At 62.1% G+C, this 55,341-nt stretch carries 59 protein-coding genes and 1 tRNA gene (2 of these 60 only partly in view); 40 read left to right on the forward strand and 20 right to left on the reverse strand.

What is annotated here, in order from left to right:
• The 20 genes from RID11_RS06675 to nuoN all read left to right on the forward strand — a co-directional run.
• Positions 1 to 689: the 3' portion of an NADH-quinone oxidoreductase subunit D gene (locus RID11_RS06675; protein ID WP_350136807.1), read on the forward strand. 529 nt of this gene lie to the left of the window's left edge; 689 of the gene's 1,218 nt are visible here — the last part of the coding sequence; its start codon lies beyond the left edge, outside the window; it ends in the stop codon at positions 687 to 689.
• Entirely contained in the window at positions 689 to 1,471 is a 783-nt protein-coding gene (locus RID11_RS06680; protein WP_350136810.1) for a hypothetical protein, read from the forward strand. Before RID11_RS06675 ends, RID11_RS06680 begins: the two co-directional genes overlap by 1 nt.
• Positions 1,468 to 1,746, forward strand: a complete 279-nt coding sequence (locus RID11_RS06685; protein WP_350136812.1) for a hypothetical protein — start codon at positions 1,468 to 1,470, stop codon at positions 1,744 to 1,746. The genes RID11_RS06680 and RID11_RS06685 overlap by 4 nt, the downstream gene beginning before the upstream one ends.
• 2 nt (positions 1,747 to 1,748) lie before the next feature.
• Positions 1,749 to 2,951: an NADH-quinone oxidoreductase subunit E gene (locus tag RID11_RS06690; RefSeq protein ID WP_350136814.1), complete on the forward strand. Its 1,203-nt coding sequence runs from the start codon at positions 1,749 to 1,751 to the stop codon at positions 2,949 to 2,951.
• Positions 2,952 to 2,986: 35 nt separating this feature from the next.
• Positions 2,987 to 3,742 (forward strand): helix-hairpin-helix domain-containing protein, encoded by a 756-nt coding sequence (locus RID11_RS06695; RefSeq protein ID WP_350136816.1) that lies wholly within the window; start codon positions 2,987 to 2,989, stop codon positions 3,740 to 3,742.
• A 12-nt stretch (positions 3,743 to 3,754) separates the two neighbouring features.
• Positions 3,755 to 3,976: a DUF5337 domain-containing protein gene (locus RID11_RS06700; RefSeq protein ID WP_350136819.1), complete on the forward strand. Its 222-nt coding sequence runs from the start codon at positions 3,755 to 3,757 to the stop codon at positions 3,974 to 3,976.
• A 4-nt stretch (positions 3,977 to 3,980) separates the two neighbouring features.
• Complete coding sequence (nuoF, locus tag RID11_RS06705) at positions 3,981 to 5,276, forward strand: NADH-quinone oxidoreductase subunit NuoF (protein WP_350136821.1); 1,296 nt, start codon at positions 3,981 to 3,983, stop codon at positions 5,274 to 5,276.
• 32 nt (positions 5,277 to 5,308) lie between these two features.
• Entirely contained in the window at positions 5,309 to 5,644 is a 336-nt protein-coding gene (locus tag RID11_RS06710; RefSeq protein WP_350136823.1) for a hypothetical protein, read from the forward strand.
• Between the two features lie 127 nt (positions 5,645 to 5,771).
• On the forward strand, positions 5,772 to 6,173 hold the full coding sequence (locus RID11_RS06715) for a DUF5333 domain-containing protein (RefSeq protein ID WP_350136825.1): 402 nt from the start codon (positions 5,772 to 5,774) through the stop codon (positions 6,171 to 6,173).
• 6 nt (positions 6,174 to 6,179) lie between these two features.
• On the forward strand, positions 6,180 to 8,168 hold the full coding sequence (gene nuoG, locus RID11_RS06720; RefSeq protein ID WP_350136828.1) for an NADH-quinone oxidoreductase subunit NuoG: 1,989 nt from the start codon (positions 6,180 to 6,182) through the stop codon (positions 8,166 to 8,168).
• 2 nt (positions 8,169 to 8,170) lie between these two features.
• Positions 8,171 to 8,554, forward strand: coding sequence for a YNQ4 family lipoprotein (locus RID11_RS06725; RefSeq protein WP_350136830.1), 384 nt, complete (start codon positions 8,171 to 8,173; stop codon positions 8,552 to 8,554).
• 7 nt (positions 8,555 to 8,561) lie between these two features.
• Positions 8,562 to 9,599, forward strand: coding sequence for an NADH-quinone oxidoreductase subunit NuoH (nuoH, locus tag RID11_RS06730; RefSeq protein WP_350136832.1), 1,038 nt, complete (start codon positions 8,562 to 8,564; stop codon positions 9,597 to 9,599).
• Between the two features lie 3 nt (positions 9,600 to 9,602).
• Complete coding sequence (gene nuoI, locus RID11_RS06735; protein WP_080455937.1) at positions 9,603 to 10,097, forward strand: NADH-quinone oxidoreductase subunit NuoI; 495 nt, start codon at positions 9,603 to 9,605, stop codon at positions 10,095 to 10,097.
• Positions 10,094 to 10,507 carry a carboxymuconolactone decarboxylase family protein gene (locus RID11_RS06740; RefSeq protein ID WP_350136834.1) on the forward strand — a complete coding sequence of 138 codons (414 nt, stop codon included), beginning with the start codon at positions 10,094 to 10,096 and terminating at the stop codon, positions 10,505 to 10,507. Before nuoI ends, RID11_RS06740 begins: the two co-directional genes overlap by 4 nt.
• Positions 10,504 to 11,112, forward strand: a complete 609-nt coding sequence (locus tag RID11_RS06745) for an NADH-quinone oxidoreductase subunit J (protein WP_350136836.1) — start codon at positions 10,504 to 10,506, stop codon at positions 11,110 to 11,112. Before RID11_RS06740 ends, RID11_RS06745 begins: the two co-directional genes overlap by 4 nt.
• A gap of 279 nt (positions 11,113 to 11,391) precedes the next feature.
• Complete coding sequence (locus RID11_RS06750; protein WP_350136837.1) at positions 11,392 to 11,676, forward strand: hypothetical protein; 285 nt, start codon at positions 11,392 to 11,394, stop codon at positions 11,674 to 11,676.
• On the forward strand, positions 11,673 to 11,978 hold the full coding sequence (gene nuoK / locus RID11_RS06755; RefSeq protein WP_350136840.1) for an NADH-quinone oxidoreductase subunit NuoK: 306 nt from the start codon (positions 11,673 to 11,675) through the stop codon (positions 11,976 to 11,978). The genes RID11_RS06750 and nuoK overlap by 4 nt, the downstream gene beginning before the upstream one ends.
• 4 nt (positions 11,979 to 11,982) lie before the next feature.
• Positions 11,983 to 14,055 carry an NADH-quinone oxidoreductase subunit L gene (gene nuoL / locus RID11_RS06760; protein WP_350136842.1) on the forward strand — a complete coding sequence of 691 codons (2,073 nt, stop codon included), beginning with the start codon at positions 11,983 to 11,985 and terminating at the stop codon, positions 14,053 to 14,055.
• Positions 14,055 to 15,602: an NADH-quinone oxidoreductase subunit M gene (locus RID11_RS06765; protein ID WP_350136844.1), complete on the forward strand. Its 1,548-nt coding sequence runs from the start codon at positions 14,055 to 14,057 to the stop codon at positions 15,600 to 15,602. The genes nuoL and RID11_RS06765 overlap by 1 nt, the downstream gene beginning before the upstream one ends.
• 17 nt (positions 15,603 to 15,619) lie before the next feature.
• Complete coding sequence (gene nuoN, locus RID11_RS06770) at positions 15,620 to 17,056, forward strand: NADH-quinone oxidoreductase subunit NuoN (protein ID WP_350136846.1); 1,437 nt, start codon at positions 15,620 to 15,622, stop codon at positions 17,054 to 17,056.
• 337 nt (positions 17,057 to 17,393) lie between these two features.
• On the opposite strand, the gene RID11_RS06775 is transcribed toward nuoN, so the two are convergent.
• The 5 genes from RID11_RS06775 to RID11_RS06795 all read right to left on the reverse strand — a co-directional run bounded on the left by RID11_RS06775 (position 17,394) and on the right by RID11_RS06795 (position 22,059).
• On the reverse strand, positions 17,394 to 18,365 hold the full coding sequence (locus RID11_RS06775; RefSeq protein ID WP_502949343.1) for a branched-chain amino acid ABC transporter permease: 972 nt from the start codon (positions 18,363 to 18,365) through the stop codon (positions 17,394 to 17,396).
• A 5-nt stretch (positions 18,366 to 18,370) separates the two neighbouring features.
• Entirely contained in the window at positions 18,371 to 19,258 is an 888-nt protein-coding gene (locus RID11_RS06780) for a branched-chain amino acid ABC transporter permease (protein ID WP_350136849.1), read from the reverse strand.
• A 79-nt stretch (positions 19,259 to 19,337) separates the two neighbouring features.
• On the reverse strand, positions 19,338 to 20,540 hold the full coding sequence (locus RID11_RS06785; RefSeq protein ID WP_350136851.1) for an ABC transporter substrate-binding protein: 1,203 nt from the start codon (positions 20,538 to 20,540) through the stop codon (positions 19,338 to 19,340).
• Between the two features lie 60 nt (positions 20,541 to 20,600).
• Positions 20,601 to 21,317 (reverse strand): ABC transporter ATP-binding protein, encoded by a 717-nt coding sequence (locus tag RID11_RS06790; protein WP_350136853.1) that lies wholly within the window; start codon positions 21,315 to 21,317, stop codon positions 20,601 to 20,603.
• Positions 21,310 to 22,059: an ABC transporter ATP-binding protein gene (locus RID11_RS06795; RefSeq protein WP_350136855.1), complete on the reverse strand. Its 750-nt coding sequence runs from the start codon at positions 22,057 to 22,059 to the stop codon at positions 21,310 to 21,312. Before RID11_RS06795 ends, RID11_RS06790 begins: the two co-directional genes overlap by 8 nt.
• A 178-nt stretch (positions 22,060 to 22,237) precedes the next feature.
• Here RID11_RS06795 and RID11_RS06800 point away from each other — a divergent pair, with 178 nt between their 5' ends.
• The gene (locus RID11_RS06800) at positions 22,238 to 22,387 is read left to right on the forward strand and encodes a DUF3185 family protein (protein ID WP_350136857.1); all 150 of its coding nucleotides are present in this window, start codon (positions 22,238 to 22,240) and stop codon (positions 22,385 to 22,387) included.
• Positions 22,388 to 22,548: 161 nt separating this feature from the next.
• Here RID11_RS06800 and RID11_RS06805 read toward each other — a convergent pair whose 3' ends face one another.
• Positions 22,549 to 22,860 (reverse strand): Arm DNA-binding domain-containing protein, encoded by a 312-nt coding sequence (locus RID11_RS06805; protein ID WP_350136860.1) that lies wholly within the window; start codon positions 22,858 to 22,860, stop codon positions 22,549 to 22,551.
• Positions 22,861 to 23,029: 169 nt separating this feature from the next.
• Between RID11_RS06805 and RID11_RS06810 the strand changes: the two genes are divergently transcribed.
• From RID11_RS06810 to RID11_RS06825, 4 genes are read left to right on the forward strand one after another with little or no spacing between them, the layout of a single operon-like run.
• Entirely contained in the window at positions 23,030 to 23,794 is a 765-nt protein-coding gene (locus RID11_RS06810; RefSeq protein ID WP_350136862.1) for a biotin--[acetyl-CoA-carboxylase] ligase, read from the forward strand.
• Positions 23,795 to 23,812: 18 nt separating this feature from the next.
• Complete coding sequence (locus tag RID11_RS06815; RefSeq protein WP_350136865.1) at positions 23,813 to 24,583, forward strand: type III pantothenate kinase; 771 nt, start codon at positions 23,813 to 23,815, stop codon at positions 24,581 to 24,583.
• A 6-nt stretch (positions 24,584 to 24,589) separates the two neighbouring features.
• Complete coding sequence (locus tag RID11_RS06820; protein ID WP_350136867.1) at positions 24,590 to 26,257, forward strand: ribonuclease J; 1,668 nt, start codon at positions 24,590 to 24,592, stop codon at positions 26,255 to 26,257.
• An 11-nt stretch (positions 26,258 to 26,268) separates the two neighbouring features.
• Complete coding sequence (locus RID11_RS06825; protein ID WP_350136870.1) at positions 26,269 to 26,769, forward strand: DUF2478 domain-containing protein; 501 nt, start codon at positions 26,269 to 26,271, stop codon at positions 26,767 to 26,769.
• A gap of 68 nt (positions 26,770 to 26,837) precedes the next feature.
• Here the strand turns inward: RID11_RS06825 and RID11_RS06830 are convergent.
• The 4 genes from RID11_RS06830 to RID11_RS06845 form a co-directional block, all read right to left on the reverse strand.
• Positions 26,838 to 26,914 (reverse strand) — tRNA-Arg (locus tag RID11_RS06830).
• 56 nt (positions 26,915 to 26,970) lie between these two features.
• The gene (locus RID11_RS06835) at positions 26,971 to 28,362 is read right to left on the reverse strand and encodes a sensor histidine kinase (protein ID WP_350136872.1); all 1,392 of its coding nucleotides are present in this window, start codon (positions 28,360 to 28,362) and stop codon (positions 26,971 to 26,973) included.
• 24 nt (positions 28,363 to 28,386) lie between these two features.
• Positions 28,387 to 29,805, reverse strand: a complete 1,419-nt coding sequence (locus RID11_RS06840) for a dihydrolipoyl dehydrogenase family protein (protein WP_350136874.1) — start codon at positions 29,803 to 29,805, stop codon at positions 28,387 to 28,389.
• A gap of 2 nt (positions 29,806 to 29,807) precedes the next feature.
• Entirely contained in the window at positions 29,808 to 30,539 is a 732-nt protein-coding gene (locus RID11_RS06845; protein ID WP_350136877.1) for a TVP38/TMEM64 family protein, read from the reverse strand.
• Between the two features lie 296 nt (positions 30,540 to 30,835).
• Between RID11_RS06845 and rpmH the strand changes: the two genes are divergently transcribed.
• From rpmH to RID11_RS06875, 6 genes are all read left to right on the forward strand, one after another.
• Positions 30,836 to 30,970: a 50S ribosomal protein L34 gene (gene rpmH / locus RID11_RS06850; RefSeq protein ID WP_012177012.1), complete on the forward strand. Its 135-nt coding sequence runs from the start codon at positions 30,836 to 30,838 to the stop codon at positions 30,968 to 30,970.
• A 22-nt stretch (positions 30,971 to 30,992) separates the two neighbouring features.
• Positions 30,993 to 31,403, forward strand: a complete 411-nt coding sequence (rnpA, locus tag RID11_RS06855; RefSeq protein ID WP_350136879.1) for a ribonuclease P protein component — start codon at positions 30,993 to 30,995, stop codon at positions 31,401 to 31,403.
• Entirely contained in the window at positions 31,400 to 31,633 is a 234-nt protein-coding gene (gene yidD, locus RID11_RS06860) for a membrane protein insertion efficiency factor YidD (RefSeq protein ID WP_350136881.1), read from the forward strand. Before rnpA ends, yidD begins: the two co-directional genes overlap by 4 nt.
• Positions 31,634 to 31,731: 98 nt before the next feature.
• Entirely contained in the window at positions 31,732 to 33,180 is a 1,449-nt protein-coding gene (gene guaB / locus RID11_RS06865) for an IMP dehydrogenase (protein WP_350136883.1), read from the forward strand.
• Positions 33,181 to 33,219: 39 nt separating this feature from the next.
• Positions 33,220 to 34,383, forward strand: a complete 1,164-nt coding sequence (locus tag RID11_RS06870) for an RsmB/NOP family class I SAM-dependent RNA methyltransferase (protein WP_350136885.1) — start codon at positions 33,220 to 33,222, stop codon at positions 34,381 to 34,383.
• A gap of 213 nt (positions 34,384 to 34,596) precedes the next feature.
• Positions 34,597 to 36,783, forward strand: coding sequence for an ATP-binding protein (locus tag RID11_RS06875; RefSeq protein ID WP_350137753.1), 2,187 nt, complete (start codon positions 34,597 to 34,599; stop codon positions 36,781 to 36,783).
• Positions 36,784 to 36,803: 20 nt separating this feature from the next.
• Here the strand turns inward: RID11_RS06875 and RID11_RS06880 are convergent, their stop codons facing one another.
• Entirely contained in the window at positions 36,804 to 37,451 is a 648-nt protein-coding gene (locus tag RID11_RS06880; RefSeq protein ID WP_350136888.1) for a gamma-glutamyl kinase, read from the reverse strand.
• Between the two features lie 194 nt (positions 37,452 to 37,645).
• On the opposite strand from RID11_RS06880, the gene recA reads away from it, so the two are divergent.
• The 5 genes from recA to RID11_RS06905 all read left to right on the forward strand — a co-directional run bounded on the left by recA (position 37,646) and on the right by RID11_RS06905 (position 42,716).
• Complete coding sequence (recA, locus tag RID11_RS06885; protein ID WP_350136889.1) at positions 37,646 to 38,725, forward strand: recombinase RecA; 1,080 nt, start codon at positions 37,646 to 37,648, stop codon at positions 38,723 to 38,725.
• A 129-nt stretch (positions 38,726 to 38,854) separates the two neighbouring features.
• On the forward strand, positions 38,855 to 41,518 hold the full coding sequence (alaS, locus tag RID11_RS06890; protein WP_350136891.1) for an alanine--tRNA ligase: 2,664 nt from the start codon (positions 38,855 to 38,857) through the stop codon (positions 41,516 to 41,518).
• 9 nt (positions 41,519 to 41,527) lie between these two features.
• Positions 41,528 to 41,812, forward strand: coding sequence for a DUF1330 domain-containing protein (locus tag RID11_RS06895; protein WP_350136894.1), 285 nt, complete (start codon positions 41,528 to 41,530; stop codon positions 41,810 to 41,812).
• A gap of 19 nt (positions 41,813 to 41,831) precedes the next feature.
• Complete coding sequence (locus RID11_RS06900; RefSeq protein WP_350136896.1) at positions 41,832 to 42,119, forward strand: DUF1330 domain-containing protein; 288 nt, start codon at positions 41,832 to 41,834, stop codon at positions 42,117 to 42,119.
• Between the two features lie 147 nt (positions 42,120 to 42,266).
• Positions 42,267 to 42,716: a histidine phosphatase family protein gene (locus tag RID11_RS06905; RefSeq protein ID WP_350136898.1), complete on the forward strand. Its 450-nt coding sequence runs from the start codon at positions 42,267 to 42,269 to the stop codon at positions 42,714 to 42,716.
• 4 nt (positions 42,717 to 42,720) lie between these two features.
• On the opposite strand, the gene RID11_RS06910 is transcribed toward RID11_RS06905, so the two are convergent.
• From RID11_RS06910 to RID11_RS06945, 8 genes are all read right to left on the reverse strand, one after another.
• On the reverse strand, positions 42,721 to 43,593 hold the full coding sequence (locus RID11_RS06910; RefSeq protein ID WP_350136900.1) for a dimethyl sulfoxide reductase anchor subunit family protein: 873 nt from the start codon (positions 43,591 to 43,593) through the stop codon (positions 42,721 to 42,723).
• Positions 43,593 to 44,375, reverse strand: coding sequence for a 4Fe-4S dicluster domain-containing protein (locus RID11_RS06915; RefSeq protein WP_350136902.1), 783 nt, complete (start codon positions 44,373 to 44,375; stop codon positions 43,593 to 43,595). Before RID11_RS06915 ends, RID11_RS06910 begins: the two co-directional genes overlap by 1 nt.
• Positions 44,372 to 44,521 carry a hypothetical protein gene (locus tag RID11_RS06920; protein ID WP_350136904.1) on the reverse strand — a complete coding sequence of 50 codons (150 nt, stop codon included), beginning with the start codon at positions 44,519 to 44,521 and terminating at the stop codon, positions 44,372 to 44,374. Before RID11_RS06920 ends, RID11_RS06915 begins: the two co-directional genes overlap by 4 nt.
• Positions 44,518 to 47,340 carry a molybdopterin oxidoreductase family protein gene (locus RID11_RS06925; RefSeq protein ID WP_350136906.1) on the reverse strand — a complete coding sequence of 941 codons (2,823 nt, stop codon included), beginning with the start codon at positions 47,338 to 47,340 and terminating at the stop codon, positions 44,518 to 44,520. Before RID11_RS06925 ends, RID11_RS06920 begins: the two co-directional genes overlap by 4 nt.
• 132 nt (positions 47,341 to 47,472) lie before the next feature.
• Complete coding sequence (locus RID11_RS06930; protein ID WP_350136908.1) at positions 47,473 to 48,642, reverse strand: acetate/propionate family kinase; 1,170 nt, start codon at positions 48,640 to 48,642, stop codon at positions 47,473 to 47,475.
• Positions 48,643 to 48,646: 4 nt separating this feature from the next.
• Positions 48,647 to 50,422: a sulfoacetaldehyde acetyltransferase gene (gene xsc, locus RID11_RS06935; RefSeq protein WP_350136911.1), complete on the reverse strand. Its 1,776-nt coding sequence runs from the start codon at positions 50,420 to 50,422 to the stop codon at positions 48,647 to 48,649.
• A gap of 250 nt (positions 50,423 to 50,672) precedes the next feature.
• On the reverse strand, positions 50,673 to 52,139 hold the full coding sequence (gene pdxR / locus RID11_RS06940) for a MocR-like pyridoxine biosynthesis transcription factor PdxR (RefSeq protein WP_350136914.1): 1,467 nt from the start codon (positions 52,137 to 52,139) through the stop codon (positions 50,673 to 50,675).
• Between the two features lie 97 nt (positions 52,140 to 52,236).
• A complete protein-coding gene (locus tag RID11_RS06945) occupies positions 52,237 to 52,920 on the reverse strand; it encodes an ArsR/SmtB family transcription factor (protein ID WP_350136916.1) in 684 nt (227 codons plus the stop codon).
• Between the two features lie 72 nt (positions 52,921 to 52,992).
• Between RID11_RS06945 and RID11_RS06950 the strand changes: the two genes are divergently transcribed.
• From RID11_RS06950 to RID11_RS06960, 3 genes are all read left to right on the forward strand, one after another.
• Positions 52,993 to 53,316, forward strand: coding sequence for an NIPSNAP family protein (locus RID11_RS06950; protein ID WP_350136918.1), 324 nt, complete (start codon positions 52,993 to 52,995; stop codon positions 53,314 to 53,316).
• Positions 53,313 to 53,660 carry an antibiotic biosynthesis monooxygenase family protein gene (locus RID11_RS06955; RefSeq protein WP_350136921.1) on the forward strand — a complete coding sequence of 116 codons (348 nt, stop codon included), beginning with the start codon at positions 53,313 to 53,315 and terminating at the stop codon, positions 53,658 to 53,660. The genes RID11_RS06950 and RID11_RS06955 overlap by 4 nt, the downstream gene beginning before the upstream one ends.
• Before the next feature lie 80 nt (positions 53,661 to 53,740).
• Entirely contained in the window at positions 53,741 to 54,220 is a 480-nt protein-coding gene (locus tag RID11_RS06960; RefSeq protein ID WP_350136923.1) for a hypothetical protein, read from the forward strand.
• A gap of 9 nt (positions 54,221 to 54,229) precedes the next feature.
• Here RID11_RS06960 and RID11_RS06965 read toward each other — a convergent pair whose 3' ends face one another.
• Complete coding sequence (locus tag RID11_RS06965) at positions 54,230 to 54,820, reverse strand: lytic transglycosylase domain-containing protein (RefSeq protein ID WP_350136926.1); 591 nt, start codon at positions 54,818 to 54,820, stop codon at positions 54,230 to 54,232.
• A gap of 192 nt (positions 54,821 to 55,012) precedes the next feature.
• Between RID11_RS06965 and ssb the strand changes: the two genes are divergently transcribed.
• Positions 55,013 to 55,341 carry the 5' portion of a single-stranded DNA-binding protein gene (gene ssb, locus RID11_RS06970; RefSeq protein ID WP_350136929.1) on the forward strand. The gene runs 169 nt beyond the window's last position, so only the first 329 of its 498 coding nucleotides appear in the window; its start codon is at positions 55,013 to 55,015; the stop codon falls past the right edge of the window.

The following is a 55,341-nucleotide window of genomic DNA, read 5'->3' on the forward strand; positions in this document are numbered from 1 at the left end:
CCGAATTGCTCGACGATATCGAGGAATGGGCCAAGGATTTCCCGCGTGTGCTCGATGATATCGACGGGATGCTGACGGAAAACCGCATCTTCAAGCAGCGCAATGCTGATATCGGCGTGGTCACGCAGCAGGAGGCGCTCGACTGGGGCTTTTCCGGCGTGATGGTGCGCGGCAGCGGCATGGCATGGGATCTGCGTCGCGCGCAGCCCTATGAATGCTATGACGAGTTCGATTTCCTCGTGCCGGTGGGCAAGAACGGCGATTGCTATGATCGCTACCTTGTGCGGATGGAGGAAATGCGCCAGAGCCTGCGGATCATTCATCAGGCCATCGAGAAACTGCGCGCACCCGAAGGGCAGGGCGATATCCTGTCGCGGGGCAAGGTGACGCCGCCCAAGCGCGGCGAGATGAAGCGCTCGATGGAGGCGCTCATTCATCACTTCAAGCTTTATACCGAAGGCTTTCGGGTGCCCGAAGGCGAGGTCTATTGCGCGGTCGAGGCGCCCAAGGGCGAGTTCGGCGTCTATCTGGTGGCGGATGGCACCAACCGGCCCTACCGCGCCAAGCTGCGCGCGCCGGGCTTCCTGCACTTGCAGGCGATGGACCATATCTCCAAGGGGCACCAACTGGCCGATATCGCGGCGATCATCGGCACGATGGATGTCGTCTTTGGGGAGATCGACCGGTAATGAATGCGGATTGGCTTGGACGCGCGGGGCGAATGGTGGCGGGGTGTTTCTCTGCCGGGCTGCTCGCTGGCGCGGCACAGGCGCAACCCGTGCCCTCGGAGCGGATTGAGGCCTTTGTCGCGGTGATGGCCGAGCATGGCTGCCGGATGTCGCCGTTTCGCGCCGATGAGGTGATGCCGGATGCGGGCTTTGACGACAAGGCCGAGACCAAGGCGATCACCGAACAGCTGATCACCGAGGAGCGCGCGCGCATTCTCGACGGGCAACTCATGGTATTTGGCGGGGCCTGCGGCGGCAAGCTGGATTATTCCGGGCGCGAGCGGTTCTTTGCGGCGATTGCCGACAATAACTGCGTGATGACGATCGACGAGGCCAAGCTGTTGTTGCCCCGCGTGGGCGTCGAGATGACCGAGGTGCAGTTGTTGATGGACAAGATGCTGCGCATGTCGGAAATTCGCCTGTCTTCGGATGAAACCGCGGTGTTTCTCGAAGAGAGCCTGTGCCAGAAGTTCAAGGGGCTTTCGCCACAGATGATGGCGAGCACGCCCGAGACGGCGGTGGAACCGCGCAGCCGGGATGTGCTGCGGGCCGACTTCATCGCCTATATGCAGGGTGTGGGCTGCTCGCTCGGGCGGACCGAGGCGGATCGGCAGTTGCCCGCCGCCGGGTTTACCACCAAGGAGTTGCGCCCGGTGATCGGTGCGATGATAGAGGCGGGCGAGGCGGAGATGAACGTCGCCGATGACAGCCTGACGATTTCAGAGGAGTTGTGCCCGCGATGAGCCGGATTTTTCCTGCGTTGGGGCTGCTTGGCCTGACCGCTGCCTGCGCGCTGCCGCCCGAGGGGGTGAGCGAGGCCGCTCTGTCGCGCTACGATGCGGCGGTGAGCAGCCTGGGCTGCACCATTGTGACCGAACCGGATTACCTGGCCGCCGGTATTCAGACCGGCCTCACGCGCGAGCAATTGCTTGAGGTGACTGCTTACAAACTTTCCTCCGGTGCCGCCGAACGGCTGCCCGACGGGGGCATCAAACTGACCACAGGAGCCTGTGCCTGAGAATGCTACGTCGTCTCTATCATGACCAGCCCGAGAGCTTTGCCTTCAGCCCCGCCAATCAGGCCTGGGCCGAGGGGCAGATCAGCAAGTATCCCGAGGGGCGGCAGGCAAGCGCGGTCATCCCGCTCTTGTGGCGCGCGCAGGAGCAGGAGGGCTGGCTGAGCCGCCCGGCGATCGAGCATGTCGCCGACATGCTGGATATGGATTATATCCGCGCGCTCGAGGTCGCGACCTTCTACTTCATGTTCCAGCTGCAACCGGTTGGCAGCGTTGCACATTTCCAGATTTGCGGCACCACAAGCTGCATGATCTGCGGGGCCGAGGATCTGATCGGCGTCTGCAAGGACAAGATCGCCGCCAACCCGTATGAGCTGTCGGCGGATGGCAAGTTTTCCTGGGAAGAGGTGGAATGCCTCGGGGCTTGCGCGAATGCGCCGATGGCGCAGATCGGCAAGGATTACTACGAGGATCTGACCGCCGAACGCTTTGCCGAGATCATCGACGAACTCGCGGCGGACAAGGTGCCGACACCCGGACCGCAGAACGGGCGCTATGCGTCGGAGCCCACGGCGGGGCTCACCAGCCTTGCTGATTTCGAGAGCGGGCGGGCGAAGTACAATGCCAGCGTGCAGCGTGCCGTGGATCAGGGCGATACCATCAAGCGGATTGACGGCTCAGAGGTTCCGCTCCTGACACCGTGGCGTGACAGGGGCGCGATGCATCAGCCTGCCGCCCCCTCGGTCAAGATCAATGACGAACCGGTCGAGATCCGTCCGAAGGTCGATCCGGCCACGCCTGTGGACAAGACCGGCTCGACCATTCGCGAGGCGCAGGCCAAAACCAAGGCCAAGCCCGAGGCGTCTGCGGCCGCGAAGCCGGTTCAGGAACCGAAAGAGCCCGAGGCCGAGGCCGGGCAGGGCAGCAAGCCCGAGACGCTGGAGGCCCCGCGCGAGGGCAAAGCGGATGATCTGAAGATGATCAAGGGGGTTGGTCCCAAGCTCGAGGCGCTGCTGCACAAGCTTGGGTTCTACCACTTCGATCAGATTGCGAGTTGGACGGAGGATGAGGTCAGTTGGGTCGATCAGAACCTTGAAGGTTTCAAGGGGCGGGTCAGCCGTGACAACTGGGTTGAGCAGGCGAAACTGCTGGCTGACGGCAAAGAGACGGAGTTCTCTGCCCGGGCCAAGAAAGGCGAGGTCTATTGAACGCGCCTGCTTGATCAACAGAGGGGGTTATCATCATGTCTGATACGTCGAAACTGAGCACTTGCCAGATCGTTTGCTGGGGTCTTGCGGTGCTGACCGGGATAGTGGTTCTTTGGTCCGCTGCCGGATCTGTCGGGTTCTTTGCCGCGCTGCTCCTTGCGGCGGCTTTTGCGGTCTTTCTGGGTCTCGCGATCACGCGGCTCGTCTGCACGGGCTACGGTGCCGAGGATCGCGGTGTTCAGTCGCACGACGTGAAAGAGGCGGTGCGCCAGTTGACCGGGATCACCGGCTACAAGGCCCCGTTCGACGAGGATGAAGAGCCTGCGCCCGCGGCGGCAAAGTCAGCCCCGGCAAAATCGGCGGCCAAGCCCGAAGCAGGCGCGCCCGTGAAATCGGGCACAGTTCTGGAGGGCGAAAAGGAACTGGCCGAGCGCAAGGGCGAATGGAAATACGGCGAAGAGGCCCAATCGGCGGCCCCTGCCGTCACGGATGAGGAAGATGTCGGCACCCGCCCCGAGGCGCTTAGTGCGCCCAAGGGTGGACAGGCCGACGATTTGAAACAGATCAAGGGTGTGGGCCCGAAGCTTGAAAAACTGTGCAACGAGTTGGGCTTTTACCATTTCGACCAGATCGCGGGCTGGAGTGCCGACGAGGTGGCCTGGGTCGATGCCAACATCAAGGGTTTCAAGGGTCGGGTGAGCCGCGATAACTGGGTCGAACAGGCCAAGGTCCTGGCTGCGGGCGGAGAGACGGAATTCTCCAAACGTGTCGAGGGCGGCGACGTATATTGACGAAGATGGACGATGTCGAACAAGGACGCAGAAACCGCCCGCAAGGGCCGCTTTACCGCGATGGTGATCGCGGGCACGGGCGTGTTCTGGGTTCTGGCGACCTTCATCGGCGGCGAAATGGGGCTCAGCCAGCGCGTGCGCGCGCTGTTTGACCTGATGGCATTGGCGGGGTTCATCTGGGCCCTTGTCTTGATCTACCAAATCTGGCGTGCGCGTCAGGACAATCAGGGGTAACGGGATGCTGAAAGACGAAGACCGTATCTTTACCAATCTCTACGGGATGCATGACCGCAGCCTCAAGGGCGCGCAGGCACGTGGCCATTGGGACGGGACGGCGACAATCCTGCAGAACGGTCGCGCCTGGATCGTCGATCAGATGAAGGCGAGCGGGCTGCGCGGACGTGGCGGCGCGGGCTTTCCCACGGGGCTCAAGTGGTCGTTCATGCCCAAGGAAAGCGACGGACGGCCCGCCTATCTGGTGGTCAATGCCGATGAGTCGGAGCCCGGCACCTGCAAGGACCGCGAGATCATGCGCCATGATCCGCACACGCTGGTCGAGGGCTGTCTGATCGCCAGTTTCGCGATGAATGCGCATGCCTGCTATATCTACATTCGCGGCGAGTATATCCGCGAGAAAGAGGCGCTGCAGGCCGCCATCGACGAGGCCTATGACGCCGGGCTGGTGGGCCGCAATGCCTGCAAATCTGGCTGGGATTTCGACATCTACCTCGTGCATGGCGCGGGGGCGTATATTTGCGGCGAGGAAACCGCGCTGCTCGAAAGCCTTGAGGGCAAGAAGGGCATGCCGCGGATGAAGCCGCCGTTCCCGGCTGGGGCGGGGCTTTATGGCTGCCCCACAACCGTGAACAACGTCGAATCCATCGCCGTGGTACCGACCATACTGCGGCGCGGGCCGGAATGGTTCTCGAGTTTTGGCCGGGCCAATAACGCGGGCACCAAGATTTTCGCGATCTCGGGCCATGTGAATAACCCCTGCGTGGTCGAGGAGACCATGTCGATCTCCTTCGAGGAGTTGATCGAGCGGCATTGCGGTGGCATCCGTGGCGGCTGGGACAATCTCAAGGCAGTCATTCCGGGCGGGTCTTCGGTGCCCTGCGTGCGCGGCGAGAACATGAAAGACGCGATCATGGATTTCGACGCGCTCAAGGAGGTGGGGTCGAGCCTCGGCACTGCCGCCGTGATCGTGATGGACAAGGACACCGACATCATCAAGGCGATCTGGCGTCTGTCGAAATTCTACAAGCATGAAAGCTGCGGTCAGTGCACACCCTGCCGCGAGGGCACCGGCTGGATGATGCGGGTGATGGACCGTCTGGTACGCGGCGAGGCCGAGGTTGAGGAGATCGACATGCTGTTCCAGGTGACCAAGCAGGTCGAGGGGCATACGATCTGTGCCTTGGGCGATGCGGCGGCCTGGCCGATTCAGGGCCTGATCCGCAATTTCCGCGACGAGATTGAGGACCGGATCAAGGCCAAGCGGGCCGGGCGCGTGAGCGCCGTGGCAGCGGAGTGACTGGTTTGAAGACACACGGGACCATAACAGGCATGCTACGGGGCGCGGGGATCGTTGCGCTTTCGCTGGTGATGCTGGCAGGCTGTGCCGACCGCGAAGAGCGTGTCATTTTCGATGGCAACTACTATCCTGCCAAGAGCAAGGGCGAGAAGGCGGAGCGTCGTGACTTCACCGCCTCGGTGCGGCGCGTGTCGCGGGGGCCTGAGGGGGCGCAAAAGGCCGTTTTGCACGAGGCAACGCGTTATTGCCTGCAGAATTTCGGCACGTCCGAGATCGCATGGGCCGATGTGCCTGCGGGTGGTGAGGGGCCGGTCTATGCCCGCTCGGGCGATAGCCTGTCGGTGAGCGGACGCTGCATCATATGGTGAAACCACGCATCATATCAGGGGCTTGTCCTGCATGTTATTGCATGACAGGTGCCTGCATATCCATCTCTGGCGGAAAAGGGGTGCTGGTCTCTGCGCGCCCTGCCATCCGCGTGAAAGGAGATTTGTGATGCGTGTGATTGCTTTTGGCGTTCTGGTGCTTGCACTTGGGGCAGGCTCGGTCCAGTCCAAACCGGGTCTGGCCAGTGAAACGGATATCAATGCGGGCCTTCTGGCCGTCGGGATTGCCGACGAAATCCGCAAGAATTGTGACAGTATCGGCGGTCGTGTCATCAAGGCGTTGTTCTACATGAACAGTCTGAAGCAGCGCGCGCGAGAGCGGGGCTACAGTGAGGCCGAGATCGACGCCTATGTGGATAACAAGGCTGAGAAAAGAAAGATGCGCCACAAGGGCGAAGCCTACATGGCCGCCAAGGGCGTCGACCCTGAAAAACCCGAAACATTCTGCGATCTGGGGCGGGCGGAAATCGCTGCCGACACCCCGATCGGGAAGTTCCTGACAGAAGAGTAGACGGATATGGCTGACCTGCGAAAGATCATCATCGACGATCAGGAGATCGAGGTCGAGGGCGCGATGACCCTCATTCAGGCCTGCGAAGAGGCCGGAGTCGAGATTCCACGCTTTTGCTACCATGAGCGGCTGTCGATCGCGGGCAACTGCCGGATGTGTCTGGTCGAGGTCGTCGGCGGCCCGCCGAAACCGGCGGCAAGCTGCGCGATGCAGGTCAAGGACTTGCGGCCCGGCCCCGAGGGTCAGGCGCCGGTGGTCAAGACCAACTCGCCGATGGTCAAGAAGGCGCGCGAGGGGGTGATGGAGTTCCTGCTCATCAACCATCCGCTCGATTGCCCGATCTGCGATCAGGGCGGTGAATGCGACCTTCAGGATCAGGCGATGGCCTATGGTGTGGATTTCAGCCGCTACCGCGAGCCCAAGCGCGCGACCGAGGATCTCGATCTCGGCCCACTGGTCGAGACGCATATGACGCGCTGCATCTCCTGCACCCGCTGCGTGCGCTTTACCACCGAGGTGGCAGGCGTGAACGTGATGGGGCAGACGGGGCGCGGCGAGGATGCCGAGATCACCACCTATCTGGGAGAGATCATCGACAGCAACCTTCAGGGCAACATCATCGACCTGTGCCCGGTTGGGGCGCTGGTGTCGAAGCCCTATGCGTTTACCGCGCGCCCGTGGGAATTGACCAAGACCGAGACCATCGACGTGATGGACGCGCTCGGGTCGTCCATCCGCGTGGATTGCAAGGGGCGCGAAGTGATGCGCATCCTGCCGCGCAACCATGACGGCACCAACGAGGAATGGATTTCCGACAAGACGCGCTTTGTCTGGGACGGGCTGCGTCGTCAGCGTCTGGACCGGCCCTATATCCGCGAGAATGGCAAGCTGCGCGGCGCGACATGGGGTGAGGCTCTGGGCAAGGTTGCCGAGGCGATCAAGGGCGCGAAAAAGCTGACCGGTTTGGTCGGCGATCTGGCCCCGGTCGAGGCGGTTTATGCGCTCAAGGGCCTGATCGAAGGGCAGGGCGGCACGGTCGAGTGCCGCACCGACAAGGCCCGGCTGCCTGCGGGCAACCGCAGCGCCTATGTTGGCAATGTTGCCGTGGAAGAGCTTGATACCGCAAAGAACTTCATCCTAATCGGCACCGATCCGAGCGTTGAGGCACCGGTGCTGAATGCGCGTATCCGCAAGGCCTGGATCAGCGGGGCGGAGGTTACCGTGGTCGGCCCCAAGGTGGATCTGACCTATGACTATACCCATGCTGGCACTGACCGGGCGGCGCTTGACGGGTTGAGCGCGCCTGAGGATGCTATCGTGATCGTCGGGCAGGGTGCGCTGCAAGAGGCCGATGGCGAGGCGGTGATCGCCACAGCGCAGGCGCTGGCGGGCCGTGTGCTGGTACTGCACACCGCCGCCGCCCGCGTCGGGGCGCTGGACGTGGGTGCCGTGACCGAGGGCGGGCTGGATGCCGCCATCGACGGCGCGGACGTGATCTATAACCTCGGGGCCGACGAGGTCGAGATCGCAGACGGCCCGTTCGTGATCTATCAGGGCAGCCACGGTGACCGGGGCGCGCATCGCGCCGATGTGATCCTGCCGGGGGCCGCCTATACCGAGGAACAGGGTCTGTTCGTCAATACCGAAGGCCGCCCGCAACTGGCGCTGCGTGCAGGCTTTGCGCCCGGCGAGGCCAAGGAGAACTGGGCGATCCTGCGGGCGCTGTCGGGCGAGATCGGCGCGACACTACCCTATGACAGCGTGGCGCAGCTGCGTCAGGCGCTGGTCAAGGATGTGCCGCATCTGAAAAAGATCGACCAAGTGCCGGAAAATGAATGGCAGCCGCTACCCAAGGCCAAGCTGGGCAAGGCCGATTTCCGACTTGCGATCAAGGATTTCTACCTGACCAACCCGATCGCGCGGTCGAGCGAACTGATGGCGGAATTGAGTGCCAACGCCAAGGCCCGCGCCAATCAACCGATGGCGGCAGAGTGAAAATGGCGGCTGCGATCATAACGCCTCTGGCGCTCGCGCTCACGGGTTGTGCCGAACCGGGCGCGCAGACCGCGTTTCAGCCTGAGTATCAGGGCATCGAGACGCGGCTGCTGGATGGTGATCTGGTGAATTTCCACGTCACCATGCGGGGTGCGCGAGATGCAGAGGACGTGGACCGCTACGCCGAATGCGCCGCCGCGCAGTACACGCTGATCCGGGGCTACGGTTTTGCGCGTCACCTGCGTACGAATGTGAGTGAAGAGGGTGGCATCTGGCAGGGCGATGCGGTTTATACGGTCTCGGCGGCGCTGCCGCGTGGCCTAAAGACGATCGACGCCGAAGTCACGGCCGCGAACTGCGCGGAAAACGGAATACCGATGGTGTGAGGACCTGATGGCTGAATTCTTGACTACCCCGCTCGGGACCTTGGTACTCATCGTGGCGCAATGCCTTTCGGTGGTGGGCTTTGTCATGGTCTCCTTGCTGTTCCTGGTTTACGGCGACCGTAAGGTCTGGGCCGCCGTGCAGATGCGGCGCGGCCCCAATGTCGTGGGTGTCTGGGGCCTGTTACAGACCGTGGCCGACGCCTTGAAATACGTGGTCAAGGAAATCGTCGTGCCGGCGGGGGCCGACAAGGCGGTGTTCATGCTCGCCCCGATGACAAGTTTCGTGCTGGCGATCCTCGCCTGGGCGGTGATCCCGTTCAACGAAGGCTGGGTGCTGTCGGATATAAACGTGGCCGTGCTCTTCGTCTTTGCCGTCTCCTCGCTGGAGGTTTACGGCGTGATCATGGGCGGATGGGCCTCGAACTCCAAATATCCCTTCCTCGGAAGCCTGCGCTCTGCCGCGCAGATGATCTCCTATGAGGTCTCGATTGGTCTCATCATCATCGGGGTGATCATCTCTACCGGCTCGCTGAATTTTGGGGCCATCGTGGCGGCGCAGGATACGGCCTATGGCTTTTTCGGCTGGTACTGGCTGCCGCATCTGCCGATGGTGTTCCTGTTCTTCATCTCGGCGCTCGCCGAGACCAACCGCCCGCCGTTCGACCTGCCGGAGGCCGAATCGGAACTGGTGGCGGGCTATCAGGTGGAATATTCCTCGACGCCGTTCCTGCTGTTCATGGCTGGCGAGTATATCGCCATCTTCCTGATGTGCGCGCTCACGTCGCTGTTGTTCTTCGGCGGCTGGCTGTCGCCCATTCCGGGCCTGCCCGATGGCGTGGTCTGGATGGTCGGCAAGATGGCGTTCTTCTTCTTCATCTTCGCCATGGTCAAGGCGATCACCCCGCGCTATCGCTACGACCAATTGATGCGCATCGGCTGGAAAGTGTTCCTGCCCATGTCGATCGGCTGGGTCGTGATCGTGGCGTTCCTTGCGAAATTCGAAGTGCTCGGCGGGTTCTGGGCCCGTTGGGCGATTGGAGGCTGATCCATGACGCAGATCGATTACGGACGCGCGGCGGGGTACTTCCTGCTGACCGATGTTTTCAAGGGGTTCAAGCTGGGGCTGAAATACTTCTTCGCGCCCAAGGCGACGCTGAACTACCCGCATGAAAAAGGCCCGCTTTCCCCGCGGTTTCGCGGCGAGCATGCGCTGCGCCGTTATCCCAATGGCGAGGAACGCTGCATCGCCTGCAAGCTGTGTGAGGCGATCTGCCCGGCGCAGGCGATCACCATCGACGCCGAGCCGCGCGATGACGGCAGCCGCCGCACGACGCGTTATGACATCGACATGACCAAGTGCATCTATTGCGGCTTCTGTCAGGAGGCCTGCCCGGTCGATGCTATCGTCGAGGGGCCGAATTTCGAGTTTGCCACCGAGACCCGCGAAGAGCTGTTCTATGACAAGGCCAAGTTGCTGGCGAATGGTGATCGGTGGGAGGCGGAGATCGCCCATAACCTCGAACTGGATGCACCCTACAGATGAGCGATCCAACCAACCCCTTCGAGATGATGATGCGTCAGGCGCAGGAAATGGCCAAGGCGATGAACCCCGCGCTTGAGAGCTTTTCGCCCAAGGGGTTCGAGGCGCTCTGGCCGACGATGCCCAAGGAGTTCATGGAAATGAGCTTTGGCAAGGGCATCAACAAGGAGGGGCTCGATGCCAAGACGCGGCTGTTGATCACGCTTGCGGGGTTGACGATGCTGGGCGCGCAAAGCGATACGCAGATTCGAATGACCGTGCGCCATGCGCTCGAGGCGGGCGCGACCAAGGATGAGATTGCCGAGACCATCGCGCAGATGGCGATGTTTGCCGGTATCCCCTCGATGACCCGCGCGATGGAGTTCGCGCGCGAGGTGATGGACGGTGAAGACGAGAAAGGATCACAGAAATGACGATTGCGGCGATGTCCTTTTACCTCTTTGCCGTCGCCCTGCTGACCGGGGGGCTGTTCACCGTGATCAGCCGCAACCCGGTGCATTCGGTGCTCTGGCTGATCCTTTCCTTCATCAGCGCGGCTGGGCTTTTTGTTCTGCTCGGTGCGGAGTTTGTGGCGATGCTGCTGATCATCGTCTACGTCGGCGCGGTCGCGGTGCTGTTCCTCTTCGTGGTGATGATGCTCGACGTGGATTTCGCCGAGTTGAAGGCGGAGATGGCGAAATACATGCCCCTTGCGCTGCTGATCGGGGTGATCCTCTTGATGCAGTTCGGCCTTGCCTTCGGCAACTGGACCATGGCCGACGGGGCAGAGGCGGCGCGCCGCTCTGTCACGCCTGAGGGGGTCGAGAATACCGCCGCCCTTGGGATGCTGCTTTATGACAAATACTTCATTCTGTTCCAGCTTGCCGGGCTGATCCTGCTGGTGGCGATGATCGGGGCGATTGTTCTGACGCTGCGGCACCGCACGGATGTCAAGCGGCAGGACGTGCTGGCGCAGATGTATCGCGATCCGGCCAAGGCGATGGAATTGCGGGATGTGAAGCCGGGGCAGGGGCTGTGAAGTGAGTAAAGCGTTAGATCAAGTCCGACTCGACTGGCAAACCTTTTGTGTGTCAGCGAATTGGGACTCACCTGATCCTCATGACATCAGTAAATTTTGCGATCTAGCGAAGCGAGTTATGGGGGAGAATGAAAAGCTGTTTCCGAAGTTCTTATTCAACTCGCTTACAGAGGAACAACTAGCGAGCGTTTTTGGAAAGCAACTGGTGGCCATCTCAAGTTGGACGCAAGGCCAGCTTAGCGCGGATGAATGCGAGAAGTTTCTAGGGGGTAAAATACAATGAGCCAAGTTTCCGAGGAACTTAAAGAAAAGTTTCGTGTGTTTGTGGAATGCTCGAATCCTACTAGCCTGCACGCACTTGATGAGGGTCGCCTCTATGATTGCTTGGTTGATCTTTTTGCCGAGGGTCATGACGTTGATGAGCATTTGATCGCGAGCATTTGGCCTTCGAAAACACTAGAAGGTTTGGGCGGCGATCCCGCCAAGAGCGACTACGTGCGTCGTCGCGCCGAGCAAGCGGCAAATGTGGCAGGGCAAGTGCTTAAGAAATGGAGCACAAGATGATCGGACTTGAACATTATCTCACGGTGGCGGCGGCCTTGTTCGTGATAGGCATCTTTGGCCTGTTTCTGAACCGCAAGAACGTGATCATCCTGCTGATGTCGATCGAACTGATGCTCTTGTCGGTCAATATCAACCTTGTCGCCTTTTCGTCCTTTCTGGGTGATCTGGTGGGGCAGGTGTTCACGCTCTTCGTGCTGACCGTCGCCGCCGCCGAGGCCGCCATCGGCCTTGCCATCCTCGTCTGTTTCTTCCGCAATCGCGGCACCATCGCCGTCGAAGATATCAACGTGATGAAAGGCTGAAGCCATGGAATCCATCCTCCTCTTCGCGCCTCTCGTCGGGGCGATCATCGCGGGTTTCGGCTGGCGCATCATTGGCGATCAGGGCGCGCAATGGGTCACGACCGGGCTGCTCTTTCTCTCGGCGCTGCTGAGCTGGATCGTGTTCCTCGGCCACGACGGGGTGACCGAGCAGATCCACATTCTGGATTGGGTGCAATCGGGCACGCTCGACACGGCATGGGCGATCCGGATGGACCGGCTGACGGCGATCATGCTGATCGTGATCACCACCGTCTCGGCGCTCGTGCATCTCTATTCCGTCGGCTACATGGCGCATGACGAGAATTTCCGTGACAACGAGAGCTACCGGCCGCGCTTTTTCGCGTATCTGTCGTTCTTTACCTTCGCGATGCTGATGCTGGTGACCTCGGACAACCTGTTGCAGATGTTCTTCGGCTGGGAAGGCGTGGGCGTCGCGTCTTACCTTCTGATTGGCTTCTATTATCGCAAGCCAAGCGCCAATGCTGCGGCGATCAAGGCGTTCGTGGTCAACCGGGTGGGCGATTTCGGGTTCGCGCTCGGGATCATGGCGCTCTACTTCCTCGTCGACTCGATCAAGCTTGACGATGTGTTCGCCGCCGCACCGGAACTGGCGGAAACGCAGCTGACCTTCCTGTGGACGGAGTGGAACGCGGCCAACCTGATCGCTTTCCTGCTGTTCGTGGGCGCGATGGGGAAATCCGCGCAGCTCTTCCTGCACACATGGCTGCCCGACGCGATGGAAGGCCCGACCCCGGTCTCGGCGCTTATCCACGCGGCGACCATGGTGACGGCGGGCGTGTTTTTGGTCTGCCGCATGTCGCCGCTGATGGAATACGCGCCCGAGGCGATGACATTCGTGGTGTTCCTCGGCGCCTCGACCGCGTTTTTCGCCGCGACCGTGGGCCTCGTGCAGAACGACATCAAGCGGGTGATTGCCTATTCGACCTGTAGCCAGCTTGGCTACATGTTCGTGGCGGCGGGCGTGGGCGTCTATTCGGTGGCGATGTTCCACCTCTTCACGCACGCGTTCTTCAAGGCGATGCTGTTCCTCGGGGCCGGGTCGGTGATCCACGGCATGCATCACGAGCAGGACATGCGCAACTATGGCGGTCTGCGCAAGAAGATGCCCTATACGTTCTACGCCATGCTGATCGGCACGCTGGCGATCACGGGTGTGGGCATTCCGCTCACCGGCTGGATCGGGTTTGCCGGCTTTGCCTCGAAGGACGCGGTGATCGAGAGCGCCTATGTGGGCAGCGCAGGCGGCTATGCCTTCTGGATGCTGGTGATCGCGGCGCTCTTTACCAGCTTTTATAGCTGGCGGCTGATGTTCCTCACCTTCTTTGGTGAGGCACGTGGCGACAGACACACCCATGAGCATGCCCATGAAAGCCCGATGGTGATGATCGCGCCGCTTGGCGTGCTGGCGCTTGGCGCGGTCTTTGCCGGGGCGATCTGGTATGGCAGCTTCTTCGGCAAGCCCAACGAGGTGATCAAGTTCTTCGGCGGCAGCTATGGCGAGCCCACGGCGGAACTGGTCGAGGCCGTGGCCGAGCGCAGCCCCAAGGCGTCGGAACTGCATTACGTGATGGAGAGTGGACCGGGCGAGGCGGCGATCTACATGGCGCCCGAGAACACCGTGCTGCACGAGGCGCATTACGTGCCCACCTGGGTCAAGCTGTCGCCGTTTGGCGCGATGCTGATCGGCCTTGTCACCGCGCTGTGGTTCTATGTCTGGGATCCGGCGATGCCCAAACGCGTGGCCGAGACCAACCGTCCGCTTTACCTCTTCCTGCTCAACAAGTGGTATTTCGACGAGATCTACGACTTCATCTTTGTCCGCCCCGCCAAGGCGCTCGGGCAGTTGCTGTGGAAGCGCGGCGACGGTGACGTGATCGACGGATCGCTAAACGGGGTGGCCATGGGGCTGATCCCCCGTCTCACCCGTCTCGCGGGCCGGGCGCAGTCGGGCTACATCTTCACCTATGCCTTTGCCATGGTGATCGGGATCGCGATCCTGGTCACCTGGATGACGATCTTCGGGGGGGCCAACTGATGGACAACCTGCTTTCCATTGTGACCTTCATTCCGGCGGTGGCGGCGGCGATCCTCGCGATCTTCCTGCGTGGTGAGGACGAGGCGGCGCAGAAGAACGCCAAATGGGTGGCGATGATCGCCACGACGCTGACATTCCTTGTGTCGCTGTTCATCCTGTTCGATTTCGACCCTTCGAATACCGGCTTTCAGTTCGTCGAGGAGCGTGAGTGGCTCTTGGGTCTGAAATACAAAATGGGCGTTGACGGGATCAGCGTGCTCTTCGTGATGCTGACCACCTTCATGATGCCGCTGACAATTGCGGCGTCGTGGAACGTGAAAAGCCGCGTCAAGGAATACATGATCGCGTTCCTGATCCTCGAGACGCTGATGCTGGGCGTGTTCGTGGCGCTCGATCTGGTGCTCTTTTACCTGTTCTTCGAGGCGGGGCTCATCCCGATGTTCCTGATCATCGGCATCTGGGGCGGCGCGGCGCGGATCTACGCCTCGTTCAAGTTCTTCCTCTACACCTTCCTCGGCTCGGTGCTGATGCTGGTGGCGATGGTGGCGATGTTCGCGGATGCGGGCACCACCGACATCCCGTCGCTCCTGCGGCATGAATTTGCCTCCGAGAGCTTCTCGCTGCTGGGTATTCACATCGTCGGCGGCATGCAGACGCTGATGTTCCTCGCGTTCTTCGCCTCCTTCGCGGTGAAAATGCCGATGTGGCCGGTGCACACCTGGCTGCCCGATGCGCACGTGCAGGCCCCGACTGCGGGCTCGGTCGTGCTGGCGGCGATCCTTTTGAAGATGGGCGTCTACGGCTTCCTGCGCTTCTCGCTGCCGATGTTTCCGGTGGGGTCCGAGGTGCTGACGCCGCTGGTTCTGTGGATGTCGGCGATTGCCATCGTTTACACATCGCTGGTGGCCTTGGCACAGGAAGACATGAAGAAGCTGATCGCCTACTCGTCCGTTGCCCATATGGGCTATGTCACGATGGGTATTTTCGCGGCCAATCAGCAGGGGCTCGACGGGGCGATCTTCCAGATGCTCAGCCACGGCTTCATCTCGGGCGCGCTCTTTCTCTGCGTCGGCGTGATCTATGACCGGATGCACACCCGCGAGATTGACGCCTATGGCGGCCTGGTGAACCGGATGCCGGCCTATGCGCTGATCTTCATGTTCTTCACCATGGCGAATGTCGGCCTGCCGGGCACATCCGGCTTTATCGGCGAGTTCCTGACGCTGGTGGGCGTGTTCCAGGTGAACACATGGGTGGCGGCGGTCGCGACCACGGGGGTGATCCTGTCGGCGGCCTATGCGCTCTGGCTCTATCGTCGGGTGGTGTTCGGGGATCTCATCAAGGAGAGCCTCAAGACGATCACCGACATGAGCAAACGCGAGCGGGCGATCTTTGCGCCGCTGGTGGTGATGACGCTGCTGCTCGGGGTTTATCCCCGGCTGGTCACCGATATCACCGGCCCCTCGGTCGAGGCGCTGATTTCCAACGTAGAGACGGCACAGGCGGTGGCACAGGCCAGCAGCCAGGTCGCCGTCGCGGACCACTGAACCGGAGGCCCTGAGACATGCAGGCTGATCTGAACGTAATCCTGCCGGAGATCGTGATTTCCGTCTATGCCATCGCGGCGCTTCTGTTCGCGGCCTATTCCGGCAAGGACAAGATGGCGGGGATGCTGGTCTGGCTCACGGCGGCGCTCTTTGCGGTGATGGCGCTGTGGATCGGGGCGTCCTCGGGCGGAGGCACGCGCACGGCGTTCGGCGGCATGTTCAACGATGACGGCTTTGCCCGCTTTGCCAAGGTGACGATCCTGCTGTCGGCGGGGGCGGTGCTTGTGCTCGGGCAGGAATACATGGCGCGCCGCGATATCCTGCGTTTCGAGTATCCGCTTCTCGTGGCGCTCGCTGTCGTGGGCATGATGGTCATGGTCAGCGCGGGCGACCTGATGGCGCTCTACATGGGGCTGGAGCTGCAATCGCTGGCGCTTTATGTCGTGGCCTCCCTGCGCCGCGACAGTGCCAAATCGACCGAGGCGGGGCTCAAGTATTTCGTGCTGGGCGCGCTGTCGTCGGGCCTGCTGCTCTACGGGGCCTCGCTGACCTATGGCTATGCGGGCACGACGCTGTTTTCGGGGATCATCGACGCGGCAGACGGGCAGGCGCCGATTGGCCTGCTGCTGGGGCTGGTCTTTGTGCTGGCCGGTCTGGCGTTCAAGATTTCCGCCGTGCCGTTCCACATGTGGACGCCCGATGTCTATGAGGGCGCACCGACGCCGATCACCGCGTTTTTCGCCACGGCCCCCAAGGTGGCGGCAATGGCACTCGTTGCGCGCGTCGTGCATGACGCCTTTGGCGAGGTGGTGGGCGACTGGCAACAGGTGCTCGCGATGCTGAGCCTGCTGTCGATGTTCCTCGGTGGCATCGCGGCGATCGGGCAGACCGATATCAAGCGGCTGATGGCCTATTCGTCGATCGCGCATATGGGCTATGCGCTGATGGGGCTGGCGGCAGGCACGGTGTTCGGCGTGCAGGCGATGCTGATCTACATGGCGATTTATGTCACGATGAATGTCGGCACCTTCGCCTTCATCCTGTCGATGGAGCGCGATGGGCAGCCGGTCACGGATATCCGCGCGCTTAACATGTATTCCAAGGCGCAGCCGGGGCGCGCGCTTGCGATGCTGATCCTTCTCTTCAGCCTTGCCGGTGTGCCGCCGCTTCTGGGCTTTTTCGGCAAGCTCTACGTGCTGCGCGCGGCCTATGAGGGCGGGCTGGCCTGGCTCGCCGTGGCCGGGGTTGTCGCCTCGGTGATCGGGGCGTTCTATTACCTGCGCATCGTGTTCTACATGTATTTCGGCGAAGAGGGCGAGGGGCTGGAAACCGGCCGTTCGCCGGTGCAATGGGCCTTCCTGATGGCCTCGGCGGCGGTGATGCTGCTGGGCATCGTCAACATGTTCGGCGTCGAGACCATGGCACAGGCCGCGGCCGCGACGCTGGTCAACTAGGTGTGGCCGGCCACGGCCTGAACGAGCGGTGACGCGCCCGGTTCGGGCGCGCCGATTTAATGCGTCGAGCGAATGACCGACGTCCAAAAAAAACAGTCAGTTCTACTGATGCTCAGCAGGCGCAACATTGACGGGAAGGCCGGCCTCTGGACTTTCGCTGTGGGCACAACCCTATCGCGAGGCGCTGTGAAAGCCGTCATTCCAGATGCACTCGGGTATCACCTCTGCGGCGTCTGAGAAGAATATGTCAGTTGACCTTCAAGCCTTACGTGCCTGTTGTCAGCTCACCCAAGCTATCAGTTGTATGCCACGCCCCGGATAAAATCAGCAAAACCGATCAAAGCGATTTCTTGAACCAGCGCGCTAGGACTCCCACAATTCCTTCCCGGAACGTCAGCACCGCGATGACAAAGATCACACCCTGAATGATCGTGACCCACGCACCGAAGGTTGCAAGATAGTTCTGCATCGTCACGATGATGCCTGCGCCGATCAGCGGTCCGAATATCGTGCCCATGCCGCCCAGCAGGGTCATCAGCACGACCTCGCCCGACATCGACCAGTGCACATCGGTTAGCGTCGCCAACTGGAACACCTGGCTCTTGGTGGCGCCGGCCACACCCGCCATCGTCGCCGACAGCGTGAACACCATGAGCTTGTAGCGGTTGACGTCGTAGCCGAGCGATATGGCGCGCTGTTCGTTCTCGCGGATCGCCTTGAGCACCTGCCCAAAAGGCGAATGCACGATCCGGTAGAGCATCAGGATGCCGCCGAAGGTGACCACCAGCACGAAGAAATAAAGCGCCATGTTGTCGGCCAGCGGGATCAGGCCGAAGAGGTCGCCGCGCGGCACGCTCTGCAAGCCGTCTTCGCCGCCGGTGAAATCCGCCTGCAGCGCGATGAAATAGACCATCTGCGCAAAAGCGAGCGTCACCATGGCGAAATAGATCCCTTGCCTGCGGATTGCCAGCGATCCGATGACGAGGCCCAGCACGCCCGCCGCCGCGGCGCCGCACAGGACCGACAGTTCCGGGTTCAGGCCCCAGACCTTGGCGGCATGCGCCGCGACATAGCTCGCGCTGCCGAAATAGGCGGCATGGCCGAAGGACAACAGCCCACCAAAGCCCAGAAGCAGATTGAACGCCGCCGCGAACAGGGCAAAGCACATCACCTTCATCGCGAAGACCGGATAGACGAAGAATGGCAGCGCGATCAGAAAGACCAGCAGGACGGCAAAGATGATCTTGTGTAGCATCGGCATGCCGGCGGTTTGCGCCGCGGGTGCGGTCTCTGTCGTCGTATCGTTCATAGCCATCAGGTGGGCCTCCCGAACAGTCCTTCAGGTTTGATCATCAGTACGATTGCCATGATGACGAAAATCACGACGGCTGATCCTTCAGGGTAGAACACCCGGGTCAGACCCTCGACGATGCCGAGCATGTAGCCGGTCAGGATCGCACCCATGATCGACCCCATGCCGCCGATCACGACGACGGCGAAGACGACGATGATCAACTGCTCGCCCATCGTCGGATTGACCGAGTAGATCGGCGCGGCCAGCACGCCGGCGAACCCGGCCAGGGCCACGCCGAACCCGTAGGTCAGTGTGATCATCAGCGGCACGTTCACCCCGAAGGCCCCGACCAGCACCGGGTTTTCCGTGCCGGCGCGCAGATAGGCGCCGAGCCGTGTCTTCTCGATCATGAACCACGTGCCAAAGCATACGAGGACCGAAGCGACGACCACCCATCCCCGATAGTTGGGCAGGAACATGAATCCCAGATTCTGCCCGCCCTCCAATGCCTCCGGGATCTGGTAAGGCAGACCCGACACGCCATAGTAATTGCGGAACAGCCCCTGGATGATCAGCGCCAGACCGAAGGTCAGCAACAGCCCGTACAGGTGATCGAGGTGATAGAGACGCTGCAACATCGTGTGTTCCAGCACCATCCCGAAGGCGCCCACGATCAGCGGTGCGAGGATCAGCGCGGGCCAATAGCCGATGCCAAGATAGTTCAGCAGCATCCAGGCGACGAAGGCCGCCGCCATGTAGAGCGCGCCATGCGCGAAATTGATGATGTTGAGCAGTCCGAAGATCACGGCAAGACCCAGAGACAGCACCGCGTAGAACGACCCGTTGATCAGCCCCAGCAGAAGCTGGCCCAGCAGGACCTGCGGCGGTATTCCCAGAAGCTCGAACATTGCGGCTATCCTTGGATTGGTCTCGGGATCGAATGGCAACCGCTCCCCGGTCCGGCCGGGGAGCGGTTTCCGTCATGGCTCACTGCTTGGAGAAGTCGCATTCTTCAAGCATCGGCAGGAACGCGTCCTCGCCGCTGATGGTCGCGACCTGTTTGTAGAGATCCCATTCGCCTTCCGATTCGGCAGGCGTCTTGACCTCGAAGAGATACATGTCGTGGACCGCTCGTCCGTCGCCACGGATCTCGACCTTGCCGAAGAACGGATCGTCGATCTCCATCTCGCGCATCTGGGCGACCACGGCGGCCCCGTCATCGGCGCTGCCCACGGTCTCGACCGCCGCGAGATAGGCCATCGTGGCGGAATAGGCCCCGACATGGACCATCGTCGGCTTGGAGCCCATCTCGGCCTCGAACCGGGCGGACCATTCGCGGGTCGCGTCGTTCTGGTCCCAGTAGAACGCCTCGGTCAGTTGCAGACCCTGCGCGGTCTCGGGGCTCAGCGAATGCACGTCGGTGACGAACATCAGCAACGCCGCCAGGGACTGGCCCGCCTGGGTGATGCCGAATTCCGACGCCTGCTTGATCGCGTTGACTGTGTCGCTGCCGGCATTCGCCAGACCGATCACGTCAGCGCCCGAGCCTTGGGCCTGCAGCAGGTAGGACGAGAAATCCTGCGAGGGGAAGGGATGGCGCACGCTGCCCACGACCTCGCCGCCATTCTCGCGGACGACTTCCATGGTGTTTTCTTCCAGAGAGTGGCCGAACGCGTAGTCTGCGGTCAGGAAGAACCACTTTTCGCCGCCGGCCCTGGTCACGGCACCGCCGGTGCCATTGGCGAGCGCCGCGGTGTCATAGGTCCAGTGCACCGTGGTGGGCTGGCACTGTTCGCGCGTCAAGTTGGTCGAGCCGGCGCCGGAAATGAGGAATACGCCGTTATTTTCGGCGGTGATGTCGGCCACGGCCAGCGCCACTGACGAGGTCGGCACGTCCACGATGGCATCGACACCGTCGGCTTCGTACCACTCGCGTGCGACGTTGCTGCCGACATCGGGCTTGTTCTGGTGGTCGGCCGAAACGATCTCGACGTTCAGCCCCTTGTCGGCGGCGCCGAAATCTTCCACGGCCATGCGGGTGGCCACAACCGAGCCTTCGCCCGACAGGTCCGCATAGGTCCCCGAGCGGTCGTTGAGCACGCCGAGCTTGACGTCGATGCCCTGGGCCACGGCCGGCACGGCGGTCATCGCGGCCAGCGCCGAAACGCTAATGGCGAGTTTCCTGATCATGTCTTTCCTCCTCGTTGTTGCGGCGCAGTTGCGCCCTTCGGGTCGGGGTGCCCGTTTGGGTCAGACACCCAGATAGTCGTGAAGCTTCTCAGCGTTCTCATCGAGTTGGTCGTTCGGGATCATGTCCACGACGCGGCCCTGATCCACAATGTAATGCCGGTCGGCGACCGATGCGGCAAAGCGGAAATTTTGTTCCACCAGAACGATTGTGAACCCCTCGTCCTTGAGCGCGGCGATGGTGTGGCCGATCTGCTGGACGATGACGGGTGCCAAGCCCTCAGTCGGCTCGTCCAGAAGCAGCGTCCTGGCACCGGTGCGCAGGATCCGCGCGATCGCCAGCATCTGCTGCTCGCCGCCCGACAGCTTGGACCCCTGGCTGCTGTTGCGCCGTTCGTAGAGGTTCGGGAACAGGTCATAGATACGCTCGATGCTCAGGCCGCCCTCGGCGATGCGCGGCGGCAGCATCAGGTTTTCCTCGACGCTGAGCGACGAGAAGATGCCCCGCTCCTCGGGGCAGAACGCGACGCCCAGCCGGGCGATCTGGCGCGGCTGCATGCCGATGATCTCGGTGTCCTTGTAGGTGACCGACCCGGTCCGCTTGCGCAGGATGCCCATGATTGCCAGCAGGGTCGAGGTCTTCCCTGCGCCGTTTCGCCCCAGCAGCGTGACAACCTCGCCCTTGCGCACCTCGAAATTGATCCCGTGCAGTACATGGCTTTCGCCATACCAACCTTGAAGGCTGGCGACATTCAACAGCACATTGGCCGCGTCACTCATGGCTCGCTCCGATATATGCCTCGACCACTTCGGGGGCCTTGGAAATCTCCGCGTAGGTGCCCTCGGCCAGGATCTCGCCGCGCGCCAGCACCGTGATCCGGTCCGACAGGTCCGCCACGACCGAAAGATTGTGTTCGACCATTAGCACGGTACGGTTCTTCGCGATCCGGCGGATCAGTTGCGAGATCAGCTCCACATCCTCGCGCCCCATCCCCGCCATCGGCTCGTCCAGCAGCAGCATGTCGGGGGCGAGCGCCAGTGTCGTCGCTAGCTCCAGCGCGCGCTTGCGACCGTAGGGGAGCGCCGCGGCGCGTTCGTTGGTGAAGGCGGTCAGCCCGACCTCGTCGAGATGCCCCCGCGCCTGATCATCGAATCGCGCCAGGCTTTTCTCCGAGCGCCAGAAATCGTAGCTTTCGCCGCGCATGCGCTGCAACGCCACCCGCACGTTCTGCAAGACCGACAGATCGGGGAAGATGGCCGAGATCTGGAACGACCGCACCATGCCGAGCCGGGCGATATCGGTCGGCTTCATCCGGGTGATGTCGCGGCCTTCATAGATGATCGTGCCACGGGTGGGCTGCAGGAATTTTGTCAGAAGGTTGAAACACGTGGTCTTGCCGGCCCCGTTGGGACCGATCAGCGCATGTATAGATCCCTTCTCGATCGAAAGATCGACATTGTTCACGGCAACGAAGCCCTTGAACTCCTTCGTAAGCCCCTTTGCCTGCAGCGCGATTGTCATATTTATTCCGCTTTAACAGTGTCTTGGCCGCGAAAACATCCTCGCACGGTCAACTCTTATCTAATGGCACGCTAACGTCTCTTCGCAGGATGTAAACACCGTTTCTAGTCTCAGATGGCACTTCCGATTGAAACATCCGTTGCCCTCGCGCCTAGTCCCTCCGAGCAGCTGAACCAACATGCCGATCGATCAGGTGACCGAGGCGATGACCGGTCGCTTCTCGGGAGAAACGATGTGGTTCATGATTGCCGGACTAGTTGGCATCGTCGCGGGGGCGCGCAGCTGTTGCGAGGGTGCTGGCAGATCAATGCGAACCAGTCTCTACTAAAATAGCGACACGCGAAAACACCCGGCGAACTCCTGGCGATTTCCTAACCTTCTGAATTTTTGCGGTTTTGATCGGGCGAAGCGATCTGGAACTGAACGTCGCTCTACTCAGGAATGGCGCGGACCTGGCGCGATATGACGCCTGTGCTTTTCAAAGGCGTCCTACGCGAGTTGTTCTAGACGGCCGTCATGACCACTCGACTGCTGCCGCATCAGACGGTGCTGTTTGACCGGATCGATATCAGACTGCACCTGTTGACGGGCCCAATCCGCTTTCCTGCGGGCCTCGGCCAGGGAGACATGCTTGAAAGACCCAAGCCCCATCTCTCGTTGCCGACCCCAGAGCTGAAAGCGAAAGACCCATTGTGCGCCTCCGTCGGCGCGCTTATGAAACCACAGACCTTGCCCATCGCAGTGTTTCCCGGCCGGGAGGGACTTGAGTTTTGCAACCGTGAATACGTTCGATTTTGCCATGCTAATATCCTCTTTGTTCTATACGTTCTGGCGTGACGCTGCCCGGTTCATTCCGGGACGCCGTGACACCTTAACCCAACGACATTAAAGGAAAATTTATTCCGATGGCACGTGGTGAGAACGTATGACACAAAGAGAATACCCTTCCGGCGGGAGTATTTCTGTAAATATGAAGCAGGGATCGGAGTTCGACTGGCCCTCAGGCTATGGCCGACGGGTGCTGGCCTCGGTCGATAGCACTAATGCCGAGGCGGCGCGGCTGGCGCCCGGATTGCGCGGCCCGGAATGGATATTGGCACTGGAGCAGACGGCAGCGCGCGGGCGGCGGGGGCGGGCCTGGGTCAACCCGGTGGGCAATTTCGCGGCGACGCTGGTGATGCGCCCCAATGAGAGCCCCGACAAGGTCGCGCTGCGGTCTTTTGTGGCCGCGCTCGCGCTGTCGGAGGCGCTGGTCGCCGCGACCGGGCGCGCCGAGGGGATCAGTCTGAAATGGCCCAATGACGTGCTGCTCAACGGCGGCAAGCTGGCGGGCATCCTGCTGGAGAGTGCGGGGGCGGGCAGGGGGCTTAGCCATTTCGCCATCGGCATCGGGGTGAACCTGCGCAGTGCGCCTGCGCGCGCGGAGGTGGAGGAAGGTGCCCTGCGCCCGGTCTCGCTCTTGTCCGAGACCGGGGTGATGATCGGGCCGGAGGAGTTTCTGGGGCTTCTGGCCCCGGCCTATGCGCGTCTGGAGACGCAATTCGTGACCTACGGGTTCGCACCCATTCGCCGTGCCTGGCTCGACCGGGCGGCGCGTCTGGGGGAGGCGATTACGGCGCGCACAACGCGCGACAGCCATCACGGCACGTTCGAGACGGTGGACGAGGCGGGCAATCTCGTTCTAATGACGTCCAAGGGGCGGCAGGCGATTGCTGCGGCCGAGGTGTTTTTCTGACGCGGGAGGGCGGCCCCCATGCTTTTGGCGATTGATTGCGGCAATACCAACACGGTGTTTTCGATCTGGGACGGGACGCGGTTCATCTGCACGCTGCGCACCTCGACCGAGCATCAGCGCACGGCGGATCAGTATTTCGTCTGGTTTCACACGCTTTTGGTGCATCACCGGATCGAGGCAAAGATCAATGCAGTGGTGATCAGTTCCACCGTGCCGCGGGTGGTTTTCAACCTGCGCGTCTTGTCTGATCGCTATTTCAATTGCCGCCCACTGGTGGTGGGCAAGCCCGAGTGCCGCCTGCCGGTGGATGTGCGGGTGGATGCGGGCACGCAGGTGGGGCCGGACCGGTTGGTCAACACGGTGGCGGGTTATGATCTTTATGGCGGCGACTTGATCATCGTGGATTTCGGCACCGCCACGACATTCGATGTGGTCGACAGCGACGGTGCTTATATCGGCGGGGTGATCGCGCCGGGGGTGAACCTGTCGCTTCAGGCGCTACATGAGGCGGCGGCGGCGCTGCCGCATATCGACGTGACCAAGCCCGACCGGGTGATCGGCACCAATACGGTGGATTGCATGCAATCGGGCGTATTCTGGGGTTATGTCGGCCTCATCGATGGGATATGTGAGCGGATAAAGGCCGAGCATGGCCGCACCATGAAGGTGATCGCAACAGGTGGGCTGGCACCGTTATTCCAGCAAGGCACGGACATGTTCGACATGTTCGAGGACGATCTGACAATGCACGGGCTGACCGTGATACACGAGCATAACAAGGAGGGCTGACGCCCCATGAGCAGCGAACGTTTGATCTACCTGCCCCTCGGTGGGGCGGGTGAAGTTGGTATGAATGCCTATGTCTACGGCTACGGCAAACCGGGCAAGGAGAAGCTGATCCTGGTGGATCTGGGCGTGACCTTTCCGGATATGGACGGCACGCCGGGGGTCGATCTGATCCTGCCGGATATTTCCTGGCTGGAGGCGCGCAAGAACGATCTGGAGGCGGTGTTCATCACCCATGCCCATGAGGATCATGTGGGTGCCGTGGCGCATTACTATGACCGGCTCGGCGCGCCTATCCACGCCCGCGCCTTTACCGCCAATATCGCGCGGCGCAAGATGGAGGAGCATGGCCATTCCGAAAAGGCGGTCAAGACCGTCTCGCCCTGGCCCGAGACGGTGAAAGCAGGCCCGTTTACCGTGGGCTTCGTGCCAATCTCGCATTCGATCCCCGAAAGTTCGGGCCTTGTCATCGACAGCCCTGGCGGACGTATCGTGCATAGCGGTGATTTCAAGATCGACGAAAACCCTGTCGTGGGAGAGCCGTTCGACCATGATCTCTGGGCCAGCCTTTCAGAGCCGGGCGTGAAGGCGCTGGTCTGCGATTCGACCAACGTGTTCAGCCACCATGACGGGCGCTCCGAGAGCACGGTCGGTCAGCCGATCACCGATCTGGTGCAAGCCTCAAAGGGCATGTTCGTCTGCACGACCTTTGCCAGCAACGTGGCACGGGTCAAGACGCTGGCCGAGGCGGGCAAGCGCGCCGGGCGCTCGGTCTGCCTGTTGGGGCGGGCGATGCGGCGGATGATCGAGGCGGCGGTAGAGACCGGTGTGCTCAAGGATTTTCCCGCGACCGTCAGCCCCGAGGAAGCCGGTAAAATCCCGCGCGAGAACCTGATGCTGATCGTCACCGGGAGCCAGGGAGAGCGGCGGGCGGCGAGTGCGCAGCTCGCGAATGGCAAGTATAATGGCATGGTGCTCAAGGAGGGCGACACGTTCCTCTTCTCCTCCAAGACCATCCCGGGCAACGAGCGCGGTGTGATCCACATCATCAACAAGTTCTCCGAGATGGGCGTGGACGTGGTCGAGGGCGATGACCGCTATCACGTCTCGGGCCACGCCAACCGGCCCGATCTCGATGCCATGCACAAGCTGATCAAGCCGCAGATCGTGGTGCCGATGCATGGCGAGCATCGTCACCTGCGCGAGCATGTGAAGCTGGCAGAGGCGAACCGGATCAGCGGCGTTTTGGCCGTCAACGGCATGATGATCGACCTCAGCGGCAATGCGCCCAAGGTGGCCGAATATGTCGAGACCGGGCGCACCTATGTGGATGGCTCGGTCAAGATCGGCGCGATGGATGGCATCGTGCGCGACCGGATTCGCATGGCGCTCAACGGGCATGTGATGATCAACGTCATCATGGATGAAGAGGACGAGCCTCTGGGCGAGCCGTGGGTGGAATTGATGGGGCTGGCTGAGACCGGGCAAAGCCGCGCGCCGCTGGTCGATGTGCTGGAAGAGGATCTGGCGCAGTTCATGGGCCGGGCCGGGGTCAAGACGCTGACCGATGACGACAAGCTTGAGGAAGGGCTGCGCCGCGTGGCCCGTCAGAGCGCGCAGAACGAGATCGGCAAGCGGCCCGAGGTGACGGTGGTCATCAGCCGCCTGACCGCCTGAGGAGGACGCCCATGCGCATCGCCTATGTCATGGCCGAGGGGCGGGGCGATACCGATCTGCTGCTGCATGGCGTGGCGATGCGCGCGCAGGCGCGCGGGCTGAGGCTGTGTGGCACGGTGCAGATCAACTCCAACTGCCATGCGGATCGCCCCTGTGACATGGATGTGCAGGTCTTGCCCGACGGTCCGGCGATCCGCATTTCGCAGACCCTTGGACCGGGCGCACGGGGCTGTCGGCTTGATCCGGCGGCCTTGGAACAGGCGGTGGCCGAGAGCGAGAGGCGGCTCGATGCGGGTTGTGACCTGGTGATCGTCAACAAGTTCGGCAAACACGAGGCGGAGGGGCGCGGGTTTCGCGGCCTCATCGCCGAGGCGCTGTCGCTGGATGTGCCGGTTCTGGTCGGGGTCAACAGCCTGAATGTGCCGCGGCTTGAGGCGTTCTGCGCGGGGGTGGCAGTGCCAATCGCAGCGGAGGCAGAGGCCCTTGACACTTGGCTGGAGTCGCACTCCTGAACACATGAAAAACGCATCCCAAGTTACTGGGATTGTTTTCTTTTATCGCTACCGGTTTTGGGAAACGGTGGCGGACCGAGGAGGATTCGAACCCCCGACCCCTTGATTCGTAGTCAAGTACTCTATCCAGCTGAGCTATCGGTCCGTCGAGGGCAGGAATTAGACTCTGCGGCCCGGCAATGCAAGGGCGTTTTGGAAGATTTATGACACATCCGCCAAATTTCCCTTGGGCAGGGTGATGCAAAAGGATGTGCCCGTCTCGTCGCTATGTTCGAGCGAGAGCGTGCCGCCGTGACCACGGACGAGATCCTGCGCGATGGTAAGGCCGAGCCCTGTCCCGCCCTTGGTCGCCCCCCCCTGAAACGGCTTGAACAGATGCTCGCGCGCCTTGGCAGGAAGACCGGGGCCGGTGTCGGCGACACGGATGATCCAGGCGCGTTCATCCTCGTCGGCCATGACACTGATCTCACCGGGCTTTCCTGTGTTCACAATGGCTTGGCGGGCGTTCCTCACGAGATTGGCGATCACGCGATACAGCTGCTCGGCATCGGCGCGCAACACCATGTCTGCGGGGACGTCCTCGGTAAAACTGATATCGGCCTCGCTCGCCGAAAGCCGCTCGCTGTCGATGACGTCGGCCACGATATCGACAAATCGGACCTGCGCGAGGGTTGGGCCGGGTTCTTCTGCCTTGCCGTAGGCGAGGGTGGCTTCGCATAGATGGATCGCGCGGGTCAGCGAGTTCACCAGCTTTGGTGCCATGCGTTTCACGCCGGGGTCTTCGCTCATCTCGATGCGGTCGGTGAACAGCTGCGCCGAGGTCAGGATGTTGCGCAGATCGTGACTGACCTTGGCCACGGCCCCGCCAAGCTGTGCCAGATGCTCTTTTTGTTTAAGCGCGCCAGTCAACTGGGTTTGCAGCGTTTGCAGCGTTTCCTCGGCCTCGCGCAATTCTCGAATGCCCGAGGAGGGGGCGATCACCCGGTGCGCGTCTTCCGGCGCTTCGGCATAGGCCTGCATATTACCGACCACACGGCGGATGGGTCGCACCAGAAAGCATTGGACTGCCCAGAACAGAAGCACGGCGGTAAATACCGAGATCACCAGCGACAGCCACAAGATGCGCAGCCCGTAATCGATCATCGCGCTGCGCAGGTCGTCGGTTTCCAGCGTGACCTCGATTAGCAGCCCGCCCATGCGTACCGGCTGACCGATCACCCTGATCACCTGATCCTCCGGGGTGGCCAGCCGGGCCATGGCATCGCGGATGAGGGTAAAGGCTGGCGCGTCGCGAAGATCGAAGGTTTGCGATATCGGGCGCGGCACGGGCGAGGACAGCACCAATTGCCGTGCCTCGTCGCGCCGCATCACCACGTTGAACACGCCCGCGTTGCGCAAAAGCTCCTCTTGCAGGTCGGGATTCACCTCTTCATCGGCCAAAAGCACCAGCGACGCGATTTGCGCCCGTTCCAGCCGGGTAAGCAGAAAGTCCTCGCGAAAGCGGGCGATCGAGGGCACGAAAATAAGGACTTCGGCCAGCATCACGAAGACGGCCGTAAGGATCAGGAAGCGTCCCGAAAGTGAATTGAGCAAGCTATCCCCTCCCTTGGTTGCCGTTCAGGGCAACCAGCGCTGCACGAAGCCTACAACACATTTGACCATAGGGTTATCAAACAGCTTTGGCGAGAAATAGGCCCCCGCTACGCGCTTGTTGATCTCATTCAAGGTGGGGTAGGGGGCGACCATGTTGGCGACGTGCTTCATCTTGAACCCGTTGGCGAGGATGAAGGCCCAGAGATTGATCAATTCGCCCGCCTGAGCCCCGACAATCGACGCGCCCACCGGCCGCCCGCGCACCACCATCACCTTGATCAGCCCGTCGGTCTTGCGCTCGGCGATGGCGCGGTCGTTGTGATTGTAGTGAAAGCGCACGACATCAAGATTGCCACCATGTTCCTTGCGCGCGACCTCTTCGGTAAGGCCGACATGTGCGATCTCGGGGTCGGTATAGGTGGCCCAGGGGATGTGATCGGTGCGTTCCTTGGCGGGCAGGCCAAGCAATGCCTGCCGGATGATCAGCCCCGCGTGATAGCCCGCCATATGGGTGAATTGCAGCCCGCCCGCCACGTCGCCGATGGCATAGACCCGGCGGTTGGTGGTCCGCATCGAGGCGTCGACCTTGATGCCGCGTTTCGTGGTCTCGATCCCGGCGGCGTCAAGGTTAAGACGGTCGGTGTTGGCTTTGCGCCCTACGGCCATGAGCAGATGCGTGCCCTTGAAGACGCGCCCGTCCTTGGCCTCGACCTCGATGGCACCCGCCTTGCCGCGAATTTCCGAGGCCATGGCAGCGTCTTCGATGCCGATCCCCTCGGCCTTGAATTGGTCGATCACCACCTGCGCCAGTTCCGGGTCGTCCTGTCCCAGCACCTTGGCCCCTTCGATCACCGTCACCTCGCAGCCCAAGCGCCGGTGCGCCTGCGCCATTTCCATGCCGATCGGGCCGCCGCCGATCACCAGCAGGTGACCGGGTTTCTCGCGCAGTTCGAAGATCGTCTCGTTGGTCTCATAGGGCACGTTTTCCAGCCCCGGAATCGGCGGCACGAAAGGCGACGACCCGGTGGCGATGATGACCCGGCGCGCGGTGATCAGGTGATCGCCTGCCTTCACCTGCTTGGGTGAGATGAATGCGCCGTAATCGCGGATCACCCGCACGCCAAGGCCCTCGAACCGCTCCTGGCTGTCCACCGGCTCGATCTGGGCAATGACACCGGCCACGTGATCCTTGGCGGCGGCATAGTCCACATCCGGGGTCACATTCGCCACGCCGTATTGCGCCGCATGCGATTGCGCATGGGCCGCCTTGCCGCTGGCGATCAGCGCCTTCGACGGCACACAGCCGAAATTCAGGCAATCGCCGCCCATCTTTTGGCCTTCGAGCAGGACGACGCTCGCCCCCATCTGCACCGCGCCCGCCGCGACGGACAACCCGCCGGAGCCGGCGCCGATGACCAGCAGATCCGTCTTAATCTCTTGCATGCTCAAATGTCCTTCTTGCCACGAATGCTCTTGATCAGGATGGGAAGTGCTGCGAGCGCGCACAAGCCCAGGATCGGGCCGATGATCTGCGGCTCCCACAGAAGCGACAGATCGGGGCTGTCGCCGCGATCGAAGACCTCGCCCAGACCGACGCCGATCCAGGTGAAGACGATGGCACCGGGGATGATCCCGAGCACGGTGGTGATCGCGAAATTGACGAAGCGCACGCCGACGAGGGCGGGCAGGAGATTGGCGACGAAGAACGGCACGGCGGGCACAAGGCGCATCAGAAAGAGCACGCTGATCTCATTGTCGTGCAGCCCGGCCTTGAGCCTTTTGAGCGTGCCCTCCGAGGTCTCGATGCGCGCGGCGAGCGTTTGCCCCAGACCCCACCGGGCGGCCAGAAAGATCGCGAAGGCCCCGAGCGAAGCGGCGAACACGTTGAAGGCGGTGCCTGACACGAGGCCGAAGAGAAAGCCGCCGGTGACCGAGGCCACCGCCGCGCCGGGCAGCGAAAAGGCCACGATCACGAAATAGATCGCGATGAAACTCAGCACCATCAGCCCGAAATTGGCGTCGCGGAAGGCCAGGAGCGCCTCGCGATTGTCGCGCAGCGTGTCGAAGGTGATGTAGTCGCGCAGGGTGAAATAGCCGATAACGGCCACGGTGAGAATGATGGCAAGCGGCGCGTGTCGCGCCCAGCCTCCGGATTTCTGCTCGGTCGAATGCTGCATGCTGCTATCCATGATCCTGCTCGGGTTTGACTGCGTTAGCTTCTACTTGCACAGTCTCTTGCCGCTCTGCCAGTGGCCTCACGTGGGGGTGATCGCGGGTGATGACCGGGGCTTGTTTGATCGGATATTTCGCACCGCTTGTAACATCATCGCGCAGATCCCGCAGGATTTTGTTGCAGATACGCGTTGCGGGGGTTTGACTTGCCAGCAGACCGCTACTATAGACCGGGCTTCGGATACATCTGGGCCGTGCGCGATTCCGATTGCAGCGTGTCCCCAAAGTCGGAGACGGAGCGATGAAACGCACCTTTCAACCCTCGAACCTGGTTCGCAAACGCCGCCACGGGTTCCGCGCGCGCATGGCCACCAAGGCCGGCCGCAAGATCCTGAACGCACGTCGTGCGCGTGGCCGCAAGTCGCTGAGCGCGTAAGCGCCAGCCAGTTGTGACGATCATGACACCGCCGGAGGCCCCTGACAGCAAGCCAGGGAACATGCCCCCGGCGGTTTCGTCATGCGTGCATGGTGGATTGAACGTGCTGCGCAAGCGGTCCGATTTCCTTGCGGCTGCGCGCGCGCGGCGTCAGGGCACACCGGCGATGATGGTGCAGGGGCGCGACCGGCGGGATGATGACCCGGTGATCCGGGTGGGATTCACCTGTTCCAAGAAGGTTGGCAACGCGGTTGCGCGCAACCGGGCCAAGCGCCGATTACGGGCCGTGGCGCGTGATGTCTTGCATGCCCATGCGCAACCCGGCTGGGATTATGTGCTGATCGGCCGGGCGCAGGAAACGGCGGCGCGGCCATATGAGGCGCTGCGCAATGATCTCGTCTATGCGCTGCGCAAGTTGCGGGGTGCAAAATGAGCCCGCTTGCCCGTATTCTGGCACTGCCTATCAAGGGCTATCGGCTGATCCTGTCGCCCTGGGTCGGCTATCACTGCCGCTATCATCCGACCTGTAGCCAATACGCGCTCGAGGCGCTGGAGACGCACGGCGCCCTCCGCGGCGGATGGCTCGCGGCCAGGCGCATCGCGCGCTGCAACCCGTGGGGCCAATGCGGCCATGATCCGGTGCCGGACCGCGATCCGCGTTAACCGCGTGACGCATGGCCGCTGCGCGCGAATGGCCCTTTTACCCGGAGGCCATCCATGTAATAGGGACGTGCCAAACGAGATATCCATGGAGAACCATAATGGAGATTCGCGAGGCGCTCACCTTTGATGATGTTCTGCTGGTGCCTGCGGCATCGAGCGTGCTGCCCAATACGGCGGATACGCGGACCCGCGTGACCAACACGATCAGTCTCAATATCCCGTTGTTGAGTTCGGCCATGGACACCGTGACCGAGGCCCGCATGGCGATCGCCATGGCGCAATTCGGCGGCATTGGCGTGATCCACCGCAACCTGACGGTCGAGGAACAGGCCCGCGAAGTGCGCCGCGTCAAGCGATTCGAGAGCGGGATCGTCTACAACCCGGTCACGCTGCGCCCCGACCAAACACTCGGCGATGCCAAGGCACTGATCGAGCGTTACAATTTCACCGGATTCCCGGTGGTCGATGACAAGGGCCGGGTCGTCGGTATCGTCACCAATCGCGACATGCGCTTTGCCTCCAGCGACGACACGCCGGTGCATGTGATGATGACCAGCGACAACCTCGCCATCCTGCAGGAACCTGCCGACCGCGACGAGGCCAAGAGCCTGATGCGCGCGCGCCGGATCGAGAAGCTTCTGGTGACGGACAAGACCGGCAAGCTGACCGGGCTGCTGACCCTCAAGGATACCGAACAGGCGGTGCTTAACCCGACAGCCTGCAAGGACGATCTCGGGCGGCTGCGGGTCGCGGCGGCCTCGACGGTGGGGGACGCGGGTTTCGAGCGTTCACAAGCGCTTGTCGATGCCGGGGTGGACATGATCGTGATCGACACCGCGCATGGCCATTCCGAAGGTGTGGCGCGCGCCGTGGAGCGCGCCAAAGCGCTTTCCAATCAGGTGCAGGTCGTCGCGGGCAATGTCGCTACCGCCGAGGCCACGCGCGCCCTGATCGACGCGGGCGCGGATGCGATAAAGGTGGGGATCGGACCGGGCAGCATCTGCACCACGCGGATGGTGGCGGGCGTCGGTGTGCCGCAGCTGACCGCGATCATGGATTGCGCGCAGGCGGCGGGTGACGTGCCGGTGATTGCCGATGGCGGCATCAAGTTCTCGGGCGATTTCGCCAAGGCGATCGCGGCGGGGGCGTCCTGCGCGATGGTTGGCTCGATGCTTGCCGGTACGGATGAAAGCCCGGGCGAGACGATCTTGTATCAGGGTCGGACCTTCAAGGCCTATCGCGGCATGGGCAGCCTTGGCGCGATGGCGCGCGGCTCTGCCGACCGGTACTTCCAGAAGGACGCGGCAAGCGATAAACTCGTGCCCGAAGGGATCGAGGGGCAGGTGGCCTATAAGGGCCCCGCTGGAAACGTGTTGCATCAACTGGTTGGCGGCTTGCGCGCAGCCATGGGCTATACCGGCTGCGCGACAGTTGAAGAGATGCGCCGGGATTGCACCTTCGTGCGCATCACCGGCGCGGGCCTGAAGGAAAGCCATGTGCATGATGTCCAGATCACGCGTGAAAGCCCGAACTATCGGATCGGGTAGGAATTCCAATTGGTTGCCGGGCGTTCTTGAGGTGAATTCATGACTCCCGGAGCACGTGTGGCGGCAGCAATCTACGTTCTCGACGCAGTGCGCGCGGGCGAGGCTGCCGAGAAGGCCCTTACCGGTTGGGCGCGCGGCGCGCGCTATGCGGGCTCCAAGGACCGGGGGGCGGTGCGCGATCATGTGTTTAACGTGTTGCGCCGCTGGCGCTCCTGCGCAGCGCTTGGTGGTGGACAAGACGGGCGCCGGCTGATGATCGGCGCGTTGCGGCATGAGGGCGTTGACCTTGAGACGCTATTTAGCGGCGAGGGTCATGCGCCGTCCATCCTGACAGAGGTGGAATTGTCAGCGGGCGAGGTGCCAAGTGGGCTCGACGCGCTTGACGTGCCCGATTGGCTCTGGCCGCATTTCGAGACCTCGCTGGGCGCATCTGCCGAGGGGGCCGCAGAGGTGCTGCGCCACCGCGCGCCGGTGATGCTGCGGGTCAATTCACGGCGCGGGACCGTGGCGGATGCACAGGCGCAGCTGGCGTCCGAGGGGATCGATACGACTACGGCTGATATTGCGAAGACCGCGTTGCAAGTGATTTCAGGTGAAAGAAAAATTGCCGGATCAGTGGCCTATGCCGACGGTCTGGTGGAGCTTCAGGATGGCAGCAGTCAGGCTGCGATGGAGGCGCTTGAGGTCACAAAAGGTGCGCGTGTACTGGACTATTGCGCAGGCGGTGGTGGCAAGGTGCTTGCCCTTGCGGCCCGCGCCGAGGCCACATGGTATGCTCATGACATCGCGCCACAACGCATGAACGACCTGCCCGCGCGTGCGAAACGGGCCGGGGTCGATGTGACCCGTCTGGAGACCGGGGCGATCGCCCGTACCGCGCCGTTTGATCTGGTGCTGTGCGATGCCCCCTGTTCCGGCAGCGGCACCTGGCGGCGCAGCCCCGACGCCAAATGGCGCCTGACCCAGGAGCGGCTGGACGCCCTGACCGAGACCCAATACGGGATCTTGGCCGAAGCCGCACCGCTCGTGGCATCCGGTGGCTGTCTGGCTTACGCGACCTGCTCGGTCTTCAAGGTCGAGAATGAAGCAGTGGTCGCGCGATTCTTGCAGGAACATCCGTCATGGCGGCTTGCCCAGCAGAGGACCTGGCCGATCTCGGAGGCGGGCGATGGCTTCTGTCTTGCACAGTTGGTTCACGGATAGGTTAAAAGCAACAACCTTGACGGGTATTTGGCTGTCGTTAAAGTTCAATTAAGGTCTTTGGGCCACGCTTCGGCGGAATTGGATCAGACGAAAGGCGTTTCCGTGGCATTCTTGTCCACTCCCGGCAGACCGTTGAGCACGGCTGTTCTCAGGGTCGGTCCGCGCAGCGGGGCTATCGTGGTGGCGGGTCTGCTGTTCGCCATCGTTGCCGTGATGCTCGACGATCCACGCGCGCGCCTGATGGTGGCTTTCTCGGCGGGGATACTTCTGTTTGCTGCGGCCTGGCTGGTGATTTTTCGGCGCAACATCGCAGCGCGCGACAAAGAGACTGCGGCGCAGGCCGGGGAGTTGATGCAGGATGACCCGCTGCCGATGATCCTTGCCGCCGCAGATGGGCACATCCTTTATGCCAATCCCGCAGCGCGAAAGGCCTTTGTGACGCCCGCGGTCAAGACACTGGCCGCAGCCTTGAGAGAAACGCTGGCCAATCCCGGACCGGTGCTTTTTCGGATGGAAAGCCGGGCCGGAGTGAAAGGTGCTGCGACTGAACATATCGTGACGCGGGCGGGCCATGTGCATTTGACCGTGCATCGCGCCGGTGAGGGGCAGTTTCTCTGGCGGATAGAGCCATCGAGCACGCGACCCAATCGTGATACCGACAGTCATGCCTTACCCATGCTGATTGTCGGGCGCAATGATGCGGTGCTCTACATGAACCCTGCCGCGCGCCAACTTGTGGGGGCACGTGTGCGGTCCCTCGACCGGATTTGCCCGGGGCACAGGTTTCAGTCGGGCGAGGTGCATAGCCTGCAAACCCCTGACGGTTCTGTCGACTGCCTGCTGGTCGAGAGACAGGGCATCGCCGGGCGGCGTGAGATCTATCTTTTGCCCGGGCTTTCCGGATTGGAGCGCCCGGTGGACGGATGGGCCTTTTTCGACGAATTGCCCGTGCCCTTGCTCAAGCTGCGGCGCGATGGCGCTATCGCGTTGTTGAACCTCCCGGCCAGGACGCTGCTCGGGGTGGAGGGCCGCGCGGATATTCGATTGGGCGATGTGCTTGAAGGGCTTGGGCGCTCGATCTCCGACTGGCTCGACGATGCCGCCGCCGGGCGTGGTACCGTGCACTCGGAATTCCTGCGCGTGCGCCGCGATGACAGGGAGGTTTTCGTTCAGGTCACACTCAATCGTGCGACCGAGGATGGCGAGGTGGTGCTGATCGCGGTCATGAGCGATGCGACCGAATTGAAATCGCTGGAAGCGCAATTTGTTCAGAGCCAGAAAATGCAGGCGATCGGGCAGCTTGCCGGTGGTGTTGCGCATGATTTCAACAACCTTCTCACTGCGATCACCGGACATTGCGATTTGCTGCTGTTGCGGCACGATCGGAATGCACCCGACCATGCCGATCTCATGCAGATCAATCAGAATGCAAATCGCGCGGCGGCATTGGTCAGCCAGCTTCTGGCCTATTCGCGCAAGCAGACGTTGCTGCCGCAGGTTATCGATCTGCGCGACAGCTTGTCGGACCTCACGCATCTGCTTAATCGTCTGGTCGGAGAAAAGGTGTCTCTGACCTTGAGCCACGATCCCACATTGCACGCGATTCGCGCCGACAAGCGACAGCTTGAGCAGGTCCTGATGAACCTTGTCGTGAACGCGCGCGATGCAATGTCCAAGGGTGGCGAGATCCGCATCGTCACCGAGAACCTGACGCTCACGGAACCGATGCGCCGGGACCGGGCCGTGGTTGCGCCAGGGCGATATGTCTCTGTGAAGGTTATCGATGAAGGCGAGGGGATCACGCCGGATAAACTGCAGAAGGTGTTCGAGCCATTTTTCACCACCAAGCGCACGGGCGAAGGGACCGGGCTTGGCCTGTCCACGGCCTATGGCATCATCAAGCAGACCGGAGGTTTCATCTTTGCCGACAGCGTGTCCGGTGAGGGCGCGACGTTTCAGTTGCTGTTTCCGGCTTATGCCCGATCGCCAGACCTTGATGCGCCGTCTGATGTAGAGCCGGACGGGCGCGAGCATGTGAGTGGTGTCATTCTGCTTGTCGAGGACGAGGCACCGGTACGGGCATTTGCCAGCCGAGCCCTGCAGATGCGCGGCCTGACCGTGCTCGAGGCCGAATCCGGCGAGGACGCGCTCGAAATTCTGGAGGATCGGGATCTTGATGTGGACGTGTTCGTGACCGATGTCGTCATGCCGGGCATTGATGGGCCGACCTGGGTGATGCGGGGTCTTGAAAACCGTCCAGCGATAAAGGTGGTGTTCATGTCCGGACACGCCGAAGAGACGTTTGGAGATGTCCATGACAAGATTCCGAATTCGATCTTTCTTCCCAAACCATTCTCACTGAACGCGTTGACGGAAACCGTCTTGCGCCAAATCGGTTAAGGACCACGAGAAAAGTGGTGTCATCCTTTGGTGTCCGGTTTAGGGCGAGGGGGCTGTGGCGTGTACTGACCGCCCCCGGTGATCCCCTGCCATAGGGTAAAGTCCGCCGCATGTTTGCGGCGCAAACGGGCCTCTGTTCCGGAGGACAGTCCCAGCGGCATTGAAGGGGACTGATTCTGCCAAGAGGTCTCTATACGGGTGGCGAGGCGTTCTTCCAGAAAGGTCCGGAACCCGATCTGATCCTCATACCGGAAAAGATGCGTGACCCGGGTGCCATTGCGTTGCGGTTCGAGAAACTTGGCTTGTGAGCCCACCTGCGCGAAGCTTGGCGAATCGCCGTTGCAATAAGCGGTGACGAAATCATCGAAACTGATGCCACGCGTGCTTTTGGCCTGGCCGTCGATGGATGCACGTTGGCGATAGCGATACCAACTGCCAAGCCAACTGACGGGTTCCCGCATGACGGCCACGATCTCTGTGTCCTCGCCAATGAACCGCTCGACCATCTGTCTGAAAAACCGGTTATAGCGAAACACCGGCGCATGCTTGAGTTCGGGCGGCGCGTTCACGACAATCGAGGCATGTGGGGCAAGCGCGCCCTCTAGAGCCGTCGTCCCGGTTTTAGGGACCGACAACAGAACCAGGCGCTGCTTTGAAAACACGAGCATATTTCGCCTCTTTTCCGGACTCGTCCCGGTTGTTCACGAGCATAAACCACTTGTTAATGCTTAATGGGAAAACTGTCACCATAAACAAACTTCTTGAAATGTTCTTGTTTTACCCTCATACGGGTTAGGAACAAGTCGAGAACAAACGCAATCATTGCCGCCCTTGGCCGGGTGTGGAATAAGGAAGCGAATGAATGGCAACGGCAGATCTTCTCTCCATGGATAACAAGCGCAACGCGGACAAGCAAAAGGCGCTCGACAGCGCCCTGGCTCAGATCGAACGGCAATTCGGGAAGGGCTCGATCATGAAGATGGGCGGCGACAATCCGATCGCCGACATCGAGGCGACCTCGACCGGGTCGATCGGGCTCGATATCGCGCTTGGCATCGGTGGCATTCCAAAGGGGCGCGTGGTCGAGGTTTACGGGCCCGAAAGCTCGGGCAAGACCACGCTGACCCTGCATTGCGTGGCCGAGGAACAAAAAAAGGGCGGCGTGTGTGCCTTTGTCGACGCGGAACACGCGCTTGACCCGATCTATGCGCGCAAGCTCGGCGTCGATCTTGATGAATTGCTCATCTCGCAGCCTGATACCGGCGAGCAGGCGCTCGAGATTGTCGATACGTTGGTGCGCTCAGGCGCGGTGAGCCTCGTGGTGGTTGATTCGGTGGCCGCTCTTACGCCCAAATCCGAGTTGGAGGGCGAGATGGGTGACAGCAGCGTTGGTGTGCATGCCCGCCTGATGAGCCAGGCGATGCGCAAGCTCACCGGCTCGATCAGCCGGACCAAATGCACGGTGATCTTCATCAACCAGATTCGCATGAAGATCGGCGTGATGTTCGGCAGCCCCGAGACCACGACGGGCGGCAATGCACTCAAGTTCTATAGCTCCGTGCGGCTTGATATCCGCCGGATCGGGGCGATCAAGGATCGCGACGAAGTGGTCGGCAATTCGACCCGCGTCAAGGTCGTCAAGAACAAGGTGGCACCGCCCTTCAAGCAGGTGGAATTCGATATCATGTACGGCGAGGGCATTTCCAAGACAGGCGAATTGCTCGATATGGGGGTCAAGGCGGGCGTCGTCGAGAAATCCGGCAGTTGGTTCAGTTACGGGGATGAGCGTATCGGACAGGGCCGGGAAAATGCCAAGACCTACCTCAAGGAGCATGCGCATATCGCGCTCGCCATCGAGGATAAGATCAGGGCCGCCCACGGGCTCGACTTTGACATGCCCGATGCGCCCGATGATGATGGCGATGACATCATGGAAGGGTGATCACAGCGATCCCATGCAAAAGGCCCGGGATGTCATTCCCGGGCCTTTTTTCTTGCGGTGGACATGCGGCGATGGCCCGGCTAAATCTGCGCAGATGCTGGCCACCCTATGCCCCGGAAAGAGATGCCCATGCCCACGCTGAATGAAATCCGTTCGACTTTTCTCAACTTTTTCGAACGAAATGACCATCGGGTCGTCGACAGCTCTCCGCTGGTGCCGCGCAACGATCCGACGCTCATGTTCACCAATTCCGGCATGGTGCAGTTCAAGAACTGCTTTACCGGGGTCGAGCACCGCGACTACACCCGCGCTGCGACCAGCCAGAAATGCGTGCGCGCCGGGGGAAAGCACAACGATCTCGACAATGTGGGTTATACCGCGCGCCACCATACGTTCTTTGAAATGCTGGGGAATTTCAGCTTTGGCGATTACTTCAAGGATCAGGCGATCCCTTATGCCTGGGATCTGCTGACCAAGGATTTCGGGATCGACAAATCCAAGCTTTTGGTGACGGTCTACCATACCGATGACGAAGCAGCGAATATCTGGAAGAAATACGCAGGCCTGAGCGATGACCGGATCATTCGCATCGCGACCGATGATAATTTCTGGTCGATGGGGCCAACCGGCCCCTGCGGTCCTTGCACCGAGATCTTCTACGATCACGGTCCCGACATCTGGGGTGGCCCTCCGGGCAGCGCCGAGGAGGATGGCGACCGCTTCATCGAAATCTGGAACCTCGTCTTCATGCAGAACGAGCGTTTCGCCGACGGCACGCAGCGCGATCTCGACATGCAGTCGATCGATACCGGCATGGGGCTGGAGCGGATCGGTGCGCTGTTGCAGGGCAAGCATGACAATTACGACACCGATCTGATGCGCCATCTGATTGAGGCGAGCGCCCATGCCACGAGCGCCGATCCCGACGGGCCGGGCAAGGTGCATCACCGGGTGATCGCCGACCATCTGCGTTCGACCTCGTTTCTGATCGCCGACGGCGTTATGCCCTCGAACGAGGGGCGCGGGTATGTCTTGCGTCGCATCATGCGCCGAGCGATGCGGCACGCGCATATTCTGGGGGCGAAGGACCCGGTCATGCACCGGCTGGTGCCGACGCTGGTGGCGCAGATGGGGCAGGCCTTTCCCGAATTGGGCCGCGCACAGGCGTTGATCGAGGAAACGCTACGGATCGAGGAGACCCGGTTCAAGCAGACGCTCGACCGTGGCTTGCGGCTGCTTGACGATGAACTGGCACAGCTGCCCGAGGGCGCAGCGCTGCCGGGTGAGGCGGCGTTCAAGCTCTACGACACGTTCGGCTTCCCGCTCGACCTGACGCAGGACGCGTTGCGCGAAAAAGGTCATACGGTCGACACTGATGGGTTCGATGCGGCCATGGCCGAGCAAAAGGCCAAGGCGCGCGCTGCTTGGACGGGTTCGGGCGAGGCGGCAGATCAGGCGATCTGGTTTGACATCGCCGAGGACAAGGGCACGACCGATTTCCTGGGCTATGACACCGAAACCGCCGAAGGCGAGATCGCCGCCATTGTCTCCGAGGGCGCTGTCAGCGATGCGGCGCGTAAGGGCGAGGCCTGCCAGATCGTGCTCAACCAGACTCCGTTCTATGCTGAATCGGGTGGTCAGGTGGGCGATTCCGGCACATTGGAAACCGAGAGCGGTCACGCGCGGATCACCGATACCAAGAAGGTTGCCGGTGTTTTCATTCATTTCGCTGAGGTTGAAAGCGGCGAGATCAAAAGCGGGCAGGCGGCGAAACTGGCGGTCGATCACGCCCGCCGTAGCGCCATTCGTGCAAACCACTCGGCCACGCATCTGTTGCACGAGGCGCTGCGCCGCGCGCTCGGGCCGCACGTTGCGCAGCGCGGCTCGCTCAATGCCTCGGACAGGCTGCGGTTTGACTTCAGCCATGCCAAGGCGCTCAGCCCCGAGGAAATGACCCAGGTCGAGGCCGAGGTGAACGCCTATATCCGGCAGAACGCGCCGGTTGAGACGCGGATCATGGTGCCTGACGACGCGCGCGATCTGGGGGCACAGGCTCTCTTTGGCGAGAAATATGGCGACGAGGTGCGGGTGGTTTCCATGGGAACGCTCGACGGGTCCGGCAAGGGCAGTGACGGGCGCACCTATTCGATCGAGCTGTGCGGCGGCACGCATGTGCGCCAGACCGGCGATATCGGTGTCTTCGTGACGCTTGGAGACAGTGCGTCGAGTGCCGGCGTGCGCCGGATCGAGGCGCTGTCCGGGGCCGCGGCCTTCGACTATCTCAGCGGACAGAGCGCGCGGTTGGCGCAGGTGGCGGGCGATCTGAAGACCCGTTCGGAGGAAGTGCCGGAGCGGGTAAAGTCGCTGATGGAGGAGCGCCGCGCCTTGGCCAACGAGGTGGCGCAGCTGCGTCGTGATCTGGCCATGGTGGGCGGGTCGGGGCAGGGCGAGGCCGTCGCCGCGCGAGATGTGGGCGGGGTCGCCTTTCTTGCGCAGGTGCTTTCGGGTGTGCAGGGCCGCGACCTGCCGCCATTGATCGACGAGCACAAGGCCCGGATGGGCAGCGGTGCGATCTTGCTTATTGCTGATACCGGCGGCAAAGTGGCGGTTGCGGCGGGTGTCACAGATGACCTGACGGCGCAGCTTTCGGCGGTCGATCTGGTTCGGGCGGCGGTGGCGGAATTGGGCGGAAAGGGCGGCGGTGGCCGACCCGACATGGCCCAGGGCGGCGGCAGCGATATCGGTGGGGCCGAGGCTGCGATCAAAGCGGCAGAGGGGGTTCTTGCCTCCTGAGGAGGATGAATGCGCGCCTATATCATCGGACGGATCACGGTCAACGACCCGCAGGACTATCAGGCCTATGCCGATCAGACCGTGGCCCTCGCCGAGAGGTTTGGGGGGCGGTTTCTGGTCAAGGGCGGAGAGCAGACCGCCCTAGAGGGCAACAGCCCGGAGCGTCACGTGATCATCGAATTTCCCGATCGGCAGGCCGCACTCGACTGGTATCACTCCGACGACTATCGCCGCATCCTGCCGCTTGCTCTGTCGTCGAGCAGCCGGGACATCGTCATCGTAGACGGTATCTGAACAGACAGGAGACCACCTCATGCCCGCCCTCTGGATCGCCCATGTGACCGTCACCAATGACGAGGCTTATGGCCGCTACGCCGCGCTTGCCGGGCCTGCCATCGCCAAGCATGGCGGCACATTCATCGCGCGCGGCGGGCGGTACGTGCAGATTGAGGGCAAGGAGCGTACGCGCAACGTGGTTGCCCGCTTTCCCAGTCTTGAGGCGGCGGAGACCTGTTATCACAGTCCCGAGTACCAGGAGGCGCTCGACCATGCGCGCGGCGCGTCGGAGCGGGAATTGGTAATCGTGGAAATCACGGACTAGGCTGGTCGCCGCAAACCGTGGCCCTAATTTCTATTGCGAAGGGGGTGTGGGATGCGGTTTTTACTTTGTATCTGGCTTGCTGCGAGCGCAACTTGCGTCACGGCGCAGGGGCTTGACGCGCTGAAACAGCCGGGGGTCGTTGCGCTCATGAGGCACGCGCTTGCGCCCGGAACGGGAGATCCGGCAGGGTTCGCGGTCGACGATTGCAGCACCCAGCGCAATCTGGATGTCCGCGGTCGAGAGCAGGCCCGGCGTACTGGCGATGCGCTGCGTGGTGCTGGTGTCACGTTTGATCTTGTCTGGACTAGCCAATGGTGCCGGGCACGTGACACCGCTTTATTGATGGAGATGGGAGATGTGAAGGAAAAGCCACCGCTCAATTCCTTCTTCGCCGGGCGTGGCGACCGGGCAGGCCAGACAGCGGCAGCGCTTGATCTGATCGCGGAGTTGCCTGCGGATGAGCGGCTCCTGATCGTGACGCATCAGGTTAATATCACGGCGTTGACCGGGCGTGGCGTTGGCTCGGGTGAGATTATCGTCACCCGACGCACGGGTGACGGGCTTGAGATGGTTGATCGTTTTCTCGTCGCTCCATAAGCGTCTAGCGCTTGCCGTAATACAGCCCGACGACGTGCTCGGCCTCGGCGAAGAACAGCCAGCGCGAAGCAGCTATGCCTGAGATATGGCCGAGAACCGCGACGAGCGCCAGCATATGCGAGAACGGCAGCAGCAGGAACGCCACGGGCAGCACATAGCCAAGCCCGAAGGCAATGACGCGCAGTTTCATCGCGTGTTTGCGCCCGACCTGATGCACCATTTCCCGCAACAGGTAGTTGGTGCCGGTATGCGGCGGCTCGAACGCGCGCACGCTGCCGATATTGCCGAGACCGGTCGCGGTCGCCATGTCGGTGCCTGAGGTGGCGAAGGCCCCGTCGCCGCGCACCCACCACAGGATTTGCAGCACACCGGCGATGGGAATAAGGATCAGCGCGGCGCTGATTTCCCCGGCCAGCAGCGCACCCCCTGCCAGCGAAATGGCAATCAGCAAGGCCGGGGTCAGAGGGGTGTTCCAGCGCGGCACGGTTTTCATCTGCGTGTAGATCATCGAGGTGGTGAACACCGTACCGAGCGACAGCAGGGCACCGACCCAGCCGAGAGCCGCCAGCCGGGTGTCGAAGAACACCAGCCCCGCGCCATAGGCGGCCATGACCAGAAGGGCGGCGACAGCGCAGACGCCTTCGCGCGACAACCAGCTAGAGCGCCATTGGCTGAACGCCTTCCACGCGCGTTCAGGATGCCCGAGGTGAAAGGTCGAGGCCAGGAGACCGCCCACGGCGAGCGCATAGGCGATGGCGAAGAAGGCGAAGGCAACCCAGCCGGTGGCGGCAGGCAGGCCAAGCCCCAGCCAGATCAGCAGGCCAAACCCAAGCCCCGAGAGGGTGGTGAAGACGATGACAGACGGGGCGGGATGCATCAGATCTTCTCCAATGTGCGGTCGAGCCAGCCTAGGAAGCCCTTTGGCTCTTCCATCACCGGCTCCAGAAACGGGGCGAGCACGTCGATGTCGCCCGTCGGTTTGGGTTGGTCCAGCGTATCCTTGGGGCGGGGCGGCAGGTATTGGTTGACGGGTTTCGTGCCCTGTTCCGGCATGAGATCCATGCCGTCGCGCTCTGCCACTAGCTGGCTGACGTCGCTGTCGGGATCGCCGAGATCGCCGAAATGCCGTGCGTTCGACGGGCAGGTGCGCACGCAGGCCGGCACGCGGTCCTCCTCGGGCAGGTTCTCGTTATAGATGCGGTCGACGCAGAGGGTGCATTTTTTCATCACCCCCTCGGCCTGATCCATTTCGCGCGCGCCGTAGGGGCAGGCCCATGCGCAGAGCCCGCAGCCGATGCAGTCGCTCTCGTTGACCAGAACGATGCCGTCCTCGACCCGCTTGTAGCTGGCCCCCGTCGGACAGACGGTGACGCAGGGCGCATCCTCGCAATGCAGGCAGGATTTGGGAAAATGCACCAGCTGTGCTGCGGGATGCGGCATGGCGGAGGTCGCCAGCGGCTGCACCTCGTAGCTGTGCACGCGGTTGAGAAAGGTGCCGGATGGGTCGGCGCCGTAGGGGTCCTGATCGGAGAGCGGCGCGCCGTAATTCTCGGTGTTCCAGCCCTTGCAGGACACCACGCAGGCGTGACAGCCGACGCAGGTATCAAGGTCAATCACGAGGCCGAGTTTGCGGGTTGTGGTTTCGGGAAGCGTGGTCATGCGGGGCGCTCCTCAAGTATGTGGGGGCGGATGCTCACCGGCTCTTCGCGGGTCTTGTCCCAAGTGACGATGAACCAGATGAACGAGCCAACACCGAAGGCGACAAAGGCCAGAATGGCGAGCAATGTCAGAGTCTTGCCGCTCATTTCCCGACCTTCCATTCCAGGTGGTCGGGGCCTTTCCCGACCGGTGATTTGATCGGCGCGAAGGCGGGTTGCGCCTCTGCCGGGGCGGTGGATTTCTCGATCTTCACCCGCAGATCGAACCACGCCGCCTGCCCGGTGATCGGATCGGAGTTGGACCATCTGAGACCGTCGCCCTTGGGCGGTAATAGCTCGTGAATGAGGTGGTTGAGCAGGAAACCGCGCGTCGCCTCGGGCGCGTCCTCGGAGAGCGCCCAGGCCCCCTTACGCTTGCCGATGGCGTTCCAGGTCCAGACGGTGTTCTCATTGAGCGCGGCCATGTGGGCGACCGGCACGGTGATCTCGCCATGCGCCGAGGTGACGCGCGCCCAATCGCCGTCACTAAAGCCGTGTTTCTCCCACAGCTTGGTCGGCAGGTAGAGCGGGTTCTGCCCGTGGATTTGCCGCAGCCAGGCGTTTTGCGTGCCCCAGCTATGGTACATCGCCATCGGGCGCTGCGTCAGGGCATGGACCGGGAATTCCTCGGTATCGACGCTGTCGTCCTCGAAGGGCGGATACCAGATCGGCAGCGGGTCCATCATGGATTTGATCCGCTCGCGCAGGTGATCGGGCGGTTGACGCTCGCCATGGCCTTCGGCGGCAAGCTGGAACTTGCGCATCGGCTCGGCGTAGAGGTCGAAGATATAGGGCTGCGGTTTGTCGAAAATGCCCATGCCGACGGCCCAGTCCTGATAAGCCATGTTCCACGGCTTGTAGTAATTGGCACCCTCGGGGATGTGGCTGACGAAAAAGCCGCCGTTTTCGATATAGCGGTCGATCTGCGCCGGGTTGGGCGCGCCGCGCCCCACATCCTCGCCATTGCCGCGAAAGCCCGCCAGCGGGCCGATGCCCGGCTTGCGCTCGTGATTGACCATGTAATCGGCATAATCGGTGTAGCGCGGCGTGCCGTCCTCGGCGGTAAAGCCGGGCAACTTCAGCTTGTTGGCCTGTTGCACCAGCACCGTCTGAAAGCCGCGCACGTCCCGGTCGGGCTCGATCACCGGCCAGCGGATCGCGTCCGCCGCTGCGTCCGCCTCGCAAATTGGGCGGTCGAGCAGCGAGATGCAGTCGTGCCGCTCCAGATAGGTGGTGTCGGGCAGGATCAGATCGGCATAGGCGACCATTTCGGAACTGTAGGCATCCGAATAGATGATGCGCGGAATGACATAGTCGCCATTCTCATCGGTGTCCGTCAGCATCTCCATCACGCCGCGCGTATTCATCGAGGAATTCCACGACATGTTGGCCATGTACATGAAGAGCGTGTCGATCTTGTACGGGTCGCCCGCATGGGCGTTGGAGATCACCATATGCATAAGCCCATGCGCCGACATCGGGTTTTCCCAGGTGAACGCCTTGTCGATGCGGGCCGGGCTGCCGTCCTCTTTGAGCGCGAGGTCTTCGGGGCCACGCACAAAGCCCAGATGCGGGCCGTCAAGCGGCTGGCCGGGCGCGCTCTTGCAATGTGGCGTGGGGTGGGCGCTCACCGGTTTGGGGTAAGGCGGCTTGAACCGAAAGCCGCCGGGCACCTCGACCGTGCCGAGCAAGATTTGCAGCACATGCAGCGCGCGGGCCGTCTGGAAGCCATTGGAATGGGCCGATATTCCGCGCATGGCGTGAAAGCTGACCGGGCGGCCGGTCATCGTCTTGTGCGTCTCGCCGCGGAAATCGGTCCATTCGTGATCGAGGGTGAACGCCTCGTCAAAGGTCACGCGGGCGATCTCGGCGGCGATGCGGCGGATCTTGTCTGGCGTGATGCCGCAGCGCTCGGCCACCGCCTCGGGGGCGTATTGCGGGTCAAGATACCGCTCGGCCATCAGGTGCATGACCGGGCGATGCGTGATGCCATCCACCTCATGCGTGGCGCTCAGGTCGGGGCGCACGCCGGGGGTGTCGAAGGCCATCAGCTTGCCGGTCTTGCGGTCTATGACTGTCGGTTTTCCGTCGGTATCGCGTAGGAAAAGCCCATGCTCGGGCGAGTTCGGATCGGCATTCACCAGAACCGGCGCGTTGGTGTAGCGGGCGAGATAATCGAGGTCGATCTTGCCTGCTCGCATCAATTCGTGGATCAGCGACAGGATGAAAAGCCCGTCGGTGCCAGGCGTGATGCCCACCCAATCGTCGGCCACGGCGTTATAGCCCGAGCGGATCGGATTCACCCCGATCACCCGCGCGCCCCGCGCCTTGATCTTGCCGATGCCCATCTTGATCGGGTTGCTGTCATGGTCCTCGGCCACGCCGAACAGCATGAAGAGCTTGGTATGGTCCCAATCCGGCTGTCCGAACTCCCAGAACGCGCCGCCCATCGTGTAGATGCCGCCCGCGGCCATGTTGACCGAGCAAAAGCCGCCATGCGCTGCAAAATTCGGCGTGCCGAAATTCTGCGCCCAGTAACCGGTGAAGCTCTGGCTTTGATCCCGCCCGGTGAAAAAGGCGAGCTTTGACGGGTCGGTCTTGCGAATCGGCTCCAGCCAGTCGCAGGCGATTTGCAGCGCCTCGTCCCAGCTGATCTCCTCGAACTCGCCCGAGCCACGGGGGCCGACGCGCTTCAACGGCGCACGCAGCCGCGAGGGGGCGTTGACCTGCATGATCCCCGCCGACCCCTTGGCGCAGAGCACGCCCTTGTTCACCGGGTGGTCGCGGTTGCCCTCGATATACGCGACCTTGCCGCCCTTCATGTGCACGTTGATGCCGCAGCGGCAGGCGCACATGTAACAGGTGGTCTTGCGCACCTCGTCTGAGACGTGGGGCGAAGTGTCGATGCGTGGCTGATGATGCGTCATGGCTGGGCCTTGTCCTTGGTCGGCGTCACGTTAGGGCAGACGAAGTCTGGCCGCGACCGTTTTCTGAGATCTTTGCATTTCCTGAACATCCGTCTTGGAAATCCCGAAGACAGAGGTTCAATGTTCCGGTTTTCATGGTGGCGTTGCATTCAGGAGATGAAGCGCATCGGCGGCGATCATGCGTTCCTCCTGCGCGGGTACGATCCAGCCGGTGATGGCGGAGGTGTCGGCGTGCAGGCGTGTGTCGCCGCGCGTGTTCGCCGCCTCATTCAGCTGCGCGCCGAGCCATGCCAGCCCCTGAAAGATGCGGGCGCGGATGGGGGCCGCGTTCTCTCCGATACCGCCGGTGAAGGCCACGGAATCGAGCCCCTCCATCGCCACGATCAGCGACCCCGCATGGCGGAGGGCCCAGTAGCAGAAATGGTCAGTGGCAAAGCGCGCCTCTGCCGTGTCCGCCTCCATCAGCGCGCGCATGTCCGACAGCCCGCCCGAGAGGCCACGTAGCCCGCTTTCCTTGTTCAGCAAGTGGTGCGTGGCCGCGATCCCGTCTTCCTCGGCGAGGCGCAGCACGGCGTTGCCGTCGATCTCGCCGGTGCGGGTGCCCATGGTCAGCCCGCCAAGCGGCGAATAGCCCATGGTGGTGGCCAGTGATTGCCCGTCGCGGATGGCACAGATGGAGGCCCCGTTGCCGAGGTGAAAGGCGAGCAGGCGCTTGGGCAGCGTCGTGCCGGTGAGGCTCGGCATATGCCGTACCAGCGAGGCGTAGGAGGTGCCGTGAAATCCGTAGCGCCGGATGCCGCGCGCCTCGATCCCGGCGGGCACGGCATAGCGCGCAGCCACCTCGGGGTTTGTCGCATGAAAGGCGGTGTCGAATGTGGCGGTCTGCGGCAGATCGGGGGCAAGGCGCGCCAGCGTCTTTATGGCGGCAAGGTTATGCGGGTTGTGCAGCGGCGCGAGCGCCGAACAGCGGTCAATCGCCGCGATCACCTCGGGCGTGACGCGCGCCGGTTCGGTCAGTTCGGTGCCGCCATGCACAACGCGATGCGCGGCGGCGCGAAAGCGGCTGAAAGGCAGACCGTTCGCCTCCAGCCCCGAGAGCACCGCCTGCAGCGCGCTCTCGTGATCCGGGAAATCCTGCGCGGACTTCTTTACGGTGCCCAGTTTCAACTGTCCCGTGCCGCCGATACCCTCGGCGATCCCGGTCAGTTTCTCGGTCAGATCGCCGTCGGAAACCGCGAGTTTGATCGATGAGGATCCGGCGTTCAGGACCAGTATGAGATCGCTATCCGCCGGATCACTCATAGTCTCAGACCTGCTGCTCGCGCATATCGGCCGCGTTGATGCCTGCAACGGCGACGGGCTTTTTCATCGCGTCGCGGCGGAACGGATCGCCGAGTTCCTGATTGAGCAGCACCTCGATCAGCGTCGTGGTGTTGTTCTCCATCTGATCCTTGATCGCCTGATTGAGCGCGTCGGTGAGCGCATCCATCGTCTTGACCTGCACGCCCTTGAGACCACAGGCCTGCGCGATGCCAGCATAGGACACCTTGGTATCCAGTTCCGTGCCAACGAAATTGTCGTCGAACCACAGCGTCGAGTTGCGCTTTTCTGCGCCCCACTGGTAGTTGCGGAAGACGATCTGCGTGACCGGCGGCCACTCGTCGCGGCCAATGGCGGTCAGCTCGTTGACGGCGATGCCAAAGGCACCATCGCCCGCAAAGCCCACGACGGGCACGTCCGGCTGGCCGATCTTGGCGCCGATGATCGACGGCAGGCCATAGCCACAGGGGCCGAAGAGGCCCGGCGCGAGGTATTTGCGCCCCTCCTCAAAACTGGGATAGGCGTTGCCGATGGCGCAGTTGTTGCCGATATCCGACGAAATGATCGCCTCTTTCGGCAGCGCGGCCTGAATGGCACGCCACGCCATGCGCGGGCTCATCCAGTCGGGCTTGTCGGCGCGGGCGCGCTCATTCCAGTTGGTGCCGGGGTCGTCCTCTTCGTGATCCATCGAGGAGAGCTGCTGCGCCCAGGTGGATTTCGTCTGTGCGATCAGCGCCTTGCGCTCGTCGCGACCGGCATCACCCGCGCTGTCGGCGAGGGTGCCGAGGATTGAGGTCGCAACCTTTTTCGCGTCGCCCACGATGCCCACGGTGACCTTCTTGGTCAGGCCGATACGGTCGGGGTTGATATCGACCTGAATGATCTTGGCCTCCTTGGGCCAGTAGTCGATGCCATAGCCCGGCAGGGTCGAGAACGGGTTGAGGCGCGTGCCGAGGCAGAGCACGACATCGGCCTTTGCGATCAGTTCCATGCCCGCCTTGGAGCCGTTATAGCCAAGCGGACCGGCAAAAAGCGGGTGCGAACCGGGGAAGGCGTCATTGTGCTGATAGCCCACGCAGACCGGCGCATCGAGACGTTCGGCCAGTTGCCGCGACGCGTCGATGCCACCCGCCAGAACCACGCCCGCGCCGTTGAGAATGACCGGAAACTTGGCCTCGCTCAGCAGCTTGGCCGCTTCGGCAATCGCCGTCTCGCCGCCCGAGGGACGCTCGAATTCGACGATGGCGGGCAGATCGACATCAATCACCTGCGTCCAGAAATCGCGGGGGATGTTGATCTGCGCAGGCGCCGAGGCGCGCTTGGCCTGAAGGATCACGCGGTTGAGCGTTTCGGCGATGCGGGTGGGGTCGCGCACCTCTTCCTGATAGGCGACCATGTCCTCGAAGAGCTTCATCTGCTCGACCTCCTGAAAGCCGCCCTGACCGATGGTCTTGTTGGCGGCCTGCGGGGTGACGAGCAGGAGCGGCGTGTGGTTCCAGTAGGCGGTTTTCACGGCAGTCACGAAATTGGTGATGCCGGGGCCGTTTTGCGCGATCATCATCGACATCTTGCCGGTCACGCGGGTGTAGCCATCGGCCATCATGCCCGCAGAGCCCTCATGCGCGCAGTCCCAGAAGGTGATTCCCGCCTTCGGGAAAATATCCGAAATCGGCATCATCGCCGACCCGATGATCCCGAATGCGTGTTGGATTCCATGCATTTGCAGAGTTTTTACAAAGGCTTCTTCGGTGGTCATTTTCATGGGTTTCATCCTTCGGGTCGGGCGCAATCCGGCGCCGGGCGTGAATATCTGCACGGACCCTAGCCGCGCGGGCGGGGCAGTTCTAGGGCCAGTTGATTATGTCAGATAGTGCCAAGTAGGCAAATTAATGAGAACAGCGGTATCAATAACATAAGATTTCATTGTGTGGACGCGTGAGGTAAATCTGCCTAATTGGCCGCTAAGGATCTGATATAAAGACAAGAGTGCCTCCCTCTGTTAGCTCCGTGGCTTACCCGGAAAAATCCGCCAATTCGCGTGCCAGTAACGCGATGCCGGGGGCGATACGCTCCGATGGGATAGAGGAATAGGCGAGGCGGTAGAAATTGCGCGGGCGGCGGTCACCGTGAAAGAACGGGGCACCCGGTTCCACCAGAACGCCACGCTTGCGCAGGCGCGCGTCAAGTTGGCCCATATCGACATGGGCGGGGGCCTCCATCCATATGGACGATCCGCCAAAGACCCCGCGCCCGGCGACGTCGAGCCCGTGTTCGGAAAGCGCCTCCTCCATCACTTTGCGGCGGCGGCCAAAGACCTGGCCCATCCTCCGCACGAGGCTGTCGTAATGCCCCAGTGACAGGAAATAGGCCGCCGTGCGCTGGATATGGCCCGGCGGGTGCCGCAGCACCGAGGCGCGCAGGGCCCGACATTCGCGGATAAACGCTTTGGAGCCAACAAGATAGCCAAGGCGCAGGCCCGGAAAGATCGACTTGGAAAAGCTGCCGACATAGATCACACGTCCCTCGGTATCCAGCGATTTGAGGGCTGGCAGGGGCGCGCGGAGAAAGGAGACCTCGAACTCGTAATCATCCTCGACGATCAGCGCACCCATATCGGCGGCCTTGGCCAAGAGCGCCTCGCGCCGGGCGCGGGGCATGGTGGCGTTGGTCGGGGCCTGATGGCTGGGGGTGGTAAAGATTACATCGGCCTGATCCGGCAGCGCCTCGGGCGGCAGGCCGTCGCGGTCCACGTTCACTGGCAGAAGATGACAGCGCGATTGAGTGAGAATGTCGCGTAGCGCGTGGTAGCAGGGGTTCTCGATCACCGCCCTGCGGCGCTGTGTCAGCAGCACCTGTGCGGTCAGCCAGAGCGCGTTCTGCGCGCCCATTGTGACAAGAATTTCAGAAGGTTGCGCAAGGATACCGCGACGCGGCAAAGTGTGGCGGGCAATGAATTCGATCAGTTCGGGATCGTCCTGATCGTAGTAATCGGCGGTCAGCGCCTGAAAATCCTTTTGCCCGAGCGCGCGCAGCGCGCAATGCCGCCAGTTGGTGTGATCGAAGAGCGCCGGATCGGTCTGGCCATAGATGAACGGATAGGGGTAGCGCGCCCAGTCCTGCGGCTTCTCGGGCGTGTCGCCGCCGGTGAAGCGACGCCCCAAAGCGCGCGTCCAGTCGATCGTGTCGGCACGTGGTGTGGAAGTGGTAAAGGCCGGTGGTTCGGGTGCGTTTTCAGACACATAATAGCCGGAGCGGTCGCGGGCCTCGAGATAATCATTGGCCTGCAATTCGGTCAGCGCCAGGGTCACGGTGATCCGGCTCACCCCGAGATGGGCGGCGAGTTTGCGCGATGAGGGCAGCTTTTCGCCCTTGCGGAAACGGCCCGACAGAATGCCCTGCGCGATCATCTGCTGGATCTGCGCCTGCAATGTGCCCTCCGCCTCGGGGGCGAGAAAGAATGTTTCAACCGGAATCGCCATGAGAACCAGAGTAGTTTGGACTTATGACTTGCGCAATCTGGTCCGAACGTGAACGGACAGCCATTGTGATCTTGGCGCTCTATTCACGGAATTCACCTCAGGAGATCGGGAACGTTTGATCAAAGCATTTCTGGCCCTCGTCCGAGTAGTGGATGATCCGGCTCCCGGGCACGCGCCGGACCCAGCCCAAGGTTTCGAAATGCGCGAGCAGGCCCCGGCCAAGACGGCCGGCCAGGTGAGACCGGCGATCCGACCAATCAAGGCAGTCACGACACAGCGGCGTGCGGGGCGAGGGCAGGGTTTCAAGGTCCAGCCCGAGTTGGGTGACAAACGCCTGCCCCGAGGTGGTAAGGTGCAGCATGTCCCCATCGTGGCGCAGGAAGTCGCGGGCTATCAGGCTGTCATACATCCGGGTGCCCATGGCCCCGGCCAGATGGTTGTAGCAGATCCGTGCATGGCGCATCGCCCGGTCGCGTGGTCCGGGGCGCGTGCGCAACCGGCCAGTGCCTGCCGCAAGGCCCATCAGCGCCTCAAGCACATGCGCCACATCTTCGGAGCCGAGCGTGAAGTACTTGTGCCGCCCCTGCTTGCGCACCCGGATAAGGCTGGCGTTTTCGAGTTTCGAGAGATGCGACGACGCGGTTTGCAGGGTGACGCCCGCCTCGGATGCCAACTCGGACGCGGTGAGGGCCTTGCCGCTCATCAAGGCGGTCAGGATGTTGGCGCGGGCCGGGTCACCGATGAGCGCCGCGATTTGCGCGATATCAGGTCCGTCTTTCATGGTTCGATCATAGTCGAAGCATTTGCATGTCGCAAGTGGCTAGGATCAACGCAGCCAGCCAAGGAGGACCAAATGCTGACCTGTGTGATCCGTTACCATATCGACCCGACCAAGAGGGACCCATTCAGCCGATACGCACGCAACTGGGCGGTAGCGATCCCACGCTGCGGCGCGGACCTGATCGGATACTTCGCTCCGCATGAGGGCAGCAGCACGCTGGCTTATGGCATATACAACGTGGCGTCGCTGGCCGATTATGAGGCCTATCGCGCGCGACTGGCAGATGACCCGCTCGGGTGCGAAAACTATGCTTTTGCCCAGAAAGAGAAGTTTTTGTTGCGCGAGGATCGGACTTTCCTGAAGCTGGTGCCTGCGGCAACGGGAGGCGCGGAATGATCGCGATCATATTCGAGGTGGAACCGGCGGAGGGGCAGAAAGAGCCCTATCTGGAAATGGCGGCGAAGATGCGCTCGCTGGTCGAGGGGATCGAGGGGTTCATCAGCGTCGAGCGGTTCCAGAGCCTGACCAACCCCGGCAAGCTCCTGTCGCTGAGTTTTTGGGAGGACGAGGCGGCGGTCGAGCGGTGGCGCAAGCTGCGCGCGCACCGGCAGGCACAGAGCGCCGGGCGCGAGGTGATGTTCGATGACTACCGTTTACGCGTGGTCAGCGTCATCCGCGACTACGGCAAGCACGACCGCGCCGAAGCCCCGAAGGACAGCCTTGAGGCGCATGGCGGCTGACATATCTCTCGCCAAGCTGTGATTTGATTGCGGGAATATATGCCGCTAGCCAGAGGGCATCTGGAACAGGGGCGAGTGCGATGGCTTTGAACGAGAAGATCACCCTTTCGCCGCAGGACAAGTTGGACGGGCTGGCGCTCTTGGTATTGCGGCTGGGGCTGGCGTGGTTCATTTTCCTGTGGGCCGCGCACAAGGTGATCACGCCCAAGCAATACCAGAACCTCGCGCGGCATTTCGACGGCGTGGATGTGAGCCTGATGCAGGTCTACGTGCTGGGCGGTGTGCAGATTGCGCTCTGCGTGCTGGTGGCGGTCGGACTGTTTCGGTATTTCAGCTATGGCAGTCTTCTGGTGATGCACTTCTTCACCGTCACCCGCCGGTGGGAGGGGTTTTTCGATCCCTTCGCGGTGAATGACCGGGGGTTTCCGGTCAATCGCAACCAGGTGATTGACTTGGCGGTGCTGGGGGCGTTCATCGCACTGCTGCTGCTGATCCGGCGTGACCATTTCAGCATCGGCGGCTGGCTGGCCCGCCACGATCGCGCCCGCTGGTGGATGTAAGCGCCGCGATCAGCTGCCCAGAATGACCTTGACGTAGTTCCGGGTTTCCTTGAACGGGGGAACGCCGCCGTATTTCTGGACTGCCCCCGGACCCGCGTTATAGGCCGCCAGGGCCAACCGCCAGGATCCGAATGTGCGGTATTGCTCGGCGAGATAGCGTGCGCCGCCTTCCAGGTTCTGACGTGGATCATGTGGATTGACACCCAGCACCCGTGCGGTCTGTGGCATGAGCTGCGCCAGCCCGATTGCCCCCTTGTGTGAGACAGCATCGGCGCGCCAGCCCGATTCCTGCTGCACCAGCCGCAGGAACAGATCCTCGGGCACGCGATAGCGCCGTGCCGCCTGCTTCGCGATGTCGAGATAGGGCCCCCGATACGCCCCGCGAAATGCCGGGGCACTCTCTCCCCACATGGTCGGGGCCTGAAACCGCTGCGGTTGGAGGCGGACAGAATTGTTGTACTGTTGCCGGGCGCGATTATCCAGAACCCGTGTCTGCGAGTCGAACTGCGACAATCGTCCTTTTGTGGACAAGACATCGGCCTGCGCGCCAAGTGACGTCGTCAGTGCCGCAATCAGCGTCGCACTCGTCAGTCTCAACATCTATGCTGTCCCCATCACCCGATTGTCGGGCAATATACGGAAAATCCCCAAAGATTCGAGGCATTTTTTGCTGCGAGACAGGCCTGCTGTGCGATATCCTGCTCATTTGAGGCGTATTTTAACCTTTCCTTCATGTCGTTGGGGTGGTGTAACCATCGCAATGCAAGGACCACTCGATTCAAGGAGGGCGCGATGGCCGGCTCTGTCAACAAGGTAATCATCATCGGCAATCTGGGCCGCGACCCGGAGGTGCGGACATTCCAGAATGGCGGAAAGGTCTGCAATCTGCGTATCGCCACCTCCGAGAACTGGAAGGATCGCAACACCGGCGAGCGGCGCGAACGCACCGAGTGGCACTCGGTCGCGATCTTTTCCGAAGGGCTCGTGCGGGTTGCGGAACAGTATCTGCGCAAGGGCTCCAAGGTCTATCTGGAGGGCAAGCTGCAAACCCGGAAATGGCAGGACCAGTCCGGCCAGGACCGCTATTCGACCGAGGTTGTTCTTCAGGGGTTTGACGCAAC

Source organism: Roseovarius sp. (genome assembly GCF_040219995.1).
Classification (GTDB): Bacteria; Pseudomonadota; Alphaproteobacteria; order Rhodobacterales; family Rhodobacteraceae; genus Roseovarius.

Bases quoted from the DNA above. Each gene is read 5' to 3' on its own strand.
- RID11_RS06680 (WP_350136810.1), top strand. From the start codon at position 689: ATGAATGCGGATTGGCTTGGACGCGCGGGGCGAATGGTGGCGGGGTGT.
- RID11_RS06685 (WP_350136812.1), top strand. From the start codon at position 1,468: ATGAGCCGGATTTTTCCTGCGTTGGGGCTGCTTGGCCTGACCGCTGCC.
- RID11_RS06690 (WP_350136814.1), top strand. From the start codon at position 1,749: ATGCTACGTCGTCTCTATCATGACCAGCCCGAGAGCTTTGCCTTCAGC.
- RID11_RS06695 (WP_350136816.1), top strand. From the start codon at position 2,987: ATGTCTGATACGTCGAAACTGAGCACTTGCCAGATCGTTTGCTGGGGT.
- RID11_RS06700 (WP_350136819.1), top strand. From the start codon at position 3,755: ATGTCGAACAAGGACGCAGAAACCGCCCGCAAGGGCCGCTTTACCGCG.
- nuoF (WP_350136821.1), top strand. From the start codon at position 3,981: ATGCTGAAAGACGAAGACCGTATCTTTACCAATCTCTACGGGATGCAT.
- RID11_RS06710 (WP_350136823.1), top strand. From the start codon at position 5,309: ATGCTACGGGGCGCGGGGATCGTTGCGCTTTCGCTGGTGATGCTGGCA.
- RID11_RS06715 (WP_350136825.1), top strand. From the start codon at position 5,772: ATGCGTGTGATTGCTTTTGGCGTTCTGGTGCTTGCACTTGGGGCAGGC.
- nuoG (WP_350136828.1), top strand. From the start codon at position 6,180: ATGGCTGACCTGCGAAAGATCATCATCGACGATCAGGAGATCGAGGTC.
- RID11_RS06725 (WP_350136830.1), top strand. From the start codon at position 8,171: ATGGCGGCTGCGATCATAACGCCTCTGGCGCTCGCGCTCACGGGTTGT.
- nuoH (WP_350136832.1), top strand. From the start codon at position 8,562: ATGGCTGAATTCTTGACTACCCCGCTCGGGACCTTGGTACTCATCGTG.
- nuoI (WP_080455937.1), top strand. From the start codon at position 9,603: ATGACGCAGATCGATTACGGACGCGCGGCGGGGTACTTCCTGCTGACC.
- RID11_RS06740 (WP_350136834.1), top strand. From the start codon at position 10,094: ATGAGCGATCCAACCAACCCCTTCGAGATGATGATGCGTCAGGCGCAG.
- RID11_RS06745 (WP_350136836.1), top strand. From the start codon at position 10,504: ATGACGATTGCGGCGATGTCCTTTTACCTCTTTGCCGTCGCCCTGCTG.
- RID11_RS06750 (WP_350136837.1), top strand. From the start codon at position 11,392: ATGAGCCAAGTTTCCGAGGAACTTAAAGAAAAGTTTCGTGTGTTTGTG.
- nuoK (WP_350136840.1), top strand. From the start codon at position 11,673: ATGATCGGACTTGAACATTATCTCACGGTGGCGGCGGCCTTGTTCGTG.
- nuoL (WP_350136842.1), top strand. From the start codon at position 11,983: ATGGAATCCATCCTCCTCTTCGCGCCTCTCGTCGGGGCGATCATCGCG.
- RID11_RS06765 (WP_350136844.1), top strand. From the start codon at position 14,055: ATGGACAACCTGCTTTCCATTGTGACCTTCATTCCGGCGGTGGCGGCG.
- nuoN (WP_350136846.1), top strand. From the start codon at position 15,620: ATGCAGGCTGATCTGAACGTAATCCTGCCGGAGATCGTGATTTCCGTC.
- RID11_RS06775 (WP_502949343.1), bottom strand. From the start codon at position 18,365: ATGAACGATACGACGACAGAGACCGCACCCGCGGCGCAAACCGCCGGC.
- RID11_RS06780 (WP_350136849.1), bottom strand. From the start codon at position 19,258: ATGTTCGAGCTTCTGGGAATACCGCCGCAGGTCCTGCTGGGCCAGCTT.
- RID11_RS06785 (WP_350136851.1), bottom strand. From the start codon at position 20,540: ATGATCAGGAAACTCGCCATTAGCGTTTCGGCGCTGGCCGCGATGACC.
- RID11_RS06790 (WP_350136853.1), bottom strand. From the start codon at position 21,317: ATGAGTGACGCGGCCAATGTGCTGTTGAATGTCGCCAGCCTTCAAGGT.
- RID11_RS06795 (WP_350136855.1), bottom strand. From the start codon at position 22,059: ATGACAATCGCGCTGCAGGCAAAGGGGCTTACGAAGGAGTTCAAGGGC.
- RID11_RS06800 (WP_350136857.1), top strand. From the start codon at position 22,238: ATGCCGATCGATCAGGTGACCGAGGCGATGACCGGTCGCTTCTCGGGA.
- RID11_RS06805 (WP_350136860.1), bottom strand. From the start codon at position 22,860: ATGGCAAAATCGAACGTATTCACGGTTGCAAAACTCAAGTCCCTCCCG.
- RID11_RS06810 (WP_350136862.1), top strand. From the start codon at position 23,030: ATGAAGCAGGGATCGGAGTTCGACTGGCCCTCAGGCTATGGCCGACGG.
- RID11_RS06815 (WP_350136865.1), top strand. From the start codon at position 23,813: ATGCTTTTGGCGATTGATTGCGGCAATACCAACACGGTGTTTTCGATC.
- RID11_RS06820 (WP_350136867.1), top strand. From the start codon at position 24,590: ATGAGCAGCGAACGTTTGATCTACCTGCCCCTCGGTGGGGCGGGTGAA.
- RID11_RS06825 (WP_350136870.1), top strand. From the start codon at position 26,269: ATGCGCATCGCCTATGTCATGGCCGAGGGGCGGGGCGATACCGATCTG.
- RID11_RS06840 (WP_350136874.1), bottom strand. From the start codon at position 29,805: ATGCAAGAGATTAAGACGGATCTGCTGGTCATCGGCGCCGGCTCCGGC.
- RID11_RS06845 (WP_350136877.1), bottom strand. From the start codon at position 30,539: ATGCAGCATTCGACCGAGCAGAAATCCGGAGGCTGGGCGCGACACGCG.
- rpmH (WP_012177012.1), top strand. From the start codon at position 30,836: ATGAAACGCACCTTTCAACCCTCGAACCTGGTTCGCAAACGCCGCCAC.
- rnpA (WP_350136879.1), top strand. From the start codon at position 30,993: ATGACACCGCCGGAGGCCCCTGACAGCAAGCCAGGGAACATGCCCCCG.
- yidD (WP_350136881.1), top strand. From the start codon at position 31,400: ATGAGCCCGCTTGCCCGTATTCTGGCACTGCCTATCAAGGGCTATCGG.
- guaB (WP_350136883.1), top strand. From the start codon at position 31,732: ATGGAGATTCGCGAGGCGCTCACCTTTGATGATGTTCTGCTGGTGCCT.
- RID11_RS06870 (WP_350136885.1), top strand. From the start codon at position 33,220: ATGACTCCCGGAGCACGTGTGGCGGCAGCAATCTACGTTCTCGACGCA.
- RID11_RS06875 (WP_350137753.1), top strand. From the start codon at position 34,597: ATGCTCGACGATCCACGCGCGCGCCTGATGGTGGCTTTCTCGGCGGGG.
- RID11_RS06880 (WP_350136888.1), bottom strand. From the start codon at position 37,451: ATGCTCGTGTTTTCAAAGCAGCGCCTGGTTCTGTTGTCGGTCCCTAAA.
- recA (WP_350136889.1), top strand. From the start codon at position 37,646: ATGGCAACGGCAGATCTTCTCTCCATGGATAACAAGCGCAACGCGGAC.
- alaS (WP_350136891.1), top strand. From the start codon at position 38,855: ATGCCCACGCTGAATGAAATCCGTTCGACTTTTCTCAACTTTTTCGAA.
- RID11_RS06895 (WP_350136894.1), top strand. From the start codon at position 41,528: ATGCGCGCCTATATCATCGGACGGATCACGGTCAACGACCCGCAGGAC.
- RID11_RS06900 (WP_350136896.1), top strand. From the start codon at position 41,832: ATGCCCGCCCTCTGGATCGCCCATGTGACCGTCACCAATGACGAGGCT.
- RID11_RS06905 (WP_350136898.1), top strand. From the start codon at position 42,267: ATGAGGCACGCGCTTGCGCCCGGAACGGGAGATCCGGCAGGGTTCGCG.
- RID11_RS06910 (WP_350136900.1), bottom strand. From the start codon at position 43,593: ATGCATCCCGCCCCGTCTGTCATCGTCTTCACCACCCTCTCGGGGCTT.
- RID11_RS06915 (WP_350136902.1), bottom strand. From the start codon at position 44,375: ATGACCACGCTTCCCGAAACCACAACCCGCAAACTCGGCCTCGTGATT.
- RID11_RS06920 (WP_350136904.1), bottom strand. From the start codon at position 44,521: ATGAGCGGCAAGACTCTGACATTGCTCGCCATTCTGGCCTTTGTCGCC.
- RID11_RS06925 (WP_350136906.1), bottom strand. From the start codon at position 47,340: ATGACGCATCATCAGCCACGCATCGACACTTCGCCCCACGTCTCAGAC.
- RID11_RS06930 (WP_350136908.1), bottom strand. From the start codon at position 48,642: ATGAGTGATCCGGCGGATAGCGATCTCATACTGGTCCTGAACGCCGGA.
- xsc (WP_350136911.1), bottom strand. From the start codon at position 50,422: ATGAAAATGACCACCGAAGAAGCCTTTGTAAAAACTCTGCAAATGCAT.
- pdxR (WP_350136914.1), bottom strand. From the start codon at position 52,139: ATGGCGATTCCGGTTGAAACATTCTTTCTCGCCCCCGAGGCGGAGGGC.
- RID11_RS06945 (WP_350136916.1), bottom strand. From the start codon at position 52,920: ATGAAAGACGGACCTGATATCGCGCAAATCGCGGCGCTCATCGGTGAC.
- RID11_RS06950 (WP_350136918.1), top strand. From the start codon at position 52,993: ATGCTGACCTGTGTGATCCGTTACCATATCGACCCGACCAAGAGGGAC.
- RID11_RS06955 (WP_350136921.1), top strand. From the start codon at position 53,313: ATGATCGCGATCATATTCGAGGTGGAACCGGCGGAGGGGCAGAAAGAG.
- RID11_RS06960 (WP_350136923.1), top strand. From the start codon at position 53,741: ATGGCTTTGAACGAGAAGATCACCCTTTCGCCGCAGGACAAGTTGGAC.
- RID11_RS06965 (WP_350136926.1), bottom strand. From the start codon at position 54,820: ATGTTGAGACTGACGAGTGCGACGCTGATTGCGGCACTGACGACGTCA.